The organism is Achromobacter sp. MFA1 R4 (assembly GCF_900156745.1).
Classification (GTDB): domain Bacteria; phylum Pseudomonadota; class Gammaproteobacteria; order Burkholderiales; family Burkholderiaceae_B; genus Achromobacter.
Genome location: NZ_LT707065.1, coordinates 53561 through 111231, shown reverse-complemented (window position 1 = coordinate 111231; position 57671 = coordinate 53561). Strand labels below are relative to the sequence as shown.

Annotated in this window: 44 protein-coding genes and 1 pseudogene (2 of these 45 running past the window's edge); 17 read left to right on the top strand and 28 right to left on the bottom strand. The window is 66.1% G+C overall.

The window, feature by feature from the left end; translation table 11 throughout:
- Positions 1–11534, top strand: partial view of a non-ribosomal peptide synthetase gene (locus BXA00_RS00540; protein ID WP_076515301.1) — the 3' portion only. Its footprint begins 3562 nt before the window's first position; the window shows 11534 of its 15096 coding nt (coding positions 3563–15096); the start codon falls outside the window, past its left edge; the stop codon is at positions 11532–11534.
- A 78-nt stretch (positions 11535–11612) separates the two neighbouring features.
- On the opposite strand, the gene BXA00_RS00535 is transcribed toward BXA00_RS00540, so the two are convergent.
- The 6 genes from BXA00_RS00535 to fhuF form a co-directional block, all read right to left on the bottom strand.
- Positions 11613–12575: an alpha/beta hydrolase gene (locus BXA00_RS00535; protein WP_076515300.1), complete on the bottom strand. Its 963-nt coding sequence runs from the start codon at positions 12573–12575 to the stop codon at positions 11613–11615.
- Positions 12575–14722 (bottom strand): TonB-dependent siderophore receptor, encoded by a 2148-nt coding sequence (locus BXA00_RS00530; RefSeq protein ID WP_076515298.1) that lies wholly within the window; start codon positions 14720–14722, stop codon positions 12575–12577. The genes BXA00_RS00535 and BXA00_RS00530 overlap by 1 nt, the downstream gene beginning before the upstream one ends.
- Positions 14723–14764: 42 nt before the next feature.
- Positions 14765–16207, bottom strand: coding sequence for a diaminobutyrate--2-oxoglutarate transaminase (locus tag BXA00_RS00525; protein WP_076515297.1), 1443 nt, complete (start codon positions 16205–16207; stop codon positions 14765–14767).
- Positions 16208–16277: 70 nt separating this feature from the next.
- Positions 16278–17582 (bottom strand): lysine N(6)-hydroxylase/L-ornithine N(5)-oxygenase family protein, encoded by a 1305-nt coding sequence (locus BXA00_RS00520; RefSeq protein ID WP_076521717.1) that lies wholly within the window; start codon positions 17580–17582, stop codon positions 16278–16280.
- An 8-nt stretch (positions 17583–17590) separates the two neighbouring features.
- A complete protein-coding gene (locus BXA00_RS00515) occupies positions 17591–18721 on the bottom strand; it encodes a GNAT family N-acetyltransferase (RefSeq protein WP_083714120.1) in 1131 nt (376 codons plus the stop codon).
- 147 nt (positions 18722–18868) lie between these two features.
- Positions 18869–19627, bottom strand: coding sequence for a siderophore-iron reductase FhuF (gene fhuF, locus BXA00_RS00510; protein WP_076515294.1), 759 nt, complete (start codon positions 19625–19627; stop codon positions 18869–18871).
- Between the two features lie 220 nt (positions 19628–19847).
- Here fhuF and BXA00_RS00505 point away from each other — a divergent pair, with 220 nt between their 5' ends.
- Positions 19848–21521 (top strand): cyclic peptide export ABC transporter, encoded by a 1674-nt coding sequence (locus BXA00_RS00505; RefSeq protein ID WP_076515292.1) that lies wholly within the window; start codon positions 19848–19850, stop codon positions 21519–21521.
- A 174-nt stretch (positions 21522–21695) separates the two neighbouring features.
- Here the strand turns inward: BXA00_RS00505 and BXA00_RS00500 are convergent, their stop codons facing one another.
- On the bottom strand, positions 21696–23144 hold the full coding sequence (locus BXA00_RS00500; protein ID WP_076515290.1) for a DUF1254 domain-containing protein: 1449 nt from the start codon (positions 23142–23144) through the stop codon (positions 21696–21698).
- Positions 23145–23677: 533 nt separating this feature from the next.
- On the opposite strand from BXA00_RS00500, the gene BXA00_RS00495 reads away from it, so the two are divergent.
- Both BXA00_RS00495 and BXA00_RS00490 read left to right on the top strand, forming a co-directional pair.
- The gene (locus BXA00_RS00495) at positions 23678–24229 is read left to right on the top strand and encodes an OmpA family protein (RefSeq protein WP_076515288.1); all 552 of its coding nucleotides are present in this window, start codon (positions 23678–23680) and stop codon (positions 24227–24229) included.
- A 116-nt stretch (positions 24230–24345) separates the two neighbouring features.
- Positions 24346–24636 (top strand): hypothetical protein, encoded by a 291-nt coding sequence (locus BXA00_RS00490; protein ID WP_076515287.1) that lies wholly within the window; start codon positions 24346–24348, stop codon positions 24634–24636.
- Positions 24637–24661: 25 nt separating this feature from the next.
- Here BXA00_RS00490 and BXA00_RS00485 read toward each other — a convergent pair whose 3' ends face one another.
- Genes BXA00_RS00485 through BXA00_RS00455 form a run of 7 tightly spaced genes read right to left on the bottom strand, consistent with a single transcriptional unit; the run spans position 24662 to position 31934 of the window.
- Positions 24662–25609 (bottom strand): 2-hydroxyacid dehydrogenase, encoded by a 948-nt coding sequence (locus BXA00_RS00485; protein WP_076515285.1) that lies wholly within the window; start codon positions 25607–25609, stop codon positions 24662–24664.
- Positions 25610–25626: 17 nt separating this feature from the next.
- Positions 25627–26325 carry a GntR family transcriptional regulator gene (locus BXA00_RS00480; protein ID WP_231952175.1) on the bottom strand — a complete coding sequence of 233 codons (699 nt, stop codon included), beginning with the start codon at positions 26323–26325 and terminating at the stop codon, positions 25627–25629.
- Positions 26326–26330: 5 nt separating this feature from the next.
- A complete protein-coding gene (locus tag BXA00_RS00475) occupies positions 26331–27332 on the bottom strand; it encodes a biotin-dependent carboxyltransferase family protein (protein WP_076515282.1) in 1002 nt (333 codons plus the stop codon).
- Positions 27329–28096, bottom strand: a complete 768-nt coding sequence (gene pxpB, locus BXA00_RS00470; protein ID WP_076515281.1) for a 5-oxoprolinase subunit PxpB — start codon at positions 28094–28096, stop codon at positions 27329–27331. Before pxpB ends, BXA00_RS00475 begins: the two co-directional genes overlap by 4 nt.
- A complete protein-coding gene (locus BXA00_RS00465) occupies positions 28093–29124 on the bottom strand; it encodes an ABC transporter ATP-binding protein (RefSeq protein ID WP_076515279.1) in 1032 nt (343 codons plus the stop codon). Before BXA00_RS00465 ends, pxpB begins: the two co-directional genes overlap by 4 nt.
- A 1-nt stretch (position 29125) precedes the next feature.
- The gene (locus BXA00_RS00460) at positions 29126–30832 is read right to left on the bottom strand and encodes an ABC transporter permease subunit (RefSeq protein WP_083714118.1); all 1707 of its coding nucleotides are present in this window, start codon (positions 30830–30832) and stop codon (positions 29126–29128) included.
- A 52-nt stretch (positions 30833–30884) separates the two neighbouring features.
- Positions 30885–31934 (bottom strand): ABC transporter substrate-binding protein, encoded by a 1050-nt coding sequence (locus tag BXA00_RS00455; protein WP_076515278.1) that lies wholly within the window; start codon positions 31932–31934, stop codon positions 30885–30887.
- A 142-nt stretch (positions 31935–32076) separates the two neighbouring features.
- Here BXA00_RS00455 and BXA00_RS00450 point away from each other — a divergent pair, with 142 nt between their 5' ends.
- A complete protein-coding gene (locus BXA00_RS00450; protein WP_076515276.1) occupies positions 32077–32853 on the top strand; it encodes a LamB/YcsF family protein in 777 nt (258 codons plus the stop codon).
- Here BXA00_RS00450 and BXA00_RS00445 read toward each other — a convergent pair.
- Entirely contained in the window at positions 32847–33785 is a 939-nt protein-coding gene (locus BXA00_RS00445; RefSeq protein ID WP_076515275.1) for a LysR family transcriptional regulator, read from the bottom strand. The genes BXA00_RS00450 and BXA00_RS00445 overlap by 7 nt on opposite strands.
- A 299-nt stretch (positions 33786–34084) precedes the next feature.
- Here BXA00_RS00445 and BXA00_RS00440 point away from each other — a divergent pair, with 299 nt between their 5' ends.
- The 4 genes from BXA00_RS00440 to BXA00_RS00425 all read left to right on the top strand — a co-directional run bounded on the left by BXA00_RS00440 (position 34085) and on the right by BXA00_RS00425 (position 38794).
- A complete protein-coding gene (locus tag BXA00_RS00440) occupies positions 34085–35074 on the top strand; it encodes an N-carbamoyl-D-amino-acid hydrolase (RefSeq protein WP_076515273.1) in 990 nt (329 codons plus the stop codon).
- A 35-nt stretch (positions 35075–35109) separates the two neighbouring features.
- Complete coding sequence (locus BXA00_RS00435; protein WP_172805837.1) at positions 35110–36138, top strand: threonine/serine dehydratase; 1029 nt, start codon at positions 35110–35112, stop codon at positions 36136–36138.
- A 137-nt stretch (positions 36139–36275) separates the two neighbouring features.
- Positions 36276–37262 carry a tripartite tricarboxylate transporter substrate binding protein gene (locus tag BXA00_RS00430; RefSeq protein ID WP_076515272.1) on the top strand — a complete coding sequence of 329 codons (987 nt, stop codon included), beginning with the start codon at positions 36276–36278 and terminating at the stop codon, positions 37260–37262.
- A gap of 5 nt (positions 37263–37267) precedes the next feature.
- A complete protein-coding gene (locus BXA00_RS00425) occupies positions 37268–38794 on the top strand; it encodes an amidohydrolase family protein (protein ID WP_083714117.1) in 1527 nt (508 codons plus the stop codon).
- Between the two features lie 23 nt (positions 38795–38817).
- On the opposite strand, the pseudogene BXA00_RS00420 reads toward BXA00_RS00425, so the two are convergent.
- From BXA00_RS00420 to BXA00_RS00400, 5 genes and pseudogenes are all read right to left on the bottom strand, one after another.
- Positions 38818–39519: pseudogene (locus BXA00_RS00420) on the bottom strand (alpha/beta fold hydrolase); the annotation flags it as partial.
- A gap of 103 nt (positions 39520–39622) precedes the next feature.
- A complete protein-coding gene (locus BXA00_RS00415) occupies positions 39623–39928 on the bottom strand; it encodes a helix-turn-helix transcriptional regulator (protein WP_083714116.1) in 306 nt (101 codons plus the stop codon).
- Between the two features lie 454 nt (positions 39929–40382).
- Positions 40383–41042: a hypothetical protein gene (locus BXA00_RS00410; RefSeq protein ID WP_076515269.1), complete on the bottom strand. Its 660-nt coding sequence runs from the start codon at positions 41040–41042 to the stop codon at positions 40383–40385.
- Positions 41043–41085: 43 nt separating this feature from the next.
- Positions 41086–41586: a hypothetical protein gene (locus BXA00_RS00405; protein ID WP_076515267.1), complete on the bottom strand. Its 501-nt coding sequence runs from the start codon at positions 41584–41586 to the stop codon at positions 41086–41088.
- Positions 41587–41596: 10 nt separating this feature from the next.
- On the bottom strand, positions 41597–42487 hold the full coding sequence (locus BXA00_RS00400) for a hypothetical protein (protein WP_156902707.1): 891 nt from the start codon (positions 42485–42487) through the stop codon (positions 41597–41599).
- 64 nt (positions 42488–42551) lie between these two features.
- Here BXA00_RS00400 and BXA00_RS00395 point away from each other — a divergent pair, with 64 nt between their 5' ends.
- From BXA00_RS00395 to BXA00_RS00375, 5 genes are all read left to right on the top strand, one after another.
- A complete protein-coding gene (locus tag BXA00_RS00395) occupies positions 42552–43541 on the top strand; it encodes a hypothetical protein (protein WP_076515264.1) in 990 nt (329 codons plus the stop codon).
- 246 nt (positions 43542–43787) lie between these two features.
- Positions 43788–44237: a hypothetical protein gene (locus BXA00_RS28630; protein ID WP_156902706.1), complete on the top strand. Its 450-nt coding sequence runs from the start codon at positions 43788–43790 to the stop codon at positions 44235–44237.
- Positions 44238–44743: 506 nt separating this feature from the next.
- Entirely contained in the window at positions 44744–45706 is a 963-nt protein-coding gene (locus tag BXA00_RS00385) for a tripartite tricarboxylate transporter substrate binding protein (protein ID WP_076515263.1), read from the top strand.
- A gap of 28 nt (positions 45707–45734) precedes the next feature.
- Complete coding sequence (locus tag BXA00_RS00380) at positions 45735–46379, top strand: glutathione S-transferase family protein (protein WP_076515261.1); 645 nt, start codon at positions 45735–45737, stop codon at positions 46377–46379.
- Positions 46380–46389: 10 nt separating this feature from the next.
- Positions 46390–47172, top strand: coding sequence for an aldolase (locus tag BXA00_RS00375; RefSeq protein ID WP_076515260.1), 783 nt, complete (start codon positions 46390–46392; stop codon positions 47170–47172).
- A gap of 53 nt (positions 47173–47225) precedes the next feature.
- Here the strand turns inward: BXA00_RS00375 and BXA00_RS00370 are convergent, their stop codons facing one another.
- Positions 47226–48605, bottom strand: a complete 1380-nt coding sequence (locus BXA00_RS00370) for an amino acid permease (RefSeq protein ID WP_156902885.1) — start codon at positions 48603–48605, stop codon at positions 47226–47228.
- Between the two features lie 317 nt (positions 48606–48922).
- Between BXA00_RS00370 and BXA00_RS00365 the strand changes: the two genes are divergently transcribed.
- Positions 48923–49477 carry a helix-turn-helix domain-containing protein gene (locus BXA00_RS00365; RefSeq protein WP_076521712.1) on the top strand — a complete coding sequence of 185 codons (555 nt, stop codon included), beginning with the start codon at positions 48923–48925 and terminating at the stop codon, positions 49475–49477.
- A gap of 46 nt (positions 49478–49523) precedes the next feature.
- On the opposite strand, the gene BXA00_RS00360 is transcribed toward BXA00_RS00365, so the two are convergent.
- Entirely contained in the window at positions 49524–51101 is a 1578-nt protein-coding gene (locus BXA00_RS00360) for an ATP-dependent endonuclease (RefSeq protein ID WP_076515257.1), read from the bottom strand.
- Positions 51102–51305: 204 nt separating this feature from the next.
- Between BXA00_RS00360 and BXA00_RS00355 the strand changes: the two genes are divergently transcribed.
- Both BXA00_RS00355 and pdxK read left to right on the top strand, forming a co-directional pair.
- Positions 51306–51671 (top strand): cupin domain-containing protein, encoded by a 366-nt coding sequence (locus BXA00_RS00355; RefSeq protein WP_057286762.1) that lies wholly within the window; start codon positions 51306–51308, stop codon positions 51669–51671.
- 148 nt (positions 51672–51819) lie between these two features.
- Positions 51820–52683 carry a pyridoxine/pyridoxal/pyridoxamine kinase gene (pdxK, locus tag BXA00_RS00350; protein ID WP_076515255.1) on the top strand — a complete coding sequence of 288 codons (864 nt, stop codon included), beginning with the start codon at positions 51820–51822 and terminating at the stop codon, positions 52681–52683.
- Between the two features lie 33 nt (positions 52684–52716).
- On the opposite strand, the gene cynS is transcribed toward pdxK, so the two are convergent.
- The 6 genes from cynS to BXA00_RS00320 form a co-directional block, all read right to left on the bottom strand.
- Positions 52717–53160, bottom strand: coding sequence for a cyanase (gene cynS / locus BXA00_RS00345; RefSeq protein ID WP_076521711.1), 444 nt, complete (start codon positions 53158–53160; stop codon positions 52717–52719).
- A gap of 10 nt (positions 53161–53170) precedes the next feature.
- A complete protein-coding gene (locus BXA00_RS00340) occupies positions 53171–53965 on the bottom strand; it encodes an ABC transporter ATP-binding protein (protein ID WP_076515253.1) in 795 nt (264 codons plus the stop codon).
- Positions 53966–53969: 4 nt separating this feature from the next.
- Positions 53970–54812 (bottom strand): nitrate ABC transporter permease, encoded by an 843-nt coding sequence (gene ntrB / locus BXA00_RS00335; protein ID WP_076515252.1) that lies wholly within the window; start codon positions 54810–54812, stop codon positions 53970–53972.
- Positions 54812–56173, bottom strand: coding sequence for a CmpA/NrtA family ABC transporter substrate-binding protein (locus BXA00_RS00330; RefSeq protein WP_076515250.1), 1362 nt, complete (start codon positions 56171–56173; stop codon positions 54812–54814). Before BXA00_RS00330 ends, ntrB begins: the two co-directional genes overlap by 1 nt.
- A 132-nt stretch (positions 56174–56305) precedes the next feature.
- Complete coding sequence (locus BXA00_RS00325; protein WP_076515249.1) at positions 56306–56944, bottom strand: response regulator transcription factor; 639 nt, start codon at positions 56942–56944, stop codon at positions 56306–56308.
- 13 nt (positions 56945–56957) lie between these two features.
- Positions 56958–57671: the 3' portion of a PAS domain-containing sensor histidine kinase gene (locus BXA00_RS00320; RefSeq protein WP_076515247.1), read on the bottom strand. It continues 429 nt past the right edge of the window; the window shows 714 of its 1143 coding nt (coding positions 430–1143); its start codon lies beyond the right edge, outside the window; the stop codon is at positions 56958–56960.

Sequence of the window (57671 nt, the reverse complement as noted above, 5' to 3'; positions counted from 1 at the left end):
CGGGGCCGGTCACGTGGCTGACGCACGATGCGCGCACGCCGCTGGACGCGCTGGCGTGCGTACAGGCGTGGGTCGGCACGCCGTTCGACCTGGAAACCGGCCCCCTGCTGCGGCTGGGGCTGATCCGGCAGGCCGACGACGATCATGTGCTGGTGGTGGTAATGCACCACATCGTGTCGGACGGCTGGTCGATGCAGATCATCGTGGAGGAGTTCACCGAGCTCTACCGCGCGTATGTGGAAAGGCGGCCGGCGGCCTTGGCCGCCCTGTCCATTGCGTACACGGATTATGCGGCGTGGCAGCGGCGATGGCTGGCTGAGGGGGAAGGCGCGCGGCAGCGAGCGCACTGGGTGCAGCGCCTGGGCGGCGCGCAGCCGGTGCTTCAGCTGCCCGCCGATGGCGTGCGCCGACCGGGAGCGCAGTATCGGGCGGCGCGGCACACGTTCTATCTGACAGCGCAGGCGGCGCGCGAGTTGCGCGCCACCGCCCAGGCGCGGCAGGCCACCCTGTTTGCGGCGCTGCTGGCAGGGTTTCAGGCGGTATTGCACCGCTACAGCGGCGAGACGGACATCCGCGTCGGCACACCGATCGCGAACCGCCATCGCGGCAACACGGACCGGGTGGTGGGGTTCTTCGTCAACACGCAGGTGCTGCGCGCCGATTGCTCGCCAGGCGTCACGCTGGACGGCCTGCTGCTGCAGGCGCGGGATGCGGCGCGCGAGGCCCAGGCGCATCAGGATCTGCCATTCGAACAGTTGGTCGACGCCCTGCAGCCCGAGCGCGACGGCCATAGCCCGTTGTTCCAGGTGCTGTTCAACCACCAGCGCCCCGACTATCGCGGCTTGCAGGCGCTGCCCGGCTTGCGCGTCACGGATTACGCCTTCGGCGAACAGGCCGCGCAGTTCGAGCTCAGTTGCAACACGGCGGAGTTGGCTGACGGCCGAGTGCAGGTGACGCTGCTGTACGCGCAAGAACTGTTCGACGCGCGCACCATGTCGCAATTGGCCGGGCATTACGCCGCCGCGCTCCAGGCGCTGGTCAGCGACCCGTCGCTGCGCGTGGACCGCGTTGCCTTGTTGTCGCCCCGAGAGCGCGCCAGCCTGCGCGCCTGGAGCGGTGCGCCGCTCGCGCGGCCGGCGGCTGACGAGGCCTTTGGGGCGGCCACGATCCACGGATTGATCGAAGCGGCAGCGCGCGCCCGCCCGGACGCGCCGGCCCTGACGATAGACGGCCAAACGCTGACCTACGCGGAATTCAACGCGCGCGCCAACCGGCTGGCGCATCGGCTGATCGCCACGGGGGTGCGCCCGGAAGCCAAGGTGGGCATCGCACTGGCGCGATCCGCCGACATGGTGATCGCCATGGTCGCGGTGCTGAAGGCGGGCGGCGCGTATGTGCCGCTGGACCCGGACTATCCCGAAGACCGCTTGCGTTTCATGGCGCAGGACAGCGGCGTGTCGGTGGTGCTGACCGAATCCACGCAGCACGACCGCCTGCCCTGGCTGGCGTCCGCGCTGCCGGATGTCGCGGTGCTGAACCTGGACGCGCTGGCGCTGGAGGCCAGCCCGGCGCACGACCCTGCTGCGCGGACCCACCCCCAGCATCTGGCCTATGTGATCTATACGTCCGGCTCGACGGGCCGGCCCAAGGGCGCACAGCTGTGCCACCGCCAGGTGTGCCGGTTGCTGTCGCAGACGGCGGACTGGTTTGCCTTTGGCGCGGCCGACGTGTGGACGCTGTTCCATTCCTACGCCTTCGACTTCTCGGTGTGGGAGGTGTTTGGCGCGCTATGCACCGGTGGCCGGCTGGTGGTGGTGCCGCATGCCGTCAGCCGGGATCCCGAGGCGTTCCTGGCGCTGCTGCGGCGCGAGCAGGTGACCGTGCTGAACCAGACGCCTTCGGCGTTCCTGCAATTGATGCAGACGCCGGGGCTGTACGAGTCGGCCGCTGCCGCGTCGGGGCTCGCGTTGCGGCAGGTGATATTCGGCGGCGAGGCGTTGGAGCCGCGCAAGCTGCAACGTTGGTTCGACCACTTCGGCGACCAGTCGCCGGCACTGGTCAACATGTATGGCATTACCGAAACGACGGTGCATGTGACCTATCGCCGTCTGACCCTGGCCGACGTGGCGGCGGGCGGCAGCCCGATCGGCGCGCGCATCCCCGACCTGGGGCTGCATGTGCTGGATAGCGAACTGAACGTGGCGCCGATCGGCGTGCCCGGTGAACTCCATGTCAGCGGCGCCGGGTTGGCGCGCGGCTATCTGAACCGGGCGGGCTTGACGGCCGAGCGCTTCATTGCGGATCCCCAGGGGAGCGGCCAGCGCCTGTACCGCACGGGCGACCTGGTGCGGTGGACGCAGGACGGCCAGTTGGAGTACCTGGGCCGGATCGACCAGCAGGTGAAGATACGCGGATTCCGGATCGAACTGGGCGAGATCGAAGCCAGCCTGCTGGCCCACCCGGCCGTGGAGCAGGCGGCGGTGCTGGCGCAGGAAGGCCCGTCGGGCGCGCGGCTGGTGGCGTATGTCGCGCCCGCAGACGTGGACACCACCGCGCTGCGAACCGCGTTGTCGGCGGCGTTGCCCGACTACATGGTGCCCGCCGCCTTCGTCACGCTGGACGCGTTGCCCGTGAACGCCAACGGCAAGCTGGACCGCAAGGCCCTGCCCAAGGCGGAATTTGCGGCCAGCCAGGGCTACGCGGCGCCCGAAGGCGAGGTGGAAACTGCGCTTGCCGCCATCTGGTCGCAAGTGCTGGGCGCGGCGCAGGTGGGCCGTCACGACAACTTCTTTGAACTGGGCGGCGACTCGATCCTGAGCCTGCAGATCGTGGCGCGCTTGCGCCAGGCGGGCTGGCAGGTCACGCCGCGCCAGGTGTTCGAGCGGCAGACCGTGGCCGATCTAGCCAGCGTGGCGGTGGCCGCGCAGGCGCAGGACGCCACCGACGAGGCGGTCGGCGATCTGCCGCTGCTGCCGATCCAGGCGGCCTTCCTGGCATTGCCGCTGGCGTCCCACAACCACTGGAACCAGGCCGTGCTGCTGCATGGCGACGCGCCTGTCGATGCGCAAGCGCTGTCCGCCGCCTTGCAGGCCGTGGCTACGCAGCACGCCGCCCTGCGCCTGCGTTTCAAGCGCGAAGACGGCGCGTGGCGCCAGCGCTATGAGGCTGCCCCGGACAGGGCGGACATGCTGTGGCTACGCAGCGATGTGCCGGTGGCCGACATCGAGGCGCAGTGCGACGCCGCGCAGCGCAGCCTGGACATCGAGCACGGTCCGTTGCTGCGCGCCGTGCTGATGCAGGTTGCCGATGGCACGTCGCGCGTGCTGCTGGTCATCCATCACCTGGCCGTGGACGGCGTGTCATGGCGGGTGCTGCTGGCGGACCTGCAACTGGCCTACACCCAGGCGCTGGCGGGCGGGGCGATCACGCTGCCCGCGCGTTCGGCCAGCTTCGGCGCGTGGGCGCGGCGCTTGCTGGACTCGCGCGCGGCGTATGAACCGGAACGGGATTATTGGCGCGCGCTGCCGGCGGGCGATGCCTTGCCCTGCGACAACGCGCAGGGCGCGAACCGCGTCGGCGACCAGCAGCGCGTCGCGCTGGCGCTGGACCGCGCGACGACCCAGGCGTTGCTCAAGGACGCGCCGGGCGCGTACCGCACGCAGGTCAATGACCTGCTGCTGGCCGCGCTGGCGCAGGCGCTGGGCGAGTGGGGCGGGTTGAAGCAGGTGCGCATCGACCTGGAAGGCCACGGCCGGGAGGACGCGACGGGCGAACTGGACCTGTCGCGCACGGTGGGCTGGTTCACCAGCGTGTATCCCGTGGTGCTGGACACGCAAGGCGAGCCCGGGGAACGGCTGATGCGCGTGAAGGAAGCGCTGCGCGCCGTGCCCTCGCACGGATTGGGGTATGGCGTGCTGGCCGATGCGTTGCGCGACCTGCCGCAAGCCCCGGTCCTGTTCAACTACCTGGGCCAATTCGAGACGGTGACCGCAGGCGATGCCGGCTGGCGCATCGCCGCCGAAGCGCCCGGGGCGGGCCAGGACGAGGCCGCGCCGCTGGGCCACGATCTGACTTTTAACGGTCAGGTTCATGACGGGCAGCTGCGTATGTCGCTGGGCTATAGCGGCAAGCGTCACGAACCTGCCCGCATGCAGGCGCTTGCGCGGCACTTTGAAGCGGCCTTGCGCGCGCTGGTGGCGCATTGCGTGAGCGGCGCGCATGGGGTGACGCCATCGGACTTCCCGCTGGCGGGCCTGACCTGGGAAAGCCTGCGGACGCTGGACATACCCGCGCCGCCGACCCAATGGCAAGACATTTACCCGGTGACGCCGATGCAGGCGGGCATGCTGTTTCACAGCGTGTGGGACGCGGCGGCAGACGAAGGACAGCCGCCCGCCTATGTGAACCAGTTGCGCGTCGATATCGACGGGCTGGACGTGGAACGCTTCCGTGCGGCGTGGACGGCGGCGCTGGCGCGCCACGACGTACTGCGCACCGGCTTTGTGCAACGGGCGGGCGCACCGCTGCAGTGGGTGGCGCGCGAAGTGGCCTTGCCGTATGCGGTGATCGATGCGCGCGCGGTGCAGCCGGGGTCGGAACCGACATCGACCTTGCGCGCTCGGCTGGACGCCATCGCGCAGGGTGACCTGGCGCGGGGCTTCGACCTGAGCCGGCCCCCGCTGCTGCGCCTGACCTTGGCGCGTATATCGGAGACCGCCTATCACCTGGTGTGGACGCATCATCATCTGCTGCTTGACGGTTGGAGCGTGTCGCAATTGTTGGGCGAAGTGCTGAGCGCGTATGCGGCGCAACCCGTATCACGGGGCGGCGGCCGTTACCGCGACTTCCTGGCATGGTTGGGGACGCGAGACGCCGTGGCGATCGAGCGGTATTGGAAAGCGGCGCTACGCGAGCTGGACGCGCCCACGCTGCTGTCTCCCGCTTCAGGCGGAGCGGCCCGCGGCGCGGGCCACGAAGACGTGCTGGCCGGCTGGGATGCGGCGGCGAGCGAGGACTTGGCAGCCTATGCGCGGCGCGAGCGCGTCACGGTCAACACCGTGGTGCAGGCGGCATGGGCCCTGGTGTTGGCGCAAGCCACAGGGCAGGGCACGGTGGCGTTTGGCGCGACGACCTCGGGGCGTCCCGACAGCCTGCCGGGTGCGCAGCAAACGCTGGGCTTGTATATCAATACCCTGCCGGTCATCGTGCCGACGCGGGTTGACGCCACGGCGGGCGATTGGCTTCGGACGCTGCAGGCGCAGAATGTGGCGTCGCGCGAAGTGGAGCAAACGCCGCTTGCCGACGTGCAGCGTTGGGCCGGGGCCAACGGCCAGGCGCTGTTCGACACCTTGCTGGTGTTCGAGAACTATCCGGTCGATGCCGTCTTGCAGGCCGGCGCGCCTGCCGGCCTGCGATTCGAAGGCTTGACGCATCGGGACCAGGCCAGCTACGCGCTGTCGTTGGTGGTGGCCATGCGCGACAAGCTGGAACTGCGCTTTACCTACGACCGGGCGCAATTTGGCCGGTCCGCCATTGACCGCCTGGCGGCGCGCATGGACCTGGCCTTGCGCCAGCTGATGCATGCCCCGGCGGAGCCCATCGCGGGTGTGCGGATTCTGCCGGAAGCGGATCTGCGCTTGCAGAACCAATGGGAGCGCGGCCAGCCGCTGGCCGACGCCGTGGCGGCGGAATTTGGCGCCTTGCCGGTGCATCGCCAGTTCGAACGGCAGGCGCGTCAATGGCCCGACCGCGTCGCGGTGACGTGCTTTGATGCGTCCCTGACCTATGGCGAACTGGACCGCCGCGCGAATCAGCTGGCGCATCGCTTGCAGCGCCTGGGCGTGCGGTCCGAAGACCGCGTGGGAATAGCCGCCGAACGGTCGCTGGACCTGGTGGTGGCGCTGCTGGCGGTGCTGAAGGCGGGCGCGGCCTATGTGCCGCTGGACCCGGACTACCCGGATGATCGCCTGGCGTACATGCTGCAAGACAGCGGCGTGCCGCTGTTGCTGACACAGACGGCCCTGGCGCCGCGGATGGGCGCGCTGTCGCCGTCGACGACCCTGTTGGCGCTGGACCAGCTGGAGGTGTCCTCCGAACCGAAGACCGCGCCCGACACGCCGCATCACGCGGAGAATCTGGCCTACGTCATCTACACCTCGGGCTCCACCGGCAAGCCCAAGGGCGCGGCCAACCGGCACGTTGCGCTGACCAACCGCCTGGCGTGGATGCAGCAGGCGTACGGCCTGACGGCGGACGACGTGGTGCTGCAAAAGACCCCGTTCAGCTTCGACGTGTCGGTGTGGGAGTTCTTCTGGCCGCTGATGACCGGCGCGCGGCTGGCATTGGCCGCGCCGGGCGAGCACCGGGATCCGGCGCGCCTGTCGGCGTTGATCCAGGAACAGGGCGTCACCACGCTGCACTTCGTGCCGTCGATGCTGCACGCCTTCATCAGCCATGCCGAACAGGCGGGCGCGCAATCATGCGCCACGTTGCGCCGCATCGTCTGCAGCGGCGAAGCGCTGGGCGCGGACCTGCAAGCGCGCTGCCTGGCGCTGCTGCCCCAGGCCGGGATGTACAACCTGTACGGCCCGACGGAAGCGGCCATCGACGTGACGCACTGGACGTGCGTGGACGATGGCAGTGGCGTGGTGCCGATCGGCTATCCCATCGCCGGTATCCGCACGCGGGTGCTGGACTCCCAACTGAACCCCGTGCCCCTCGGCGTGCCGGGCGAGCTGTATCTGGGCGGGGTGGGCCTGGCGCGCGGGTATCTGAACCGCCCGGGCCTGACCGCCGACCGCTTTGTCGCGGATCCGGACGGGCAGGGCTACAGGCTGTATCGCACCGGCGACCTGGTGCGCTGGACGCAAGGCGGCCAGCTGGAATACCTGGGCCGCCTGGATCATCAGGTGAAGATCCGCGGCCTGCGGATTGAACTGGGCGAGATCGAAGCCAGCCTGCTGGCCCACCCAGCCGTGGAGCAGGCGGCGGTGCTGGCGCAGGAAGGCCCGTCGGGCGCGCGGCTGGTGGCGTATGTGGCGCCCGCGGCCGTGGACACCACCGCGCTGCGAACCGCGTTGTCGGCGGCGTTGCCCGACTACATGGTGCCGGCTGCCTTCGTCACGCTGGACGCCTTGCCGGTCAACGCCAACGGCAAGCTGGACCGCAAGGTCCTGCCCAAGGCCGAGTTCGCGGCCAGCCAGGGCTACGCGGCGCCCGAGGGCGAGGTGGAAACTGCGCTTGCCGTCATCTGGTCGCAAGTGCTGGGCGCGGCGCAGGTGGGCCGCCACGACAACTTCTTTGAACTGGGCGGCGACTCGATCCTGAGTCTGCAGATCGTGGCGCGCTTGCGCCAGGCGGGCTGGCAGGTCACGCCGCGTCAGGTGTTCGAGCGGCAGACCGTGGCCGATCTGGCCAGCGTGGCGGCGCCGTTGCAGGGCGTCTTGCCGCGTCAGGCCGCGGTCGGACGGGCGGCGCAGTCGCTGGCCGACTATCCGGACGCACCGCCGCTGGCCGAGCTGGGCTGGGAAGCCGACGACGTCCAGGACGTGTACCCGCTGTCGCCCACGCAGGAAGGCATGCTGTTCCATACCCTGGAGGCGCAGGGCACGGGGCTGTACGTAAACCAGTTGAGCGTGCGCCTCGACGGCGTGGATGGTGATCGGCTGGCCGATGCCTGGCGGGCCATGGTTGCGCGCCACCCCGTGCTGCGCACGGCATTCCTGTGGCGGGCGGGCATGAAGCGCCCGTTGCAGGCGGTGCTGACGGCGGCGCGCCCCGACATCGTTCGGGAAGACTGGCGCGACCCGGTCGTGGCCGGCGATGCTGCCGCCTATGCGGCCGCCGAGCTGGCGCGCCAGATGGACTTTGCGCAGGCGCGCCTGGCGCGGGTGGTGCTGATCCGGCTGGGTCCGGACAGCTATCAGCTGATATGGACCTATCACCACCTGCTGCTGGACGGCTGGAGCGCGTCGCGCCTGATCGGTGAATGGCTGAGGGCCTACGGCGGCGAGCCGCTGCCCGCGGCGGGTCCGGGCTATGGCGACTATGCGCGTTGGCTTGGCGCACAGGACCGTGCCGACAGCGAGCGCTTCTGGAAGGGAGCGTTGGCCGCGCTGGACGGCCCGACGCTGCTGGCGCAGGCGGCAGAGAGCATCGTGGCGAATCACCCTCACGCGCCAGCCGCCGACAGCGCGGCGCAAACCCCGTACGGAAAAATCTACACCCGCCTGGACGAGTCCGCCACGCAGGCGCTGCGCGCCCTGGCACAGGCGCAGCGCGTCACGCTGAACACCGTCATCCAGGCGGCATGGGCCATCGTGCTGCAGCGCTACACGCAGCAAGACACGGTGGTGTTCGGCGCAACCGTCGCCGGCCGTCCCGCCACGCTGGCGGGCGTCGAGGACATCCTGGGCCTGTTCATCAACACGCTGCCCGTGCCAGTCAGCCGGAATCCCGCGCAGTCGGTGTCCGCCTATCTGCAGGCCCTGCAGCAGACCAACGTGCGCTTGCGCGAGCAGGAGCATGCCGCGCTGTCGGACATTCAGCGCTGGGCGGGGTCGTCGGGCCGCCCCTTGTTCGACAGCATCCTGGTGTTCGAGAACTACCCGATCGACGAAACGCTCAAGCGCAATGAACGCTATGGCCTGCGCTTCGGCCCGGTGGCGGGCTCGGGCCTGACGGGCTATGTCATGGACCTGCAGGTCGTGGCCAATCAGGAGTTGGAGATCGAGTACTGCTACGCGCGCGCCACGCTAGGCGATGCGATGGCGGCGGGCCTGCGCGCGCAACTGGAGCACGTGCTGGCGCAGATGCAGGCCGCGCCATCGCGCCCGGTGGGCGAGCTGACCTGGCTGGACGGCGCACAGCAAGCCGCCTTGGCCAGGTGGTCCGTGGATCCGGATCAACCCGTCGTTGCGGCGGGTCGGCACGGCTACGTGCACGAGCAGATCCGCGCACATGCGCTGGCCCGTGGACAGGCATGCGCGCTGGCGCTGGGCGACACCCGCATGAGCTATGCGCAACTGGACCTGCACGCAAACCGCCTGGCCCAGCGCCTCGTCCGATTTGGCGTGCGGCCGGAATCGCGCGTGGGCGTGGCCATGCCGCGGTCGCTGGATACCGTGGTGGCCTTCCTGGCCGTGCTCAAGGCGGGCGGCGCGTACGTGCCGCTGGACCTGGAGCATCCGGCGGACCGGCTGGCCTATGTGATCGACGACAGCGGCATGTCGCTGGTGATCACGGGCGCCGAGCCCCCCGGCCACCTGCCGCGCCGCGAGGGCGTGCAGGTACTGGCCTACGACGCGGCCGCCGTGGCGGACGAACCGCCGCACGATCCCGCGGTGGCGCTGTCGCCCGACAACATGGCGTACGTCATCTACACATCGGGCTCGACCGGCAAGCCCAAGGGCGTGGCCGTCACGCACGGCCCGCTTGCCATGCATTGCCGTGCGACGGCGCGCATCTACGGCCTGACGCCCGATTCGCACGAGCTTCTGTTCATGTCGTTCTCGTTCGACGGCGCGCACGAGCGCTGGCTGACCGCGCTGACCACCGGTGCGGAGCTGGCCGTGCGCGGTCCGGACTTGTGGACGGCCGAGCAGGCGCTGGACGCGTTGCGACGGCACCAGACGAGTCACGTCGCGTTTCCGCCGGCGTATCTGAATCAGATGGCGGAATGGGCGGCGGCGCAAGGCGATGCGCCGCCGGTGGACCTGTACGTGTTCGGCGGCGAAGCCATGCCGCGCGCCGCCTACGAACGCGTGCGCCAGCATCTGCGGCCCAACTGGTTGATCAATGGCTACGGCCCGACGGAGACCGTGGTCACGCCCTTGATCTGGAAGACGCCGGCCGACGCAAGCTTCGACTGCGCCTATGCGCCGATCGGCAAGCCCGTGGGCGCGCGCGAAGTCTACGTGCTGGACGGCGACCTGCAACAAGTGCCGGTCGGCCATCTGGGCGAGCTCTATATCGGCGGCTATGGCGTGGCGCGGGGATATCTGGGCCGCCCGGATCTGACCGCGGACCGCTACGTAGCCAACCCGTTCGGCGAACCCGGTGCGCGCATGTACCGTAGCGGCGACATCGTGCGCTGGATGGGCGACGGCAACATCGAGTACGCGGGGCGCGGCGATCATCAGGTGAAGATCCGCGGTTTCCGTATTGAATTGGGAGAAATCGAAGCGCGCATCCTGGCGCTGGACAGCGTGGCGGAGGCGGCGGTCGTGGTGCATGAAGACGCGGGCGGCAAAAAGCTGGCGGCCTATGTCGTGCCGGCGGCGGGCGAGGGGGCCGGTCTGGCGGCCGAACTGCGTGGCCAGTTGGCCGCGCACCTGCCCGACTACATGGTGCCGGCGTCCTTCACCGTGCTGGCCGCGCTGCCCCGCCTGATCAGCGGCAAGCTGGACCGCGCCGCCTTGCCCGCCCCGCAGGCGGGCATGCAGCGCGATTTCGTGGCGCCCTCGACCGAACCGGCGCGCGTGCTGGCCGGGATCTGGCAGGACGTGCTGGGCGTGGACCGCGTGGGCCAGACCGACAACTTCTTCGAGTTGGGCGGCGATTCGCTGCTGAGCCTGAAGGTGCTGGCGCGGGTGCGGGCGTTGCGCAACCCGGAATTGAGTTTCACGCTGCGCGACCTGATGCAGCGGCCCACCATCGGCCAACTGCTGCGCTTGCAGACGGCCGGGCCGGCCACGGTGTCCCTGCCCACGCCGCTGAACGGCGGGCAGGGCGCGGGCGCGCCGTTGTTCTGCATCCATGCCGGCATGGGGACGCTGTTCGACTATCAGCCGCTGGCCCGGCGCCTGAACGGCGTGCGGCCGGTCTATGGGTTGCCGTGCCGCATGCTGGACGATCCGGCGCATCGCGACGTGTCGCTGGAACGCATGGCGGACGATTACTGCGCGCAGATCCAGGCATTGCAGGATCAGGGCCCTTATCACCTGGCCGGCTGGTCGCTGGGCGGCACGCTGGCCGCGCTGATCGCCGCGCGCCTGGAAGCGCAGGGGCAGCAGGTGGCGTATGTGGGGCTGATCGATCCGTATGTGCCGGGAATCGACACCGGCCCGCTGCGGGATTGGCGCGACGACCTGCGCCGCTTTGCGGCGGTGGTCGCACCCGGTGCGCGGGCTGTGCACGAAGGCGCGGCAACGCCCGCCGCCGGCCATGCCGACGAGCCCATCTCGTTGGCGGCCGCCCAGGCGCGTCTTGAACAATGGCTGTCCACGGCGGACACCACGCAAGGGTATGCGGGCATGGGCGCGGCCGAGCTGGCGCGTATTTTCCTGGTGGCGCGCGCCCTGCAGGCGTTGTCCTTGCAGACGGTGGCGGTGGACGCGGTGCGCGCGCCGGCGCGCTGCTGGTGGACACCTGCGCGCGAAGCCGTGCAGCGGCAGGCACTGGCCGCGCAGCTGCGCCAGGCGGCCCTGGATAGCCAGGATATCGACACCGATCATTACGGCATCGTCCGCGATGCCCGGATGCTGGACCAGATGTTGGCCCAGCTGTCGGCGCTGGACATGGAGGTCGCGGCATAAGAAAGGGGTCACGGCTGCCATCGCGGCCGTGACCCCTTCAGGAATGGCGCCGTCCGGTCGCCGGGATGTGTTGCGCGCTCAGGCGTCCACGGCGTTCCGCCTGAAGGCGGCGTCCAGCGCGCGCGCCAGGTCGGCGCGCAGGACGGCCGTCTGTTCGACGATGTTCCCCAGCCGCGCGAAGTCATGCACCATGCCCGGGTAGATATCCAGGCGCGTGGCGACACCGGCCTGTTCCAGCCGGCGCGCGTATGCCGTGCCTTCGTCGACCAGCAAGTCGCATTCGGCCAGCGCGATATGGGCGGGCGCCACGCCGCGCAGGTCCGGGTGCGCCAGCGGCGCGAAGCGCCAGTCCTCCGCGTCCTCGGGACGGCTCAGGGTGTTTGCATACATCCAGTCCAACGTCGCGGCCTCCAGCAGGTGGCCGGTGGCGTAGCGCTGTTTGGACGGAAAGTCGGGACTGGCGCTGGTGCACGGATACAGCAGCAGCTGCAGCACGGGCGCCACGCCGCCCGCGTCGCGCGCGTGCAGGCTCAACGCGGCGGCGAGCGTGCCGCCGACGCTGTCTCCGCCCACGGCAACGCGGCCGGGCTGCCACCCCAGCGGCGCGCCGGGCGCCAACAGCCACGTCCACGCATCCTGTGCGTCCAGGTAGGCAGTGGGAAAGCGGTGCTCGGGCGCCCGCCGGTAATCCAGCGCCAGCACCGCGCACGGCGTCAGCGCCGCCAGATCCCGGCACAGGGAATCATGGGACGCCAGGCCGCCCAGGCAATAGCCGCCGCCATGCAGGAACAACAGGAGCGGCAGGTCCGAGCGGTCCGCCGTGCCGGGCTGATACAGGCGCGCGGGGATGCTGGCGCCATCCCGCGCGGGCACCTTCAGGTCTTGCGTCAGGACGCGCGGGTCGCCCGGCGCATCCAGCATCGGCGTGGCCGCGTCATAGTCCGCGCGGGCCTGCGCGATGCCGGCCTCGTGCATGGGTGGATTGCCGGCCGCGGCAACCAGGTCCAGAAACGCGGCCAGCTCGGGATGCGGCGTGCCCATCACCAGCGGTACGCCACCGAGGCGAGCACCGTGCGTTCCAGGCCGTAGCGGCAGTTCACGGTGTTGTTGCGGCAGACAACGGTTTCCTTGTTGAACAGGTTCGTTGCGTCCACGGCGAAGCGCCAGTTGCGCAGCTGGTAGTGCAGGCCGACATCGACCATGAACGACGAGCCGTTCTCGATGGTGTTGGCGACATTGACGTAGGTCTTGCCCACATAGCGCACGCCAACGCCCATGCCCAATCCTTGCAGCACGGTGTCGGTCAGCGTGTAGTTGAGCCAGGCCGAGGCCATGTGGCGCGGCGTGACGATGGGCGTGTTGCCCACTTCGGCCGGGTTGTTGCTCTGGGTCACCTTCACGTCATTCAAGGTATAGGACGCCAGCACATCCAGCCCGCGCGTCAGGTTGGCCTTGCCTTCCAGTTCGATGCCGCGCGACTGGATCTCGCCCGTCTGCACGCTGAAGTTCGTGTTGCGCGGATCCGGCGTAAGCGCGTTGCGCTGGGTCAGGTCGAACACCGACAGCGCGATCAGGCTGTTCGAGCCCGGCGGCTGGTACTTCACGCCAAACTCGTACTGTTCGCCCTTGGTAGGCTTGAACGGGGTGCTGTCCATGCTGACGCCGCTCTGCGGCAGGAACGACGTGGAATAGCTCACGTAGGGCGTGATGCCCGAGTCGAACAGATAGGCCAGTCCCATGCGCCCGGTGAAGGCGGTGTCCTGCTGGCGCACGGTGTTCTCGGTCAGCCGGTTGTTGCTGGAGCTGCGCGCCCAATCCTGGCGCGCGCCCAACGTCACCACGACCTTGTCCGCCCGGATCTGGTCCTGCAGGTAGATGCCCAGCTGACGGTTCACATCCTTCTGGTCGATGATGGTGTTGGCGGCGGACGGATACGGGATGTCCTGGTCGTAGACCGGGTTGTTCAGGTCCAGATTCGGCGCCAGGCCTTGGCGATACCATTGCTGGCCGTCCTGGAACTTGTAGTCCAGGCCCGCCAGCAGGGTGTGCGAGACGCGGCCCAGGTTGAATTGGTACTCGGCCTGCGTATCGACGACCACGCCATCCATGCTTTCCTTGGACACCAGCGCATAGCGGCTGATGGTGTGGCCGTCGGCCAGCAGGCGCAGGTTGTAGAGGTCGCGCTGATCCAGCTTGCCGTGCTGGTAGCGGGCGTTCTGGCGCAGCGTCAGCGCGTCATTGACACGGTGTTCAAGGATGTAGCCGATGGCGTATTGCTTGCGGTCGTACTTGTTGAAGCCGTAGTCGCCCACCGGCACGTGCGTCGGGTAGACCGGGCGGGACTCTCCGTCGGTCTGGTCGTGCTGGTAGCTGGTCAGCAACGTGAAGCTGGTGTCCGAGTTCGGGCGCCACGTGAACGCCGGGGCGATGTACCCCAGTTCGTCGGGGTAGCGATGATCGCTGTCGTACTTGACCTGGGTTCCTCCGTTGCGAAGAATCCCGGTCAGGCGGTACAGGTACTTGCCCTCGTCATCGATGGGCCCGCCGAAGTCGACTGCGGCCTGGCGCCGGTCGAAGCTGCCGCCCTGCAGGACGATTTCGCCGAAGGACTCGGCAGTGGGCCGCTTGGTGACGCGATTAACCAGTCCGCCCGGGGCGACCTGGCCGTACAGCACCGACGACGGGCCGCGAAGGACCTCCACGCGTTCCAGCGCGTATGGATCGGTGCGCGCGCGGATCTGGTCGTAGGGAAGCTGGCTGAGACCGTCGCGAAAATCCCCCGTGATCTTGGCATCAAAGCCGCGCAGCACGATCCAGTCGTTGCGAACCTCGGCGCCGCCGAAGTTGCTGATCTGCACACCGGGCACATACTGGATTGCCTGCGACACGGTCTGCACGCCACGGTCCAGCATTTCCTGCGCGCCCACCACGGAAACGGATTGCGGAATCTCCCGCAGCGCGGTCGGCGTCTTGCTGCCCGTCAACGTTTCCTTCGCCACATACCCGTTCAAGGGCCCCGTGGCGGCGTCCATCGCATCTGCGCGCACGCGGATGGCGGGCAGCGTGGGCGTGGCGCTGTCGGTGGCCTGTTGCGCCTGGGTCGGCGTGCTGATGGCCAACCCGAGCAGCAGGGGATAGGGCAGTTGGCGAAGTGCGCGCGAACGCGCCGTGATGCGAGGTGTTTTCATGGTCTTCTGTGCAATGTCGGGTTCGACGAGGAGCCCGTTGTTTTAGGTTTGACTGCGGTTGGTGCGAAAGGCCGCTTCCCCTTGGGCATGCAGCGCGGCTCTCAGGGAAGCTTCAAAAATCTCGAATACACGGTCGATCTGGCGCGCGGTGATGATCAGCGGCGGCAGAAAGCGGATAACGCTGCCATGGCGGCCGCCCAGTTCGATAATCAGGCCGCGGCGCAGGCACTCGGCCTGCACGGCGCTGGCCAGTCGGGGCGCGGCGGGCTGGGGCATGCCGGCGGGAAGCGAGGGGTCGACCAGTTCCACGCCCAGCATCAGGCCGCGGCCGCGCACGTCCCCCACTTCGGGGTGGTCGCGCTGCAATTGCAGGAGCAAGCCGGTCAGCCGTTCGCCCATCGCCTGGGCATGCCCGGCCAGGCCTTCCGCGCGCAGCACGTTCATGGTGGCGGACCCCGCGGCCATGGCCAGCTGATTGCCGCGGAAGGTGCCGGCGTGCGTGCCGCTCTCCCACTGGTCCAGGCCGTCGCGGTAGACCACGACCGACATCGGCAGCCCGCCGCCGATCGCTTTGGACATCACCACCACGTCCGGTTCGATGTCGGCGTGTTCGAAGGCGAACATGCGGCCGGTGCGGCCGAAGCCGGACTGGACCTCGTCCAGGATCATGGGAACGCCGGCCGCGCGCGTCAGCGCGCGCAGGCCTTGCAGCCATTGCAGCGGCGCGGGGATGACGCCGCCCTCGCCTTGGACGGCCTCCAGGATCATGCCCGCGGCCTGAGGCACGCCGCCTTCGGGGTCGTTCAGGACCGTGCCGATGTACTGAAGCCCGGCCTGCACGCCGGCGCTGCCGGAAAGCCCGAACGGGCAGCGGTACTGGTACGCGTAGGGCAGGAATTGCACGCCGGCCAATGGGGAGCGCAGGGATTGCTTGGGCCGCACGTTGCCCATCAATTGCAATGCGCCTTGCGTCATGCCGTGATACGCGCCCTGGAACGCGAGGATGTCCGCGCGGCCGGTCGCGGTCTTGACCAGCTTGAGCGCCGCCTCGATCGCGTCGGCCCCCGTCGGGCCGCAGAACTGGATCTTGGCGTTGCGCGAGAAGCCCGCCGGCAGCAGGTCGAACACGTCCCGCATGAAGCGGTCCTTCACGGGCGTGGTCAGGTCCAGCGTCAGCAGCGGCAGGTCCGACGCCAGCGCCGCCTCGATGGCTTCGGTCACCGCCGGGTGGTTATGCCCCAGCGCCAACGAACCCGCGCCCGCCAGGCAGTCAATGAACACGCGGCCTTCAATGTCCTCGACGTAAATCCCCTTGGCGCGCTTGAGCGCCAGCGGGATGCGCCGGGGGTAGCTGCGCGCGTTCGACTCGCGCTGCTCCTGGTATTGCAGCAGCGTGTTGCCGCCCAGCGTGTAGGGGGCCGTCAGCGCATCATGCTGACGCGCCAGATCCTGATCCGCCTGCGCGGCGGTGGGGGAGTAAGCCATGGTGATACGCCTTCAAAAGGGTCCGCGCGCAAGGTGGCGCGGACCGGTGAATGGGCAGGGCGACGCGGGATCAGCTCGCCAGCGCGGCGGGCCAGTGCCGTTGCGGCCGCTCCCCCGCGTTGGCGGCGCTGCACGCGCGCAGGGAATTGCCGATTTCCTGCGAACGGATGGCCAGGATGGACAGCAGGCTGTCGCTGATGCCGTGCGTGGTTTCGCTGCCGCCTTGCACATAGATGGCGGGTTTCAGCCGGGTGTCGGCGCGCAGGCGGTAGTGGCGATCGATGGCGTGGTCCTCCAGGTAAGACGCCAGCGGCGCCAGCAGCTGCTTGTGGTGATCGCGGACGTAACCGGTCGCCAGGATCACGGCGTCATACCTGACGGTTTCGCTGCGATGCGAATCGCGGTCGGACAACGTCAGCGCAACGCCTTGCGCGTCGGCATCGACGGCGTCGACCTGGCAGCGGCGGCGCAGCAGGTGCCGCGCCTGGCGGGTCACCTGCTGTTGGTAGAACACGTTGTAGATGCGCTCGATCAGTTCGACGTCAGGCGCAGAATAGTTCGTATGCCAGGCCTCCGACAGCAGCCCCGCGCGTTCGGCGGGAGGCCGGTGGTAGATGTAGTCGGTATGCTCGGCGTTGAATATCTCGTTCATGTAAGGGCTGTCGTCGGACGGGCGCAGCGCCCGCCCGCGCATCAGCAGATCGACCTGGGGCCGGTCGGGATGCTCGTGCAGGTTCATGAAGATCTCGGCGGCGCTCTGGCCCGCGCCCAGCACTGCGATCCGGCGGGGACGCGCGATCTTGCCGATGGCTGACAGGTACGAACTGGTGTGGAAAATGCGCGGCTCGTCGCGCCAGGCCAGGAACGGTTCGGGAATGTTGGCCTTGCCGCCCACGCTCACGACCAGGTTGCGCGCCAGCCGCTCGCAAACCTTGCCTTGGGCATCGCGCGAGCGCACGCGCAGCAGCGGCACCGTGTCGCCGACGACCTCGGGCGCGACTTCGAATACGTCTTCGCCATAGGCGCAGCGGTCCGAGAAGTGACCGGCCGCCCAGGCCAGATAGTCGTTGAATTCGTGCCGGCTGGGAAAGAACGTCTTCAGGTTGATGAACTGCTGCAGGCGGCCCTGGCTGTGCAGGTAGTTCAGGAACGTGAATGGACTGGCCGGGTTGCGCAGGGTGACCAGATCCTTCAGAAACGAGATCTGCATGTGCGTGCCGTCCAGCATCATGTGTGGATGCCAGGCGAAGCACGACTGTTTCTCAAGGAACAGCGGCAGCAGGCCCGAGTCGCCGCCGCCGCGTTCTTCCAGGGCGATGGCCAGGGCGATGTTTGACGGGCCGAAGCCGATGCCGATCAGATCGTGTACTTGCATGGACACCTTCACTGCGTCAGGGAGTGGGCGGGGATGGGGCGCGCGTCACGCGTCTCGGGGCGCGCCAGCTTGCTGCCGTCCGGCGCGCGCGGCAGCCAGAACCGTTCGCCGAAGAAGCGTTCACGCGACAGGGTGCCGAGCATGGCGCGCTTGTGCGGAAAGTCGAACTCCTTTTCCAGCGCATAGCCGCTCCGGGCCAGGTTGCGGATCATCCTGGCGTTGTCGGCGCGCGGCTCGATCACCAGGCGTTGGGTGCGCGGGTCATCCAGCAGCAAGTAGTGCGAAATCGAAGGTAGCCACGCGGGCACGAAGGCGGGGCCGCGGAAGGCGGCTTCGCCGATCAGCACGTGCCAGCCACGGTCGAAGTCCGCCGCGTTGCAGAACGGGGCAATGCGGTCTTCGCGCGCCCAATAGGTTTCGAAATAGCCGAACGGCACGTTGTCCAGGCACGCGATGAGCGCAAGCGTATGCGGGTCGTCGGACTGCTTGCGTAGATAGGCGCGGTGCTTGTCCAGGTCGCCTTCCTCTTGCCAGAACTCGGCGACTACCGGGTCGTTCATCCAGCGGTTCAGCCGCACGGCGTCCAGTTCCTCGGTCGCTACCCGAAACGACAAGGTGGCCGACAGCCACGGGATGGTCCGCCGGTAAACCACGCCCGTCGGTTTGGGGGGACGGCGGGGGTGACGGCGTTCGCCCGTCATCACATAGTCCAGCGGATAGGGGGGCGGGGTGCCACGCGGCAGCCACGACTCGGCAAGCTGCCAGAACATGCTGGCCTGCACCGTCTGCGTGCCGCGCGCGTCGGGAGCCAGCAAGCCGGCCTCCTGCAGGACGCGGGCTTGCGGCAACGGCGCGCGCACGGCCAGGTGACTGGCCAGGGCCTGGTGGGAGAACGCCGCTTCAATGGCGGCCATCAGTTCGTTCGCGTCCGGATCGCCGGCGCAGGGACCCAGCCATTCGAGCAGCGGCGGCTGCGTGTCCGCGCTGAGGTTCCACCGGGCGATTGCGCCAGAAGGCGGCGATTGCAGGGACAAGGTCGACCCCGCCAGCGTCGCGTGCCGGATGGTGCCACCCTGGTGGCAAAGATACGCGCGGGCCGCATCGGCTGTCGCCGCGGCGCGTTCATGGTGTGGAGTCATCGGCACGGACCTTCGTCGGAATGAATGGCCGCAGGCGCTTGCCATGCGGACCTTGCTCCTATTTCTAGACGAATGAGAATCGGTGCTGTTTAGTCCGGGCGGCGAAAGTATTCGTTGACCGGGCCCGGCATTGCGGTCAAGGGCGTATCAGGCGCCGCGCGTTTCCCGCGCCGGCCGATTGGGCGCGGACAGGGGGCAGAGGTCGCAATAGCCGTGCCCGGGCAGCATGTAGTACAGGCAGCAGCGGCGCAGCAGTGCGTGCGCGCGTGGGCCTTGCGGCGTGTCGCGCAGCACTTCGCGCGGCGCGCGGTGCATCGGGTTTGGCTGGCCGCGCCAGAGCTGCGAGTCAAGCAGGAATGCACGGTCTTGCGCCAGCCGCGCGTTGCCCGGCATCGCCAGCGCCAACTGGGTCAACGTCAGGTCCAGATAGCGCGCCACGTTTCCCCAGGTGATTTTTGGGGCGAGGCGCGCGCATTGCGCCAGCCGCGTCGCCAGCGGCTCCAGGTGTTCATGCAGCAGCGGCGCATAGCGTGCGTGCGTGTCGGCGCCGGGCTGCGTCTGGCCGTCATGCGGAATGAGCAGGCGCAACACCGCGCCGTCGCCATCGAATTGCGGCGTGACCTCGCGCGCCGCCGTGGGCAGGACACGCTGCAGCACGGTGGCCGCCGCCGCAACCGGCGGCAGCAGGCGCCAGAAATAGGTCAGGGTCCACACCGAGGCGACCGGGGCCAGCGCCGCCGTACCGAAATGCCGCGCCTGGCGCGCCAGGATGCGCGGCAGCGCCTCGGCGTCGTCAAGCAACTGCGCCACCGTGGGCTGCCCGCAAGCGTTGTCGCCCGCCAGCGCCACGCCGTCGCCATGCGCCGCCCACTCGCCGGGAAACAGCGGCGCCAGCACCGGGATCATGGGCGTGTCCTCCGGGCGTGCGGCCGGGCATGGGCATTGCCGTCCGGGCGCGTGGGCGGTGATGCGGCGTGCAGGGCGTGGGCGCAGTCCATCCCATACAGACGAACCGGCGGGGGAAAAATTTAGCCCTGCGCTCGGCGGGGTATCGCGGCGCCTAAACATCGGCCCGGCTGCTTCGTCTTCAGTAGTTGAGCGCAGGCATATACGTCAAGGAATTCGGTTGATTACCCATCTGATCAGGCACTCCAGGAAACTCCTGGCGCTTGCTTCGTTTACCTGCGTGTGCGCGGGCCTCTTAAGTGTTCTGCTGGTCATGCAGATCAACATCGCCCTGACGGCCGATGCCGCCGAGCGTCCACGCCTGGCCTGGATCTTTGCGCTGACGGCCGTGCTGGCAATGCTGGCGCGGATGGGGTCCGCGCTGCTGTTCGAACGGCTCAGCCAGCAAACGCACGCGGACTTGCGGCGCTACATCACGGACCGCGCGATGCAGGCTGACTTCGCGCATCTGGAACGGGTGGGCGCCGACCGCATCCAGTCCGCGCTGACCGAGCACAGCGCCAACATCGCCCAGTATTTCGTCAGCCTGCCCGCCATCCTGAACAACGCCGTCGTCGTGACGGGCTGCCTGGTGTACATGGCGTTCCTGTCGTGGAAGGTGTTCCTGGTGGCGGTGCTGGTGGTCGGCCTGGGGTCGCTGGGCTATCACCTGGCGCATTTGCGCGCCATCAAGCACCTGGACGTCGCGGCGCGTGAACAGGACCGGCTGTTTGGCTACTTTCGGGCGGTCAGCGCAGGGGCCAAGGAACTGCGGCTGAACCGCGGCAAGCGTTCGGCCTTCCTGGCGGACATGCTGCATCGTTCGATCGAGGCGGTGCGGGGCGCCCGGACGCGCGGCATGTCCATCTTTGTCGTGTCCGCCAGCTGGAGCAATTTCCTGGTCTATGCGTTCATCGGACTGGTGCTGTTCGGACTGGCCGGCAACCAGCCTGGCCAGGAACGTGTGATGACGGGCTTTGCGCTGCTGTTTCTGTACATGGTGGCGCCGCTTGAGGCCCTGCTGCTGAACATTCCGCGCGCCAACCTGGCGAAGGTGTCCGCCCGCCGCATCCACGACATCGTGGGGGGCATGGTGGCGTCGGAGCCCGCCGCCGGCGAACTTCTGCCCGCCGTCGCCTCGCCCCGCATTTCGCTGCGCGACGTCACGCACAGCTACTACCACGAGCAAAGCGACTACATCTTCCAGTTGGGGCCGATCAATCTGTCGTTCGAACCGGGCGAGATCGTGTTTCTGGTGGGCGGCAACGGCAGCGGCAAGACCACGCTGGCCAAGCTGCTGGTCGGGCTGTACCGGCCGGAATCCGGCGAGGTGACGCTGGATGGCGAGCCGGTCGGAGACCACAACCGCGACCGGTACCGGCAGGTGTTCTCGGCGATCTTCGCGGACTTCCACCTTTTTGATCGGCTGCTGGAAAGCGGGCGTGACGACGTCGACGCGGTCGGCAACCGATGGCTTGAGCGGTTGCATCTGCAACACAAGGTGCAGGTGCGCGACGGCGCATTCAGCACCAGCGCATTGTCGCAAGGGCAGCGCAAGCGCCTGGCGCTGGTCGCGGCCTACCTGGAAGACCGGCCCTTTATGGTGTTCGACGAATGGGCGGCGGATCAGGATCCGCTGTTCAAGGACGTGTTCTACCGCGAGTTGCTGCCGGAGTTGCGCAACCGTGGCAAGACGGTGCTGGTGATCTCGCACGACGACCGCTATTTCCCCTTGGCCGATCGCGTCGTGTACATGGAAAGCGGCCGCCTGGTGTCGGGCGCGCCGCCGAACCCTCCCGTTACGCCGCAGCCTCCATCTCGCAGGCCGGCGAGCCAGCACGAGACGCTCGTCTGAAGGACGCCGGCGTCCGCGCTGCATTGGCCGCGTTCGAATCAAGGGGGCCGCGATCCCATCGCGTTGCAGGCCCGCGTGGGCCGATAACATCGAGGGGGGCTTGGATGACTGCTGCCATGATTCGAATCGACGCACGGCGATGGCTGCACCTGCAGCCCCTGCGCTGACGATGCCTCAGGTAGATGCAACCGCACGCTTTAGCCCAGGCGGCTGCCACGTGCCTTCTCCAGCTGGCAGGATCGAGGGCGGCGTCGTTTTCGGCCAATAGAGCCGCATCACCAGATAGGCGGGTCCGTTCGGCGCCGGCAGCCAATTGGCCTGGTTGTCGGCGGCAGGGCTCTTGTGCTGGATATAGAGGGTGAGCGACCCGTCCGCATTGGTCTTCATGGCGGGAACCATGGGTGAATTGATCAGGTAGCGATTGATTGGGTTCTGAATCAGCAGTTGAGACTTGCCGTCATACATCGTCAGGGACCAGAACGAATTGACCGGGGGCAGATCTCCAGCGGGAAATGTCAGCGTGTAATCGTGTTTGCTGCAGTCGATTTCCTGCCCGTCTATATCCACGCGCGTAAACGGATAAGTCGCCTCTTCCGGATCATTGCCATAAATGCCCGCTTGAGCCGCGACGGCGCGCTTCAGCCAATCGCCCGCGTAGTGGGCGCTATCGCCCGGCAGACCGCTTACCCGCCAGCCATTGATGGCCTTTCCTGTATGGGCAACGGCTTCGTCAACCTTGCGCTGGCCTTCTTTCATGCCAAGCGCGATCTCCAGCTTTATTTCCGGCGGCAAATCCCTGAAATGGAATGTCTTCCCGGGTCCGATGCCGATTCGCGCAAGTTGCGCGCGGATTTCCGTCTCGTTCGATTGAGGGGGCGCGAACTGCAGCGCAAAATCCAGAAATTCGAAGAACTCGGTCTTGGCAAGCGCCTTGTCGATCTTGGGGAAGTTGACCGGTGTGGCGCGGGGCGGCGGTTGGTTCAGGTAGGTCGATAGCATCTGCACCTTGTATCCAGCCTGCACCTTCCTGATGTTGTCCAGATCGGACGGCCCGAAAAGTTGGGTGCGGTAGCCCGCCAGAGAGAACTGGGTGCTGGAACGGAATACCTGCTTGATGCCTGCCGGCGTGCTGCCTGTCCACTCGGGACCGACGACGAGGTAGTCACCGGCCTCGTTCCCGGTAGCGCGGGTGCCAATATAGCCATAGTTGTAGGTGTTGCCGTCGCACAGCATGACCGAGTAGTAGCGGTTCGCGTCAACCGCCGGCACCGACAGCACCACCGGTTCCGCTCGCAGATCCATCCAGACAAAGGAATAGGGCGTGTCGCTGTTTGGCGTGACGATCGCCGTGTCTTTGTAGGTAAAGACGTTGGGCTCGTTCTTGATCTGATTGAATGGCGCCTTGAACTGCCCCGAATTGCGATCCACCGCGTATTCATACATGACCGCATAGTTCATCACGATAGGCAGGCCATAAATGAACCCCGCCTCGGCAATGTCCTTCGCTTCAAAGAAGCGCGGATCGTCCGCCCTGCTTTGCGCCTGACCAGAAGGGGAAAAAATCGTCGCACCAGTCAGCGCGGCAAGTGCGCTTGAGCCTAGAAAATCCCGCCTTGTGGTCATTGAACGCCTCATGAGATAGGGCGAGCTACCTGTGAGGCTCGCCATGGATTGAAGGTTGGACGATCATCACGTTGCGCAATTGAACGAGGGGCGACTGGGGTAGCCATCGCAACATGTGCCCGATGCCGGCTCGCCCAGATGCTTCGCCATTTGCCCGCGGCGTCTTCCCCGCGGTTTGCAACCGTGGCAACCAAGCTAAGGCCCAGATCCTGTGGGCTGCCATACTCAATTTGCAGTACGCCGAATTCCGCACGCCTTGTCCGGCATCGCTGGCCATCGTTCGCATACCTCGAATGACCGCACAGTGCAGAGGCTCCGGTCACGATGAACCAGTCGTTCGAAATGTCCTTTTGGCGTCGGAAATTTCCATTGACATGATCAGAGCGACGATGAACAGTACATCCGGGAAAGCCTGGCCAACGACGGCTTCAAGCTTTCATTGCCGACCGGCAACTGATGTCCGCAATCCTGGGAATAGCACCGGCAGAGGGGGCTGGCCCTTCTGCCGGATTTCAACCTGACGGAGAATCGACATGAAGCTACCCAATTTGGCTTTGATGCTGTGCGCGATGCTGGTGGTGTCCGGATGCGTAACAAAGAACACCTACGACAAAGAGGCGCAACTGGCGGCTGAGTACGAGGCCCTGAACCAGAAGCTCTCGACGGAGTTGAGTGCCGATCAGGTGCAGATTTCGCGAATGCAGAATGAGCTGAAAGTCACGATGGTGAACGAGATCCTGTTCCCGGAAGGCGGGTGGCGACTCAGTGCAAAGGGCGAGCAGACGCTCACCAAGATCGCGCCCACGCTGGCCAACCTGCCAGGTCAACAGGTGGTCGTCCAAGGGTTCACCGACAACGAACCCATCGGTCCGGAACTGCGGTCGCGGTTCCCCTCCAACCTGGAGCTGTCATCGGCGCGCGCCGACGAAGTGGCTCGCTATTTGATTTCCAAGGGAGTTCCGTCCAACTCGATCTCGGCACAGGGTTTTGGCGAAGCGCGGCCCGTGGCCAGCAATGCGTCACCCGAAGGACGCGCCAAGAATCGCCGCGTGGAAATCGTCATTGCCGCGGCTGGCCGGCCGTGATGCGGGGAGAAGCTACTTTGTAGTAGCCGGATCCCAACTGCGTTTCGGGGGGCATTGTGGCGGCCGATACTGACCAACGTAAAATGTCAGGCTTTCAGCCACCACATGCTTTCCTTATGAACCTTGACCGACTGCGTCGCGAATTTCCCGACTACGACGTTACAACCCTGCCTACCCTTCCCGAAGGGTACTTCGACTCGTCGAGTTACATCGATGCAGCGCCTTCGTTCGAGAACAAGGAACGCGGTTTGAAGGTGTATATCGACTACGCCAACTATGCCGACCGCGAATCCGGCAGAAGCCAGCGCTTCTGTGTTTCCCGCTATGACGAGGAAGAGGGCGACTATGAGGACGTCGCCCTGTCGACGAACGATTGGGACGAAGTCACGCGCTTCCTGACCGCTTGAAATTCCTCGCGCGCAAAATACGGCCTCACAGCGGCGTCATCAGCGGCTCGCCCGCATACAGGCGGCGCGTATTTTCCAGGAACTTATCCACCATCAGTTGCATGGCTTCGGGCGACCAGCCGGCAACGTGGGGGGTCAGCACCAGGTTGGTCAAGTCGGCCAGCGCTGCTGGCAACACGGGTTCGCCTTCATAAACGTCCAGCGCCGCGCCGGCGATGGACCCGTGGCGCAGGGCGCGTTCCAAGGCAACCGTGTCCACGACACTGCCGCGCGCGATGTTGATCAGGTAGCCGCTGGCGCCAAGCTGGTCCAGGACGGCCCCATCGATCAGATGGTGGGTTGAATCCCCGCCGGGGATCGCGACGAGCAGCACGTCGGACCACCCGGCCAGTTCGCTCACGGACGGAAAGTAGCGGTGCGGCGATCCCGGGCGCGGACGGCGGTTGTGGTAGCCGATCTGCATCTCGAAGGCCTGCGCGCGCAGCGCCACTTTTTCGCCGATGCCGCCCAGGCCGATGATGCCCAGCTTCTTTCCCGAGACGTTGGGCGGCAGGGGCAGCTGGGTGCGCCAGACGCCTTGCCGCGTGAGCTGGTCCAGGCGGGGAATGCCGCGGATGACGGCGATCATCAGGCCCATGGCGTGGTCGGCGACACAGCTGTCGTTGGTGCCCGCGCCGTTGGCGACCTTGACACCGCGCCGCCTGGCGTGGTCCAGGTCGATCTTTTCGTAGCCGGCACCCATCGAGTAAATCAGCTTCAGGTTGGGCAGCGCGTCGATCTGGCCTGCAGTCAGGCCGATGGCGCCGATGGTCATGACCACGTCGACGCGCGGTGCGTGCTCGGCGACGGCTTGCGCATACTGTTCCGGCGTCGGGGCGAAGATGACTTCGAAGTGGCGGGCGATCTGGTCCCGGTCGGCCTGCGTGACCGGGTTCATGATGATGAGCAGAGGCTTGGGGGTGGGGAATGACATGCGGATAAAGGAAGCGGTTAAATCTGGGTGTGCCGGGCGACCAGGCCAACGCGCACTTTGCTCAGGTGCGCCTGCATCGCCGCGCGCGCGGCCTCGGGGTTGCGGTCCAGGATCGCCTGCAGGACGGCCATGTGCTCGTCGCAGCCGGGAATCAGCCGTTCGGGCGCGCCGTTCTGGTCGAAGCAGCGGGCCTTGATGCGCAGGTCGTGGATGGTCTGCGCCATCAGCCGGTTGCCGCTGGCCTGGGCGATGCTGTCGTGCAGCAGGTTGTCGACCCGATGGTTCTCCTCGTGGGTGGCCTCATTGCGGCGCCGGATCTCGCTGACTTGCTCCAGGAGGGCCGCGGCCTGCTCCGGCGCCATGCGGGTGGCGGCGGCCGCGGCGGCGTCGCCTTCCAGCAGCACGCGCATCTGGAAGATCTCCAGGTACTGGCGCAGCGAGGGTTCAGGGACGATGAGCTGCCCCCGCGCGGTGCGCACGGCGAAGCCGGCGCCGATCAGCCGGCTCATCGCCTCGCGCAGCGGGGTGCGCGACACGCCTAGCGCGCTGGCCAGGTTGCGTTCCTGCAGCGGCTGGTTGATGGGCAATTGGCCCAGCTGGATCATGTCCAGCATGGTCGAGTAGGCCTCGTCGACCAGGTCGCGCGAGTCGTCGGCGGCGGGGGCGGCGGCCGTGGCGTTGAGCAGGGGGCTTTCCATGGCATGAATGATAGACATAGGAATCATGGAAACAATAGGGGGAAGATGGGAAAGTTCGGGTCGGCGCGCAGTTCGTCTTCGCGGGCGCGGACCCATTCCGTGTAGTCGCGCCAGCGCTGCACGGCCTGGGCCGGGTCCAGGGCTTCGAACCGCAGCGGCTGGCCCGGGCGCATCTGGGCAAGCCGAGGCAGGTCGGCCGAGATGACGGTGGCGATCTTGGGGTAGCCGCCGGTGGTCTGGCGGTCGTTCATGGCAATGAGGGGCTGTCCCGCGCCCGGGATTTGGATGCTGCCCGCGGCGATGGGGTCGGTGATGATGTCGGCGCCCCGGGCGTGCGCGATGGCCGGCCCGTCCAGGCGCAGGCCCATGCGGTCCGACTGCGGCGCCAGGCGATAGGTGGCGCCAAGAAAGCGGCCGATCTCGGCGGGCGCGAAGTGATCCTGCTGCGGACCGAGGATGACGCCGATGGGCGCGTCCCGATAGAACCAGCCGATGTCGCGGCTGGCCAGCCAGCGCCGCGGCGAACGGCGCCGGCCGTCGCCGGTCGCAAGCACGTCGCCGCGCGCCAGCGCACGGCCCTCCAGGCCGCCGAGCCGGGCACGCGTCAGGGTGGACGCGCTGCCCAGCACGGGCGCGACGGCGATGCCGCCGCCGACGGCCAGATACCCGCGTACACCGCGTTGCAGCGGTCCGATCGTCAAGGTGGCGCCCGCCGGTACGCGGTGGGATTGCCACGGACTCAGTGACCGGGCGGGCGAGGCGGCCGTGGCGCTGGCGTGCAGCAAGGCGCTGCCGGCGTAGGCGATGGTGCAGTCCGCCTCCAGCACCTGCAACGCGCCGCCCAGCAGGGTGAATTCCAGCGCGGCCAAGCCGGGCGCGTTGCCGACGAGTCCATTGGCCATGCGCAGCGCGCCGGGGTCCATGGCGCCCGACGGCGGCACGCCCATGTGTTCATAGCCCGGGCGGCCCAGGTCCTGCACCGTGGTCAGCATGCCGGCCTTCTCGACGCGCAGGCGCGCGCTCATGGGCCGGCTCCCGGTAGCGGTTGCGGTCGACGGGCGGGGTCGTCCTGCAAGGCGGCAAGGCGTTCGAACTCGTCTTCATCGATGGGGGTGAACACGATCTCGTCGCCGGCCTCGAACAGAAAGGGATCCGCGTGGCGCAGATCGAAGCTGCGCCACGGCGTGCGGCCGATGAGGTGCCAGCCGCTAGGTCCCGGCACCGAGGCGATGGCCGTCTGCTGGCCGCCGATGTTGATGCTGCCGGCGGGCGTGTGCGCGCGCGGCATGGCGCGGCGGGGCGTGTGCAGCGCAGGATCCAGGCCGCCCAGATACGCGAAGCCCGGCAGGAATCCCACCATGTAGACCCGGTAGACCGGCGCGGTGTGCCGGGCGATGACCCGCGCGGGATCCAGCCCATGCTGATCCGCCAGCGCCTGCAGGTCCATGCCGTGGGCGCCGCCGTAGCAGACCGGGACTTCCCAGCGGCGCGGCGCGGGAGCTGGCGCGCAGGCGCTGGCTTGCAGGCTGCGGCCGATCAGCTCGCCAACGGCGTCGTGCCCGATCAGCAATGGGTCGAAGCCCACCGCGAGCGAGCGGTACGCCGGCACCACGCTCTGGAGTCCGCGAACCTTGCGCAGGCTGCCTCGCAACGCTTGCGACAGCGCCAGCACGCGCGCGTTGGTCTCGGCGTCGATGCGGTCGGCGAATTCGACCAGCAGCGTGCGATCGCCCGCCGCCACGATGCGCGGCGCGGCATGGCCGCAAGAAATAGGCGCGTCGGTCGTCATGCTGCGTTGGCGAATTCCATGGCGTCGGCCGGATGAAAGCCCCATGTCACCGACTGTCCGGGCGTGCGCTGGGCCGAGTCCACATCCAGCGGCGCGTAGGCCAGGATCACCTTGTCGAAGGCTTCGATAAAGACTTTCCAGTGCACGCCGCAGAACGTCGACGCCACGACCTTGCCCGCGTGGCGCAGATCGGCGCCGGCCAGGCGGCTGCCCAGGCGCAGGTGTTCGGGGCGCACGCCCAGCACGCCGTCGTTGGCGGGCAGGAAATTGCATTCGCCCAGGAAGCCGGCGACGAAGGCGCTGGCCGGCTTGCGGTACAGGCTTTCCGGCGAGCCGGCCTCGACGATGCGGCCCTGTTCCAGGATGACGATGCGGTCCGACAGGTTCATGGCTTCTTCCTGGTCATGCGTGACGAAGACCACGGTCAGCCCCAGTTCCTGGTGCAGCCGGCGCAGCTGCAGCTGAATGGACTGCCGCAGGTTCTTGTCCAGCGCGCCCAGCGGCTCGTCCATCAGCAGGATGTCGGGCGTGAACACCAGGGCGCGCGCCAGCGCGACGCGCTGCTGCTGGCCGCCGGACAGCGCGCCGGGCTTGCGGTCCTGCAGCGGCGCCAGGCTCACCAGGTCCAGCGCATCCTGTACTCGGCGGCGGATGTCCTCTTCGTTCTGGCGCCGCATGCGCAGCGCGAACGCGACGTTCTCGAACACGCTCATGTGCGGGAACAGGGCGTAGTTCTGGAACACCATGCCGATATTGCGGTCCGCGATCGGGGTATGCGTGACGTCGCGCCCGCCGATCTTGACCACGCCGGCGTCCGGCGATTCGAAGCCGGCGATGATCTTGAGCAGCGTGGTCTTGCCGGAGCCGGACGCGCCCAGCAGCGTGCAGAACTCGCCGCGCGCCACGGTCAGGTCGACGTCGGGCAGCGCAATCGAATCGCCGTATCGCTTGTGGATGCCGGCAAGCGTCAGTTCCTTGCCCTGGCGTTCCGGCGGGCGTTGCGGGAGGATATCGTTGGCGATATGCATGTCAGTGTTCCTTCTTCCTGCTGATCAGCAGGTTGGCAAGCAGGATCAGCGCCGTCGCCCCGACCAGCAGGCAGGAGGCGGAGATCACGGTGGGATCGAAGTCGTTGGCCAGGCCCTCGAACATCAGCTTGGGCAGGGTGCGGTTGCGGATGGTGGTCAGGAACAGCGCCATGACCACGTCGTCGAACGAACTGACGAAGGCAAAGACGGCGCCGCCGATCAGGCTGGGGATCAGGGCCGGCAGCATGACCAGCCTGAACATCGTCGGCCAGGAAGCGCCCATGCTCAGCGCGGCCAGTTCCAGGCTGGGGTCCAGGCTGCGCAGCGCCGCCCGCATGGTGATGTAGACGTAGGGGGCGGCCAGCACCGTGTGGCCCAGGATGACCGCCATGGAATTGGCGACCCAGCCGATGGGCGCGAACAGGTAGTACAGCGCGACCGCCGTGACAATCGCCGGCACCGACATCGGGACGATGAAGAAGGCGTCCAGCCAGCCTTGGTGGCGCTTTGCCAGCCGGCTGACGCCCAGCGCGGCGGCGGTGCCCAAAACCGTGGCCAGCAGCGTCACCACGATGGCAATCCGCGTACTGGAGGCCAGCGCGGCCAGCCATTTGCCGTCGGTGAAGAAGTTCTCGTACCAGCGCAGCCCGTAGCTGGGCGGCGGGAAGATGGGAAACTCCGTGGTTCCGAAGCTCATCGGAATGACCACGACGATGGGCAGCAGCAGGAACAGCGCGCACGCCACGCCCAGCATGACCGACACCCGGCCGCCCGGCGTGCGGCGATACCCGCTGGTGTTGCTGCCTTTGCCGGAACTGGCGCTGATCAGGCTGTTCAGGCCGAACAGCCGGTTGAACAGCCACAGCGACAGCAGCACGGTGGCCAGCAGCACACCGGCCAGCGCCGAGGCCAATCCCCAGTTCAGCTCTTCGGTGATGTTGTGCGAAATGAGTTCGGCGGCCATGCGCTGGGCGGGACCGCCCATCAGCGACGGGGTGATGTAGTAGCCCACCGCGTTCATGAAGACAATGATGCCGCCGGCGACCGCGCCTGGACTGGTCAGCGGCAGGATGACCCTGCTGAAAATGCCCGCGGACCCCGCGCCCAGGCCCTGCGCGGCCTGCACCAGGCTGCCGTCCAGGGACCGGAACGACGCATACAGCGGCAGCACGACAAAGGGCATCAGCACGTGCGTCATGCCCACCATCACGCCGGTGAAGTTGTAGAGGAACGCCATGGGCTGGTCGAGGATGCCCACGGTCGTCAGCAGGGTGTTCAACGGCCCGTTCTTGCCCAGCAGCGCGATCCAGGCCGACGTGCGCACCAGCGCGCTGGACCAGAAGGGCAGCAGCACCGCGAAGAACACCACGCGCGCCACGGTCGGCGAGACGGTCGCCATCAGGTAGGCGAGCGGATAGCTCAACACCACGCAGGCCACCGTGACGGCGGCGGCAATGGTGAAGGTGTTGACCAGCACGATGCGGTAGATCGGCGTGTCCAGCAGGTGGCGGTAATGGTCCAGCGTCAGGCCGTCGTCCTCGCCCTTGAAGCCGTTGCCCAGCAGGCCAGCGATCGGGCCGGCGAAAAACAGCAGAAGAAACAGCAGCAGCGGCAATGCGGCAAGGGCCGCGACGCGGCCGCGCCGGGAAGCGGCGGCCGGGCGCGGTCTGGCGACGGGCAGGGGAAGGGCGTCGGTGCTCGTGGTCATGGCATTGGGGCGCCGGCGCGCTCGCCGGCGTCTGGGTAGGGAAGCAGGTGGATCAGCGGGCGCGGACCTGGTTGTAGCGCTCGGTGATGGCGGGGCCGTGAGTGTCCCAGAACTCCGAGTTCAGGAAGATGCTGTTCTTCAGGCGCTCGGTGGTCGAAGGCAGGCGCTCCAGCCGCTTGGCGTCGATCAGGGGCAGGGCCTGCTCGGTGGTCGGGCCGTAGGCGATGTACTTGCTGAATTCGGCCTGATGCTTGGGCTGGATCATGTAGTTCAGCAGCTTGATGGCCGCGTCGCGGTTGGGCGAGCCCTTCACGATGGCGAAGTACCCGACCTGGGCGATGCTGTCGCCCCAGCCCATGGCGATGGGCAGACCCGAGTCGATGCCGGCCTGGAAGCGGCCGTTCCAGCCCAGCGCCATCACGACTTCGCCGCTGCCCAGCGCGTTGACGGGCTCGGCGCCGCTCTTCCACCAGCGGGCGACGTGGGGCTTGATCTCTTCGATCTTCTTGAAGGCGCGGTCAAGCCCTTCGGGCGTGGCCAGCACCTTGTACACATCGGCGGGCGCGACGCCGTCGGCGATGAGCGCCGCTTCGATCACCGTGGCGGGATCGTCCTGGAGGGTCCGCTTGCCGGGGAATTTCTTCACGTCCCAGAAGTCGGCGAAGGTGCTGGGCTGCGGCTTGCCGGCGGGGAAGGCCTGGGTCGAGAAGCCGATGTTGGTCGAGAAGATCTCCGACGGCACGCCATAGTCATTGCGGGCATTGGGGATCACGTGGTCCTGGTTGACCATGTCCGGCGTGATCTTCTCGAAGACGCCCAGCTTGATGCCACGCGTCAGGCGGGCGCTGTTCTCGGTCACCACATCCCAGGTGACCGACTTGGTGTCGATCATGGCGCGGATCTTGGCCACCTGCGGATCGGTGTCTTCGTGGACGGTGATGCCGGCTTCCTTGGAGAAGGGTTTGAGCCAGGCGTCGCGGATCGCGCCCTGGTAGTTGCCGCCCCAGCTGGCGAAATTGAGTTCTGCCGCTTGCGCCACGCCAGTCGCCATCGCCAATGCTGCGGCGACGGCGCATGTGGCGTTCTTCCATTTGAAATTCATTGCTTGGACTCCGTTCGATAAAAAACGCGGTGGGCAGACCTGCCCCGATCCTGGGCATATCGCCTCAGCAAGTCCTTGGCATGCAAATTGCATGCCAACGGTATGCCAAACATTGAAATTCTTTTTTTTCGGAGTCCTTCAGATGCGCGACGTAGACCTCAATTCCGACCTGGGAGAGAGCTTCGGCCACTACAAGATCGGCGCGGACGAGGCCATGCTGGATCTCATCACGTCGGCGAACGTGGCTTGCGGTTTTCACGGTGGTGATGCATCGGTCATGCACCAAACTGCGGCATCCGCGCTAAAGCGGGGCATTGATGTGGGCGCCCATCCGGGGTTCAACGACCTGTGGGGATTCGGGCGGCGCAAGATCATCGGCGACAGCCCTCAGGCCATCGGCGACATGCTTGCGTACCAGATCGCCGCGATGCAGGGCATGGCCCGCGCCGCGGGCCATCGCGTGACGCACGTGAAGGTGCACGGCGCGCTGGCCACGCTGGCCTTCGAAGACCGGGCGCTGTCAGAGGCGCTGACCTGGGCCATGCGCGCGCTCGACCCGGACCTGGTGCTGGTCTGCACGCCGCATAACGAGACCGAGCGCGCCGCGCGCCGGGCCGGCATCCGCGTGGCCTGCGAGGTGTTTGCCGACAGGCTCTATGGCGACAACGGCCTGACGCTGCCGCGCAGCGAGCCGGGCGCGGTGATCCACGATCCGGCCGCGGCCGCCGCGCAGGCGTTGCGCATGGTGCGCGAACAGGCGATCCGCACGGTGGGCGGCAAGGTGGTCGCCATGCCGGTGCACACGATCTGCGTGCATGGGGACAATCCGCAGGGCGTCGACATCGCGCGGGCCGTGCGCCAGGCGCTGCTGGAAGAAGGTGTGCGCCTGCGGCCGATCTCGCAGATGGACTTTCAGTAGGGCGCGTCTTTTTGCGCCTGCCGGATCAGCGTCTTCAGCACGGTCGCAAAGCGCTTGGCCGTGCTGGACAGCGGGCTGCTGGCCGAATGCAGCAGATGGATGGCGTGGCTCATGGCGGGTTCGGTGGGCAGCAGCACGAAGTCCTTGCCGAAGCTGGGGTGATAGCCGAACGATTCGACCAGCGCCACGCCGACGCCTTGGCGCACGAGCGCCAGCGCCTCGGGCGTGGAGCGGATTTCGATCTGCGGCTGCACCGGCACGGGGCCGGCGTGCAGGAAGCGGCTGGCAAGGCGCCCGAAGGGAGTGTCGGCGCCATAGCCGATCAGCAGATGGCCTTGCAGGTCTTCGACGCGAATGCGCCTGCGCACCGCCAGCGGATGGCCGCGCGGCACCGCGCAGCCCAGCCAGCCCTGGCCGATCTCTTCGCTGACGATATTGGCGTTGACCGGCGGCGGCATCGACGCGATGCCGAAATCGGCCTGTCCCAGCAGCAGGTGCGGCAGCAGCGCGTCAAAAGCCAGCGGCCGGTAGCGGATAGGCGTGTCGGGATGCCGCTCGCGGAACTTCTGGATGGCGTGCGGAATGAGCCATTCGCTGAAGCTGGGGCTGGACACCAGGCTGACCGTCCCCGCCGAGCCCGCGCCCAACGCGCCCGCCAGGGCATTGAACCGATTGACGCGGCCGAAGATCTCTTCGGCCTCGGCAAACAGGCGCCGGGCCTCCGGCGTGGGGTGCAGCCGCCCCTTGACGCGTTCGAACAGCCGATAGCGCAGCCGGTTCTCGGCCGAGGCCAGCACGCGGCTCACGGCGGGCTGCGTCACGGACAGCATGCGGCCCGCTTCGCTGAGCGAGCCGGTCAGCATCACGGCGTGGAAAACCTCGATCTGGCGAAGCGTCAGCGCTCCGGGCGCCGAGGGAAGGGGGCCGGCCATAGGGAAGGGGGTGTAAGTGGAAGGGAAGTCAGCGCCCGCCATTTTATGTCCTGGACGCCAGTGCGGCGTGCGCGCCACGCGGCTGCCATGACGTTTTGCGCGCAGCCCATTACTAAATGCACAGTCCCACGGCCGGCGGAAGCATCTTACGGTGGCGATAAAACCCTTTGTTTTCAAGGGTTTTGCGCACGTTTTTCCGCGCGCCGGCGCCCGCTTCCCGCCTGGCGGACGGTCTTCACGCAGACGGGAGCGCGCGTCATGCTGACAGCGGATATCGCTCACACAACCAGGATTGCCACATGTCCCGCATCGTCACCGTCGCTGCCGCCCAATTGGGTCCGATTCAACGTTCCGAAGGGCGCGACGTGGCGATCGGCCGCATGGTCCGGCTGATGGAGCGCGCGCATCAGCGCGGCGCCCAGGTCGTGGTGTTTCCGGAACTGGCGCTGACGACCTTCTTTCCGCGCTGGTACTGCGAGGACCTGGACGAGGCGGATGCCTGGTTTGAGCCCAGCCTGCCGTCGCCCGCCACGCAGCCGCTGTTCGACGCCATCAAGCGCTACGGCCTGATGGTGTACCTGGGTTACGCGGAACTGGCCTGGGAACCGGACGAACAGGGCATCGTGCGCAAGCGCCGGTTCAACACGTCCGTCGTCATCGCGCCCAACGGCGAGATCGTGCTGAAGTACCGCAAGGTCCATCTGCCCGGGCATGCCGAGTTCGCCGAGCATCGCCAGGTCCAGCATCTGGAGAAGCGCTACTTCGAAGTGGGCAACCTGGGATTCCCGGTAGTGCGCGCGCCGGTTGCGCCCGGCGTGGACGCCAACCTGGGCATGCTGATCTGCAACGACCGGCGCTGGCCCGAAGCCTGGCGCGTGCTGGGCCTGCAGCAGGTCGAACTCGTCATGCTGGGCTACAACACGCCCAGCCGCAACCAGGACAACCGCGGCTTCGAGGCGCACCACCTGCGCGTGCTGCATTCGCACCTGTCCATCCAGGCGGGCTGCTACCAGAACGCCACCTTTGCCGCAGCCGTCGCCAAGGCCGGCACTGAAGACGGCCATGAACTGCTGGGCCACTCCATCATCGTCAACCCGCAGGGCGAAATCATCGCCATGGCCGCGACCTGGGACGATGAACTGATCGTCGCCGATTGCGACCTGGACCTGTGCGAACTGGGCCGCAGCACCGTGTTCAATTTCGCCAAGCATCGCCGTCCCGAAGCCTACGGTCGCCTGGTCGAGCAGACCGGCAGCGTCGCGCCCGCCGTCTGGACGCCGTCGGCCTGACCCGCCCGAATTTCCCTACCTTGCTGGATAGCCTCATGACCGCGATGCTTCTGCCGCCGACCATCGAACACGAAATGCTCGGCACCCTGCGCGTGCCGGAATACGCCGACGTGACCGCCGCCGCCGACCGCCTGGCGCCCTACGTGCGCCGCACCATGCTGCTGCGCTCGCCGGCGCTGGATGAACGGGCGCAGGCGCCCATCTGGCTGAAGCTGGAAAACCTGCAGGTGACGGGCTCCTTCAAGGCCCGCGGCGCGTTCAACGCCCTGCTGAACATGGACCCGGCGCAGCGCGAGCGCGGCGTGGTGGCCTATTCCACCGGCAATCATGGCCAGGCCGTCGCCTGGGCCAGCCGCTGCCTGCGTGTGCCGGCCACCATCGTGATGCCGGTGGATGCGCCGGAAAACAAGGTCGAGAAGGCGCTGCGCCACGGCGCCAAGGTCGTGCGCTACGACCGCACGCGCGAAAGCCGCGAAGCGATCGGGATGCGCCTGCTGGCCGAGACCGGCGCCACGCTGCTGCCGCCCGGCGACCATCCCGACGTGCTGGCTGCGCAGGGCACGCTGGCCCTGGAGGCGCTGCAGGATCTGCCGGCCGCCGCGCGCGCCAACCTGGGCCTCTTCGCCACGCCTTGCGGCGGGGGCGGCATGGCGGCGGGCTGCTCGCTGGTGCTGCGCGAACTGGCGCCGCAGGCCCGGATGGTGGCGGTGGAACCGCGTGAGTTCGACGACACGGTGCGGTCGCTGGCCTCGGGCAAGCGCGAGACCAATCCGGCGGGCGCCAAGACCTTGTGCGACGCGCTGCAGGCTGCGACGCCGGCGGAACTGCCTTATGCCATCAACAGCCGCTGCCTGAGCGCGGCCGTGTCGGTGAGCGATGACGACGTCGCCGCCGCCATCCGCTTTGCGCTGGACGAATTGCGCCTGGTGGTCGAGCCGGGCGGCGCGGTGGCGCTGGCTGCGCTGCTGGCGGGAAAGCTGTCTGCCGAAGGCCGCGACGCGGTCATCGTGCTGTCGGGCGGAAACATCGATCTGCCGCTGTTGCGTCAGATCGCACTGGGCTGAGCGTTCGCGCGACCGTCCGGGCCGGCGGGGCCGCAAGCCCCGCCGCGTAGTTCCGGCGTCCTTCGGGCGCCGTGCAAGACCCGCGGGGGACGCAGAGCCCGCGCGGATACACCTATAACAGTCCAAGGAAGAAAACCATGTCCACGTTCCAAAGCAGCGCCAAGCGCTGGCTCGCGGCCGCGAGCGCAGTGATGAGCCTGACCGCGGCGTCCGCCGCCCAGGCCGCCTATCCCGAGCACGCCGTCACGATCGTCGTGCCGTTCAATACCGGCACCACGCCCGATCTCGTATCGCGCCTGCTGGCCGCCGAAATGGCCAAGCAGACCGGCGGCAACTTCGTCGTGCAGAACCGCACCGGCGCGTCCGGCATCATCGGCACGCAGGCGGTGGCCAACGCCTCGCCCGACGGCTACACCATCGGCTTTGCCAATGTGGCCACGCTGGCGATCAACCAGAGCCTGTACGCCAAGCTGCAGTACGACGCCGACAAACAGCTGGCGCCGGTCGCGCTGACCGGTTCCGTGCAGAACCTGCTGGCCGTGCGCCCGGGCCTGAACGTCAAGAGCGTCGCCGAGCTGATCGCCTTGGCAAAGAAGGAACCGGGCAAGCTGGTCGTGTCGTCGGGCGGCAACGGCACCACCGGGCACCTGAGCGCGGCGATGTTCGGCGCGATGGCGGGCGTGGAGTTGATGCACGTGCCCTACAAGGGCGGGGTCGAGGCGGACCTGGCCGTGCTGCGCGGCGAAGCCGTCCTGGTGTTCGACAATATCTCGTCCATCGCCGCATTCGTGGACCAGGGCAAGGTCGTGCCGCTGGCCGTGACCGACCTGCAACGCGATCCGTCCATGCCCAACCTGGCCACGCTGGACGAGCAAGGCCTGAAGGGCTATCGCGCCGTGGCCTGGACGGGCTATGTCGCGCCGGCCGGCACCGATCCCAAGGTGCTGGACTACCTGAACGCCACGATCAACAACGCGCTGCAGTCGCCGGACGTCCAGGAAAAGCTCAAGGCCCTGTCCTACGTGCCCAACGTCGGTCCGCGCCAGCAGTTGTTTGACCGCGCACATGCCGAGCGTCCCGTCTGGGCGCAGGTGATCAAGCAGGCCAACGTCAAGATCGACTGAGCCTCATGAATCACGAACGCTACGATCTGCTGATCCGTGGAGGCACGGTAATCGACGGGACCGGCGCCGATCGCGTCCGGGCCGATATTGGCGTGCGCGCCGGCCGCATCGCGGCCGTCGGCGACCTGGGGGGCGCTGTGGCCGACCAGGTGCTGGCGGCGGACGGACGCATCGTGTCGCCCGGCTTTATCGATACGCACACCCACGACGACCGCTACCTGTCGATCGAACCCGGCATGCCTGCCAAGCTGAGCCAGGGCGTCACCACGGTGGTGACCGGCAACTGCGGCATCAGCCAGGCGCCGTGGCGTTCGGGCTGGCGCAGCGAGGTGCCTGCGCCCGTCAATCTGCTGGGCAACGATGCCGGCGATTTTCCGTACGAGACGTTCCGCGCCTACCTGGAAAACCTGGACCGCCACCCGCCCGCCGTGAACGCGGCCTGCCTGGTGGGGCACACCTCGCTACGCGCCGCCGCGATGGACGACCTGGACCGGCCGGCCACCGCCGCCGAGATCGAGCACATGCAGGCGCTGCTGCGCGAGGCCATGCAAAGCGGCGCCATCGGCCTGTCGACCGGCACCGCGTATCCGGCCGCCATGCCGGCGACGCTGGATGAACTGATGGCGGTGGCCAGCGTGCTGCGCGAGTATGGCGGGCTGTACGCCAGCCATATCCGCGATGAAGGCGACCGCATCTTCGCGGCGCTGGATGAAGCCTTTGCGGTGGGGGCGGCGGGCGGCGCGCCCGTGCTGATTTCGCACCACAAGCTGATCGGTCCGCGCAACCATGGGCGCTCGGTGCAGACGCTGGCGCACATCGGCCAGGCCAGCCAGCGTCAGGAGGTGGCGCTGGACTGCTATCCCTACGTGGCCGGATCCACGATCCTGCGCAAGGACCGCCTGGCGGCATCCAGCCGGGTCATCGTGACCAAGTCCGTGCCGTATCCGCAGTACGCGGGACGCGATCTGGACGATATCGCGCGCGACATGGGGCTAAGTCCCGAAGACGCGGTCGATGCGCTGCAACCGGCGGGCGCCATCTACTTCATCATGGACGAGGCCGATGTCGAGCGCATCCTTGCGTACCCGGGCACGATGATCGGTTCGGACGGCATGCCGCACGACCCCGCGCCCCATCCGCGCCTGTGGGGCACCTTTCCGCGGGTGCTGGGCCACTATTGCCGCGACGTCGGGCTGTTCACGCTGGAGCAGGCGGTGCACAAGATGACCGGCAAGCCGGCCGCGTATTTCCGGCTACCCGCGCGCGGGCGCATCGCCGAGGGTTATGCGGCCGACATTGTTGTCTTCGACGCTGACGCCATTGCGGACACCGCCACCTGGGCCGCGCCGACGAGCCAGGCGCAGGGTATCGATTATGTGTTGGTCAACGGGCACTTGGCGTGGAGATTCGGCGCCAGCACGGGAGCGCGTGCTGGCGGCGTCATACGGCCGAAGGCCGATATCTGCTCTTCGGTAAGGAAGGGGCGGAGCGCGGTCAAGGCTTCGTTGGGAGCCTCTTCCGGAATGAAGTGACCGCTTGGCATGGATGCAAAGCGGGCATCCTCGCACCACGCGTTCCAGATCGCTTCAAGGTCGAAGTGGCGCCCAGTCACGCCCGCGTCGCCCCAAAGGACAAGCGTGGGGCAGCCAATCTTGCGGCCCGCAGCCCGGTCCGCCTCGTCATGCTCTCGGTCGATGCCAATGCCTGCGCGGAAGCACTCGCACATCGCGAAGATAGAAGCGGGTTGCGTGGACCTTTCCAAATACACCGCTAGCGCGTCTTCGTCGTAGGGTACAGGCTTGTCACCGAGCCCAAAAAGGATTTGGCGCTGAAACGCCTCTGCATCGCCTTCGATCAGCCGGTCGGGTTGCGGGTAGGGCTGGGTCAGGAAGTAGAAATAAAAATAGTCCTGCGCGATCTCGGCCGTCGCGTTCTCATAGAAGTCCAGCGCAGGAACAATGTCCATGACGCAGAGGCGTTCGATGGCGTGAGGAAAATCCAGGGCCATGCGACGGGCAACCCGTGCACCTCGGTCGTGGCCGACCAGTGAAAACCGCTCGAAACCCAATTCGCGCATGACCGCGATCTGTTCGGCGGCCATGGTGCGCTTCGCGAATGGGTTGGGCGACTGTCCTGCCTTTGGCTTGTGGCTCTCGCCTCGGCCCCGAATGTCGGTCAGCACGACCGTGAAGCGGTCGGTCAGACTCGGTGCGATATCGTGCCAGCAGAGATGGGTCTGTGGATCGCCGTGCAACATCAGAAGGCCTGGGCCGGACCCGCCGACCAGTGCCAGGATTTTGTTGCCATCGATCTCGACGAAGTGTCGTTTGAATCCAGGCAGTAGCTTTGCATCGGCCGCCTCAGATATGTTCACGGAGCCACTCCTTGTAGGCGGCAATGGCCACCTCGTTGCGTTTGAAAAAGGACCACCGGCCGATGCGATGGACCGTCACGAACTCGGCCCGGCGGAGCAACTCCAGATGGCGGCTGACAGTGGGCTGGGCCATGCCCAGCTTCTCGGTCAGTAACGTGACGCAGACCCCGATCTCGCGCGGATCGCCCGTGACCTGATGGGAGAAGTGCTCGTTCGGCGTCCGCAACCAGTCGAGAATGGCTACGCGGGCCTCGTTGGCAAGTGCCTTGGACTGTTCTATGGGATCGATCATGCCCTACATTAAATAGCAATATAGCTATATGTCAATATGTGGCTGCAGATTTGATTCGCGATTCGCGATGCGGGATCAGGAAGTGTCGGGGGCATCATTGTTGCGACACGGGCGCCGTGACATCTGTTGATCAATAAGAGAAAGGCGAACGTTATTCCCGCCCCTCAAGGATTGAGTAGGTGGAATAAAGTTCGCCTTTTTGAAAAGCGGCATTCTTGGACTGCTGATTTTTATGTCAAAGTTCGCCTTTTTGGCGGCGCCGTCCGATCCATGCGGCATGGCGGCCGGCGGCGTGCTTAGCCTAGACTATGTCCGCACTCGGCCAGGAACCGTCGTTCGCGTCTGCGGAAAATTGGACATTTGGGCGACCGCTTCGCCTCGAACAACGGACTTTCGACGACGAGCCTTCTTCAGGAACAACCAACGCCGTTAGTACCCCTCAGGGCTTACGGATCTAGGCCTTTCCGTGGTTGAGAACCGCAAAGTTACCGTCGGCCTTCCCGACAATAATCTTGGGCTCGATAGAATCCTTAGGCACCTCGACAATCCAGACGCCGTTGAAATCCGCAGTTCGGATAAAGGCGGCGTGCAACTCTATCAAGGACCGTGCCTCATCGATCACGCTGGGAAGAAACTCGATCAATCCCTCCCATGGGACTGGCTGATCCCAAGGATTACGGGCATGAAGGTATTTAGCTAACCTGTCGTAGATTTTTCCAAACTTGTCCTGTGTCAGGTAGCCTTCGTCTTTTCGGTCAAAGTGCCAAGTCCGTCCGTTCTGAAGCTCCGGGGTGAGGTTGACCGCAGGGACCAGTGCAAGTGGGTAAAAGTCCTTCTGCACCCGCTGCAGATCGCGCAAGATCCGGTTCGCGTGATAATCCCGCGCGAAATCCTTGTTTTGTTCAGCCTTGGAGCGAATCCCTTCATAAGCAGCTTTATTCGTAGAAATTGCCGAAAATGCTATGGTTTCCAAGGCTTTGCGAACCTGAAGTGCCGCCGACTCCAGATAGGCGACCTCTTTATCACTACCGTGACGCGCGATAAAACGATCTGCTGCCATGAGGCGGCTTGCGGCCTCAGCCATCATTGCTATGTAAACGGATTCTGCATCCATTGTGACTGCCCCAAGGTGAGGAGCCTCACCGTATCGAGTCTATTCAAACCATGTCGGATCGGACTACGTGTGCCTCACCATTCCGCAGGTTCACGGCAAAACAGATAATCCGTTCCCGCCATTCGGCTGGTACGACATCTGCGTGTGTGACTTCGGACGCGATATTGACAAAGATCGCCAGCGGGTATTCAAGAACTTCCATCATTATCATCAAGCTCTCTATGTCGGCAGCAGCCTTTTCGGCCGTTGCTGCACGTTTAAGCTCCATGACGGCGACATTCCCGTCCCGGCGTGACCGGTGTCGGCTCGGGTCAAAGGGTTCATGAATGATGATATCTGGCCGGATGGTGAGCCCGTGCACACGGAGCCGCTTCTGATACTCCTGTTCAATTATGACCCGATCTGGCAGAAAGTCCTCCGGAATCACCCGCTGCAGCCCGACCAGAAGTTCGCCCTGAAATCCCCGTTCGGTTTCGTAGAAACGAGGCGCTGTTATGGCGCGGAGCGCGGTCGTCAGGTGCGCGATGAGTATGTCGCGGTCCATGGCATCGCCCCTACTGCGCTTTCCGCGCCCGCCATTTGCGTTCTTCCGCTTCGAGATCGATACCGTCGACGCTCATGAAAAATTCCTGCTGACTGAAGCGCTTGATGCGGACAAGTTCGGGGTCATGCCTGCACGGCATGCTGAGGTCGAGTTTTTCCCCGCCGAAGGCCTCAACGGCGCCGGATAGGAGTTCGCCGAGCAACGTCCATGCTTCGAACGCGACATCGAGCAAATCCCTATCGTGAAACTGCGGGATTATCCACGTTCGCCAGAGAGCAGGCGCGGAATCACAATCCGGTCCAAGACCGCGCAGGACCTTGTTCGCCCGGCACATTTCCTTGTACCGCTCATAGGCCTCGATCGACGTCTCCCACGGATGAACGGCAAAAGGGAAACTTAGTTTGATTTTGCTCCCCTCGGTCGTTCCGATCTGGCCGCGGCTTTTCAGATTCAGCGCGCCATGGTGGACAATGAAATCGCGCTGTTTCCCGAGCATGTTGAATAAGTCGTTTGCAAAAACGGTATCTTGCAGCGTTTTAATCCTGGCCCTGGCCTCCGGATGTCTCTGCAGATCGTTTTGCAGCTTTAGCGGCACTTCTTTGACGGCACGAATGAAGGAGTTCAGCGAGTAGCGGAACGGCTCGGGCTCGTGATAATTGGCCTCCATCTGGTGTAGGTGCCAGTGGCATTCCTGCCACCGGTCGAGAGAAAGCTCCAGTTTGCTGTGCGCACAAGGCTCCATCAAATCTCCATTCGATTGGATCTTCACCGCGCACCATTGACCGGCTTCTCCCGGCAATATAAGGTCCATCGGCCGGACAACGCGATATTGTCGTGTCTGACACATACAGGTCTGGCCGCAGGCTGGTAGATACGGCCTTGTGCTGGAAGCCATTTGCATGATAATCCCTGTCATCCCGGACGAAAGTTAATAGCTGCGCAGCCAGTCAGAAAAGGACAATAAGATGCAGTTCAAGCAGCGCACCCTCATGCAGGTCGCCGATATGATCTGCGGCAACTTCGTCTCGGACGAATCGTTGTTCGTGTATCGCAGCAGCAGTCGCCTCACCGAATTCTTCATGGACTGCGACACCGACTATGTTCACGACGGCTCGACGCGTCAAGCGTGGGTTGCGGAGACGCTGCGTTCGATCCTGGCTGAACCTCAGCCGGGCCCGAACACGCCCCCAGATACATTCGCACGCGTCATTGAACGGCTCATGGACCAATCGGACGCCCAGAATGAGGGGTACGACCGTTCGCGCGCCATGGCCATGTTGGCCGCGGCGTTGGCCAGAGAGGGTTTCGAGCCGTTTTACGCTGATGATAAGAAATGCTATGTCCGCCATGTTGCGACCAATACGATCGCGACGCCACGGGCCAATCCCCACAGGCCGTTCTCGGCCGCCGAACTGGCACGGCGCGAGCAATTGGTCACGTATCTGGACAAGGCCTCAGAGGATGAGCTGATCGAGGAAGTTCTGCTGCCTCTGTTTCGCCAGCTCGGCTTCCATCGCATCACCGCTGCGGGTCACAAGGACAAAGCGCTTGAGTACGGCAAGGACGTCTGGATGAAATACATCCTGCCCACGCATCACGTGCTGTATTTCGGGATTCAAGCGAAGAAGGGCAAGCTCGACGCTTCGGGCGTGTCCAAAGGCGAGAACGCCAATATTGCCGAGATTTACAACCAAGTCGTGATGATGCTCGGACACGAAGTATTCGACCCGGAGATCGGCAAACGCGTGCTCGTCGACCATGCCTTCATTGTCGCTGGCGGTGAGATCACCAAGCAAGCTAGGAACTGGCTCGGCAATAAGCTGGACGCGACTAAACGCAGTCAGGTGATGTTTATGGACCGTGAAGACATCCTGAACCTATTCGTGGTGACGAACCTTCCGTTGCCCCCCGGAGCTTTGCCGAAAGCCAGCGTCGATGACGATTTGCCGTTCTGAACGGGTTCTGGACTTACCGGGCGACCGCTCGGCACTAATACCGGCCCTTTCAAATCTAGCGCCTTGACCGGCAGTAACGGGTCGCGTGCAGCCGGCGGCGAAAGCAGACTCCCTGCGGTGCGCCTGGTGATCACCCTAGCAGTATTACCATCAAGTGGGGGTACGATTCCGACCATACCAAAGCGGCTGTAGTGACTGTATCTTCAGCTCGTCAAAGGCCACCCATCACTCAAGATTAGGTTTCACATGCCAGAAGTCGCGCTCGTTCCAAAGTTCTTGAAATCATTCGCCGCAGAGCACGGACTCAAAGTTCACGACTGCCTGTACGGCGCTATTGAAATTGGGGGCGAGTTCCCGATTCAGCAATCCGCTGCCGCCGTGTACGGGATCTGGACTCACATGCCCGCAGCCCCCAAGACCGGGCTAGCCCAAGTGCCGGGCTTTCCTGACTGGTACCCTGTTTACTGGGGCAAAGACATCTCACCAGTTAGCCGAATCAAGGCCCACGTTCAAGGGCACAAGAACGGTAATATCGGCCTGCCGAACATCGCTGAACTGAGGGGCGCACGCCTAGTGTTCGGCGCCGTTTTAGTTTCGGAGTACCAACGCTTTGAGGCCCTCCTGCACCAGCATTGCCCTCCCTTCAAGGGAACGCCATTACTCGGACGTCAGAGCACGGTGGTGAGAATACGGTGAGAGCTAACACCACAGTCGACACCGACGTCCCATTGGGGGACTATCGCCCGCTCACTGTCTGTTGGTCATTTCTAGGGTGGTCCGCTCGTGGCCGGAAGCAGCCACTGACCACAGGGTCCCCGGGCCTTCCATACAAAGAACGGCTTTCTTCTCTTACAACTCCCAACTTATAGGCGAGTGCTCGAGACGCCCGCGCCTCTTCCCAAATGCCCATACGGGCATATCCCAAATCTGCCGGCTTGAACTGTCGCGCTAATTTAATCGCGTCTATTGCAAAGTTCGCCTTTCTTCAGCCTGCAGGCCGTCCATCCGCACAGAATGAGAGAAGATACCTGCGCAATAGCAGGTGTTGCCGGCCAAAGCCAAAACGCGAACTTCAACAGAAAAGGCGAACTTTATTCCGGCCCCTCAAGGATTTCCCTAATCAACTTTCCCTTGCGGAAAATCAATGCTCTATAGGACACTTTGTGTCATAGCGCCGCGACGGCGCATACAAGGGGAATGGCATGAAGGTTTTGAACATGGTGGCCGCACTGGCGATGGCGGCGGGAATGGCGGGCGGCGCGCAGGCCGCGTTTCCGGAGCGGCCGATCCGGTTGGTGGTGCCGTTTGGCGCCGGGGGCATCACGGATATCGTGGCGCGCCAGGTCGGCAAGGGAATGGGGGACGTGTTGGGGCAGGGGATCGTGATCGAGAACCGGCCCGGCGCGGGCGGGGTGATTGCGGCGCAGGTGGCGGCCACCGCGCCGGCCGATGGCTACACGCTGTTCATGGGGACTGTCGGCACGCAGGTGGTGAACCCGCTGATCTACGCCAAGCTCAGTTATGACGCGGACAAGTTCGCGCCGGTGGGCATGGTGTCCGGTTCGCCTTATCTGTTGGCCGTGCGCGCCGGCGTGCCTGCCGCGTCGTTCGCGGAGTTCGTCAAGTACGCCAAGGCCAATCCGGCCAAGCTGAACTTCGGCTCGGCGGGCAACGCCAGCTCTCCGCATCTGGGGCTGGAGCTGCTGAAGCTGACCGCGGGCGTGGATATCGTGCACGTCCCGTTCAAGAGCGGCAGCGAGGCCGTGAATGCCGCCATCGGCGAGCAGGTGGACGTGGTGATGGACGCCAGCCCGGTGATCATGCCGCATGTGGCCTCGGGCAAGCTGCGCGCGTTGGCGGTGGCGTCGGACAAGCCGTTGCCGTCCGCGCCGGGCGTGCCTCCCAGCCCGGAGGCGGGCGACGCCGGCCTGCAGATCAGTTCCTGGAACGCCTTCTTCGCCCCGGCGGGCACGCCGCCGGACGTGTTGGCGGCGCTGAACGCGGCGCTGCAGAAGACGTTGGCCTCGCCCGACCTGAAGGCGCAGCTTGCGGCGCAGGGCACGCAGCTCTATACAGGCACGCCCGACGAATACCAGCGCTTCATCGGCGGTGAGAAGGCCAAGTGGGCCGACATCGTCAAGCGCGCCAACATCAGGATGGACTAGGCATCGTACTCATGAAAAGGAGCATGGCATGACGACTCAGGCGTCCCACCCCTTGGCGGGCAAGCCGCTGGAACTGGCCGACACGCTGCGATCGGGCAATGCGTGGAAGATCCGGTTGGCCTGCGGGCTGATGGGCCTGCGGCTCACGCGGCGCACGTTCGATATCGTCCGGGGCGATCTGGAATCCGACGCGTTCGCCCGCATCAACCCGTGGCGTCAGGTGCCCGCGTTGCTGACGCCGGAGGGGCATTGGCTGGCGGAGTCGCAGGCCATCCTCTGGTATCTGGGCATGGGCACCCCTTGGGTGCCGGCCGACCGGCTGGCGCAGGCGCAGGTATCAAGCTGGCTGAGCTTCGAGCAGACGCAGCACATGCATGCGTTTGCGCAGCCGCGGCTCTTGATCCACCTGCGCCAGACGGCAAAGCGGGATGATCCGGAGATGGTGGCGTGGCGCGCAGCCGGGATGAAGGCCGCTGCGCTGATGGACGCCCACCTTGCGGGCCGGAATTACCTGGTGGGCACGGCGCCGACCATCGCGGATATCGCGTTGTACCCTTACACGAGCATGGCGGACGAGGGCGGCTATGACCTGTCCGCGTTTGCCCACATCACTGCCTGGCTGGCGCGCATGCGCGCCTTGCCGGGATTTACGCCGCTGATGGAAGCGGCATGACGGAGACATGATGGCCGATACGATGCACCTGGGAAAAGATGAACTGATCGCGCGCGCGCAGGCCGAGATGCAGCGCCAGTTCGACACCCCGCAATGGACCTTGCGCGAGCGCCTGGCGCTGACCTGCCGCATCCTGTTCGACGGCGGGCATGATTCGGGCCTGGCCGGCCAGATCACGGCGCGCGCGCCCGAGCCGGACCGGTATTTCACGCAGCGCCTGGGCCTGGGCTTCGATGAGATCACCGCGAGCAATCTGCTGCTGGTGGACGAGGACCTGCGGGTCCAGGAAGGCGGCGGGATGCCCAACCCGGCGAACCGGTTCCATTCGTGGATCTACCGCGCGCGTCCGGACGTCAATTGCATCATCCACACGCACCCGCTGCACGTCGCGTCCCTGTCGATGCTGGAGGTGCCGCTGGAGGTGTCCCACATGGACAACTGCCCGCTGTATGATGACGTGGCCTTTCTGAAGGACTGGCCCGGCGTGCCGGTGGGCAACGAGGAAGGCGAGCTTATCTCGGCGGCGCTGGGCGACAAGCGCGCCATTCTGCTGTCGCATCACGGCATGCTGATCGCGGCGGGGTCGGTGGAAGAAGCCTGCGTGCTGGCCCTGCAGTTCGAACGCGCGGCGCGGATGCAGTTGCTGGCGATGGCGGCGGGCAAGATCCAGCCGATTCCGCCGGCCCTGGGCCGCGAGGCGCATGACTGGATCCTGACGCCCAAGCGCTCGCAGGTGGGCTTCTCGTATTACGCGCGCCGCGCGCTGCGTGCGCACCCCGACGTTCTCGGCTAAGGCGGGGCGGCCAGCCGCGCCGCCGCCCGGACGTTCATGCCGCGCCCTGGCGCTCAGACCTGCGATTCCCGCAGGTTGGCGCCCGCCGGCGGCTTGTCTTTGCTTTCGCCTGGGACGACGCGCTGACCGATGCCCAGGCGCTGCGCGGAGATTCCCATGACGACGATCACACCCGCCAGGGCCGACGTGTAGGCCACTTCGGTGCGGTACGTGCCTTCCACGATCATGGTGGCCAAGGCCGCGATGATGCAGACGATCACCGCATAGGTCAGCCACGGAAAGAGCCACATCTTGAACTTCAGCTCCACGCCCTCGGCCTGCAGGCGGTAGCGCATGCGCAATTGTGAACAGGCGATGACCAGATAGACCAGCAGGGCGATCGTGCCGGTGGCCTGCATCAGTACGTCGTAAAGATCCATGGTGGCGGTCGCCATCATCCAGACGGCCGCGAACGCGAACACGCTGGAGACCAGCACGCCCACGTAGGGCGCGCCGGTGCGGCGGCCGGTGGTCTGCATGATGCGATGGGCATCGCCGCGACGCGACAGCGAATACAACATTCTTGACGCGGTATAGAGCGCGGAGTTGAAGCAGCTGCAGACCGACGTCAGCACCACGAAATTGACGATGACCTGGGCATACGGGATGCCAAGCAGGCTCAAGGTGGCGTTGTAGCTTCCGTGGGTGGGCTGGGTCAGCATGGGGTCGTCATAGGGAACCAGGCAGACCACGATGAAGATCGAGCCGACATAGAAAAGGCAGATGCGCCCCACCACCGACCTGATCGTCCGGATGATTTCCTTTGCGGGATTGGCGGATTCAGCCGCCGCGACCGTCACGATTTCCGCGCCGATGAAGGCGAACATGACGCCCAGCAGCGCGACGACCACGGACTTTACGCCATTGGGCATGAATCCCTGGGCAGTTAATTGCGACAAGCCGCGGGCCTGGCCCCATGGCCAGAGATGCAGGATCGCCAGGCTGCCGATGACCAGGAAGATGACGATGGCGCAGACCTTGACCAGGGCGAACCAGAACTCGAATTCGCCGTAGCTGCGCACGTTCATGAGGTTGACGGCGATCAATGACAGCGTGACGATCAGGGCATAGCCCCAGTCAGGCACGAAAGGGAACCAGTTGTGCAGGATCTGGCCGGCCACGTAGGCCTCCCAGCCCATAAGCAGCGCCCAGAAGTACCAGTACAGCCAGCCGATGGTAAAGCCGGCCCAGCGGCCGATGGCGCGGTCGGCGTAGGTGGAGAACGAGCCCGTGTCCGGGTGGGCGACGGCCATTTCGCCCAGCATGCGCATCACCAGGATGACCAGCAGTCCGCCGCCGATGTAGGCCAGGATCACGGCTGGCCCGGCCAGCGCGATCTGTTTTCCCGAGCCCACGAAAAGCGCGGCGCCGATGACCCCGGCGATGGACATCATGGTCAGGTGGCGGGATTTCAAGCCGCCTTTCAGGGTGGTGTGCGGTGTGTTCGCCAACTGTTTTCTCCGTTGTGCCGGGTGGTGCGGCCGTGGAACTGCATCGTGATTGCGCTTCGATTTCCAACGCGCCTATGGTCGGACAAAATCGTCCTGCCATGCCCGTGAATCGGTCTGATTGAAGTGCGGCGGATCGGGTTGGCCGTGCGACGACGACGATGTCGGGAAAGCGCGCGCCGACGCTGCGCGCCAGCGGTCCGCTCGACGGCGGCGCGGGTTTCGGGCATTCTTGCCGGTTGTTATTTGCGCCTTTCCCGCCCATGATCGACCTGCCGCACCGCCTACGCACCCTGCGCCGCCAGCAAACGCTGTCTTTGGAACAGCTTGCCCAGCGCACGGGATTGACCAAGAGCTACCTCTCCAAACTGGAGCGGGGCCTGAGCGAGCCGTCGATCTCCACGGTGCTGCGCCTGGCCGAGGCCTATGGCGTGGGCGTCTCGCAACTGGTCGGCGGCGACGACGCCGCGCAGGACGAAGTGGTCAGCGTGGTCCGCGTGGCCGACCGCGAAGCCTTGCAACGGCGCGGGCTGGGCAGCGAATACCACTACGAATCCCTGGCCGGGCGGCGCAAGGTCAAGGCCATGGAGCCTTTCGTTGTGCACCCGCCCCGCGAGTTCCCCGATGCCGCCGCGGTCTTTCCGCACCCGGGCGAGGAATTCCTGCTGGTCCTCAAGGGCGCCATCGAGGTGCACGTGGGCGAGCGCCAGTTCCGCCTTGAGACCGGGGATTCCGTTTATTTCGATTCAGAGCTGCCGCACCGCATGCGCACGGTCAGCCGTGCGATGGCCGAGGTGCTGGTGGTGGCGGCGCACTGACGGCCCGCGGGGGCCGAGGGTCTGCCGCGGTGCTGGACATGCGTTTTCAGGCGTCGTGTTGCCAGGTCCTTATCGTCGCATGGAGCTTTGCGATGAACTCGGGCAGCCTGTCCGATGCGTACGAGTCAGCGAAACGCGTGTGGCTGTCGGAAAACAGATGGGCGATTTCCACTTTGCTTTTGCTTAACGCATGCAGTCTGCCTTCCTGCATGCCGAAGTGCTTTTCGCGGAATTCATCCGGCAGGTAGGACTCGATGGTATAGCCGTCGGTCACCCACGATACCCGGGAGTCACTTTCCTGGTCTCGGATTTCCTTGAGGATCCGGGCCTTTGTGCTGGCCGGATCCTTGGCCTTTGCCTGGAGGTAAGGGCCGGGAAGAAAATCCAGGTCGCGGTCCATCAACAGGAATGCGTGCGGGTTGATATCGAAGACCCGGATAAGCGTGTCGTCCGTGCCCGCGGAATAGTGGCGCAGCAACGCGCCGCCATACATGGAGAACGCGAAGGCGATGTTCTCGGCGGGCATGGGCTGGCCAGTGTGCTCACACCACAATTTCAACCAATGCAGCAGATAGAGCCTGTCGGAAGGGCCCTCTATCCACACCAATCCGTTGGCCAGGCAAAGATCGCTGGGCCGTCCTCCCAATCGCTGCACGGCGGCGGCAGGTTCCGAAAGCGGCCGCAACCGCCAGCCGTCGGCTTCGAAAAGTCCCACCGGCGCGGGACTGTGGGCGAAGTCGATCAGGGCGGCCGAATGGGTGGTAATGAAGATCTGCAAGCCACGTTCGGCCGCTATGCGCGTGATCGCCTGCATCAATACGCGCTGCAGCGTTGGGTGTAGATGGATTTCAGGCTCTTCGACCACGCAGATGCCGTTTTCGGGCCGCGTGGACAGCCAGGCCAGCAGGCCCGCGAAGGCGCGCCAACCGGAAGGAAGGGCGCTGATCCTGACGTGGTTCTGCTGTAGCTGATCGTCATTGAAGCGGATGGACAGGCTTTCTTCGTCTCGTAGCTGAACGGGCGGGATACTTGTCGCCTCCCAGTCTGACGGCCCCAGATAGGCATGCTGGCCAGGCGCCAAGGGATAGGCGCCGACGCCGATCAGATGCGAGGCATGGAGATTGAGCTGCGCGATCCAGGCATCGTTGGGAACACCGGTTTCGTCATGCCAGTTCCGGTAGTGCACGCAGGCGCCCAGCATCTGGAAGGCGACTTCAAGATCGCTCGGAACAGCCGCCTGGGCGCGTAAATCGAGGGTGCCGCGATACAGCGCATAGGTCGGTTCGGCCGAGGATAGCCTGACCGCGACCGCGACCCCCGCCTCATCCATGCCGGTCTTGTTGAGCGCGACCTTGATCATGCGGTCGTTGTCGAGGGCCAGCTCAAAGCCCGATCTGGTAGTGGCTCTAAGGTTCTCCCGCACCAAGGTTTTGAGGACATCCACGTCGCCCAGGCTGCGAATGATGTCCACTGCGGTGGATTTGCCGCCGCCGTTTGGCCCGATCAACAAATTCACCGGCCCCAGCAGCGGCTGCCCCTGCATGGTATTGGCATGAGACGAGATTTCGCCATTGTTCAGGCCCAGTTTTCTCAGGCCATAGAAAGTCATCGAGCAGATGTGCATGGAGGTAGGGTCGCCGTGGACATAGGCGACTTGCTGGTATAAGTGCGGAAATGATCCATCGATGCGTCCGCACTGTACTCTTGATCCGCGCGCGCCGCACGATGGGACCCTCGCTCGCGCGCGTTCGCTGGCGGGGCTTTGGTACTAGACACGGCGGGCATTGCCAGCGCATGTCGTCTCGCCGATATCGACATAGGAACAACAATGAAACACGATCAATCGCGGCTGGTCCGCATCGACGCCGGCCCCATGAAGAACCCGGTGCCCGGCAAGCCCCGCCGTCCCATTTCCGGCGACGCGGCCTTTCGCACGGTGACGGCGTTTGAGGGCAACGCGGGCAAGGCCGAGGCCGGCGTGTGGGAAAGCACGGCGGGGTCGTTCCAGTCCAACACCACTGGCTACATCGAGTTCGGCTACATCGTCGAAGGCGCGGCCCGCCTGGTGGATCCGGACGGCACGGTGCATGAACTGACCGTGGGCGAGGCGTTCGTCATGCCGGAAGGCTATACGGGCCGCTGGGAGGTGGACCAGTTCGTCAAGAAGATCTATTTCATTACCCGGATGGCCTGAGCGTCCGGGCGACGGCGCGGGAACGCAAGCCCCAGGCGTCTGCCGAGGACTAGAATGTTGCGCATCCGGCGCCAACCCGGCGCCACCCCGCGCCAGGCTACGCAGCAATCCGCGTCCGTGCCACGAGCAACCCCCAGGAGCCACCCGTATGACCGCCATTCCCGCTGCCCCCGCCCCGGGCGCAGCGCTGCCCGCCCGCACCGCGCAGGTGGACATCGTCTCCATCCAATCCCAGGTCGTCTACGGCTATGTCGGCAACAACGCCGCGATGCCGGTGTTCCGCAAGGCGGGCCTGCGCGCGATCGCGCTTCCCACCGTGTTGCTGAGCAATACGCCGCACTACCCCACGCTGCACGGCGGCGCGGTGCCGCTGGACTGGTTCGAAGGCTTGTTGCAGGGATTGGACGACCGGCGCGTGACCCAGGTGGCGCGCGCCGTGGTCTGCGGGTATCTCGGCCAGCCGGGGCAGGCGGGCCTGTTGGCCCGATGGCTTTCCGCCGTGCGGGCCGCGCGTCCCGAGCTGCGCGTGTTCATCGATCCGGTCATGGGCGACCGCAACGACGGCCTTTACGTGAACGAAGGCCTGGTGGCGCAGTACCGAGATCTGCTGGTGCCGCTGGCCGAGGGCATGACGCCCAACCATTTCGAGCTGGAATTGCTGGTCGGCCGGCAATTGTCGTCCGTCGACGAGGTGGTGGCGGCGGCGCGCGAGCTGATGGCGCGGGGGCCGCGTTGGATCGTGGCGACCAGTGCCGCCCCGATGGCGGCCACGCCGGGCACGTTGCAGCTGGTGGTCGTGACGCGCGACGATGCCACCGTGGTGACCCATCCCGAGATCGCGATTCCGCCCTCGGTGCACGGGACGGGCGACGTGTTCATGGCGGGCGTCGCTTCGCGGCTGCTGAAAGGCCAGGACCTCATCGAGGCGGTGCGCGAGGCGGCGGCGCAAGTCACGGCGTCGCTGGAGCGCACGCGCGAACTGGGCTGGGAAGAACTGGCCGCCGAAGGCTAGGGGCCGGCGGGGCCACGCCCCGCCATCCGTGCATCAATAGGTCTTGTACGGCAGGAACTTGCCGCTCATCACGATCTGCACGCGGTCGCCCTTGGGGTCGGGCTCGCGCGACAGGTCCATCTTGAAATCAATGGCGCTCATGATGCCGTCGCCGAACTCTTCGTTGATCAGCGCCTTGAAGGTGGTGCCGTAGACGTTGATCAGCTCGTAGAAGCGGTAGATGAGCGGGTCGGTGGGAACGGTGGTCGGCAGCGAGCCCTTGTACGGGACGACCTGCAGTTGCACCACCGCGTCGGCGGGCAGGTCCAGCACGCGGGCGGCGGCCTGCGCCTGTTCTTCGGTCATGGTCATTTGACCCAGCAACGCGGCGGCGGTCCATTCCTTGCTCTGCCCAACGGCCTCGGCGATGGCGCTCCAGGTGAGCTTTTTTTCCAGTTTTCGGGTGACGACGAGTTCGGTGACTTCTGCGCGGGACATCATGGTGGGTTCACTCCTTTTGGGCTGCCTTGTCGACCAGGAAGTCGACGAGATGGTTGCGGATTTCGTAATAGCGGGGTTCGTGATGCAGGCTGGCGCGGGTGCGGTCGCGCGGCAGGTCCACGTTGACGGACTCCGCGATGCGGGCGTAGGGGCCCGCGCTCATGAGCAGGATGCGGTCCGACAGCAGGATGGCCTCGTCCACGTCATGGGTGATCATGAAGACGGTCTGGTGCGTTTCCTGGACGATGGCGCGCAGTTCGTCCTGGATGGCGCCGCGGGTCAGCGCGTCGAGCGCGCCGAAGGGTTCGTCCAGCAACAGCATCTTGGGCTGGATCGCAAAGGCGCGGGCGATGCCGACGCGCTGCTTCATGCCGCCCGACAGCTCGCAGGGTTTCTTGCCCGCGGCCTTGGTCAGCCCCACCATGTCCAGGTAGCGCAGGCTGTGCCCGCGCACCTGATCGCGGCTGTAGGTCGGCCAGCGCGAGCGCACGCCGAACTCCACGTTCTGCAGCGCGGTCAGCCAGGGCAGCAGCGCGTGCGCCTGGAACACCACGCCGCGTTCGAGCGACGGGCCGGCGATCTGGCGGCCGTCCATGATGACGACGCCTTCGTTGCTTTCATCGATGCCGGCCAGCACGTTCAGGATGGTGGTCTTGCCGCAGCCGGAGTGGCCGATGACGCAGACGAACTGGCCCTTGTCGATCTGGAAGTCGATGTTTTCGAAGACCGGCGGCTGGGGCTTGCCGTCGCGTCCGGGGTAGCGCTTGCCCAGCCCTTGCACTTGCAGGAAAGATTGGCTCATGGCGTTACTCCCGATAGCTGACCAGGCGGGCGGCGCGCGCCAGCAGGTTGTCCAGCAGCATGCCGATCAGGCCGATGAAGAAAATGGCGCAGATGATGTTGGAGATGGACAGGTTGTTCCATTCGTTCCAGAGGAAGTAGCCGATGCCGGTGCCGCCGATCAGCATCTCGGCCGCCACGATCACCAGCCAGGCGATGCCGACCGAAATGCGCATCCCGGTCATGATGGTGGGCGCCGCGGCCGGCAGGATCACCTGCAGGGCGGTGCGCAGGCGCGGCACCTCCAGCGTGCGGGCGACGTTCAGCCAGTCCTGCCGCACGCCGCCCACGCCGAAGGCGGTGTTCACCAGCATGGGCCACAGCGAGCAGATGAAGATCACGAAGATCGCCGACGTGTCGGCGTCCTGGATCGTGTACAGCGCAAGCGGCATCCAGGCCAGCGGCGAGATCGGTTTGAGAATCTGGATGAAGGGATCGAACGCGCGGTACACCGTCTTGGACATGCCGATCAGAAAGCCCAGCGGAATCGCCACCAGCGCGGCCAGGCCGAAGCCGGTGAGTACGCGGGCGACCGAATAGCCCAACTGGATGCCGATGCCCTTGTCGTTCGGGCCGCGGTCATAGAAGGGGTCCTTGATGTGCTGCCACAACTGCGCGCCCACCTCGGCGGGGCCGGGGAAGGGCGTCTTGGACCCGCTGGCCGCGGCGTTGCCGACCAGCGCGGCATAGGCCGGGTCCACCGTTGCCTCGCCCGCATCGGGGCGCGTGGCGGCGTGCCACAGCAGCAGGAATACCAGGAACAGGGCCACCGACAGAAAGGTTGCCCGCCAGTGTTGCATGGACCGCATCAGGTCCTCCGGATCTTGAAGCTGGCGAGGTAGGCCTCGGGCTGGCTGGGATCGAAGGGCTTGCCCATCACGCTGAAGGTCTTGCCGGTTTCCGCCGGCGGGGTCAGGCCGGCCTCGCGCATCAGGCGCACGGCGTCGGTCGCAAGGAAGACCTCGCTTGCCACCTTCTGGTAGTCGACGTCGCCCTTGACCTGCCCCCAGCGCTTCATCTGCGTCAGGATCCACACCGCGAACGACTGCCAGGGCATGGGATCGAAGTCGATGCGGTTGGGATCGGTCAGCACCTTGCCCAGGCCGTCAGCGTAGGTGCCGGTCAGGACCTGCTCGACGACCGTGACGGGCTGGTTCAGGTAGTTGGGCGCGGCGATGGCGGTGGCGATCTCCTTGCGGTTCGCGGGGTTGCGGGCATAGGCGGTGGCTTCGATGATGGCCTTGAGCAGCGCCTGGTAGGTGTTGGGCATGCTGGTGACGAATTCCTTGCTGGCCGAGAACGCGCAGCAGGGGTGGCCGTCCCAGATGGTCTTGGAGAGCGTGTGGATGAAGCCCACGCCGTCGTAGACCGCACGCTGGTTCACGGGGTCCGGGGCGAGGAAGCCGTCGATGTTGTCGGCGCGCAGGTTGGCGACCATTTCGGGCGGCGGGACGGAGCGGATCTGCACGTCGGTGTCGGGATCCAGGCCGTGCTCGGCCAGGTAGTAGCGCAACAGGTAGTTGTGCATGGAGTAGTCGAAGGGGACGGCGAACTTGAAGCCTTTCCAGTCCTTCGGGTCGCGCCGGTCTTTGTGCTTCATGGACAGGGTGATGGCCTGGCCGTTGATGTTTTCGACGGCGGGCATGGTCCATGGCACGGCGCGGCTGGCGCCCACGCCCATGGAGATGGCCAGCGGCATGGGCGACAGCATGTGCGCGGCGTCGTATTCGCCGGACATGGCCTTGTCGCGGATGAGCGCCCAGCCGGCGGTCTTGACGACTTCGACGTCCAGGCCCTGCTTGCCGTAGAAGCCCATGGGGTGCGCCATGATGATGGGGGTGGCGCAGGTGATGGGAATGAAGCCGACCTTGAGCTTCTGTTTTTCCAGCGGTCCGGTGGTCTGCGCGAAGGCTTCGCGGGCGGCGGCCAGCGGGAAGATCGACGCGATGGCGGCCATGGCGGTGCTGCTGCCGACCGCACGCAGGAAGCGCCGGCGCAGGGCGTCCTGCGGGAACAGGGCGCGCATGACCGCCTGTTCGACGGCGTTGTCGGTGGCGCTGGCCTGTGACTGGGCCTGCGCGGCGCGCTCGTGTTCGGCCTGCGAGGCGTGGCGGCCGCAGCCGCACGCGAGGCGGCTGTTGGCGTCGAACGGGTTGCTGAAAAGGGACATGGTCGCTCCTTCGGTCGGGAATGGAGCCATCATGGGGCCGGCCGCCGGTGGCCGGTATCGCCGGTTCAACGATACGCGTGTAGGGGACCTACTACGTGGTGCGCGTCTTGCGCCGCGATAGTGCGCGGCGGTTCAGATGGCACCCAACTGGTGCGTGTTGGCGTAGGCGACCAGTTCGACGAGCGTGCGGACGTTGAGTTTTTCGAAGATGCGGCTGCGGTAGGTGGAAATGGTGTTGACGGACAGGGCGAGCTGTTCGCCGATGGCCGAGACCGATCGCCCGGCGACCAGCAGTTGCAGGACCTGGAATTCACGGTTGGACAGCAGCTCATGGGGCGGGCGCGAGCTGTCCTGCCGGACGGTGTGGGCGAGCAGTTCGGCGACCGTGGGCGTGACGTACATTTTTCCGGCGGCGGCGTTGTTGAGGGCGGCCAGCAGTTCTTCGGGTTCGCAGCCTTTGTTGAGGTAGGCGTGGGCGCCGGCGCGCAGGGCGCGCACGGCGAACTGGGATTCGGGGTAGACGGACAGCATGACGACGCCCAATGCGGGGTAGTCGGCGCGCACGCTCTTCAAGACGTCCAGGCCGTCGCGTTCGCCCAGGGCGACGTCCAGGACGATGGCGTCGTAGTGGGCCTGGCGCAGGGCGCGCAAGGCGGCGGGGCCATCGGCGGCTTCGTGCACGAGGGCGACGCGCGGGTCTTCTTCGAGGATGCGGGCCAGGCCGCGGCGGATGATGAGGTGGTCGTCGACGATGAGCAGGTTCAAGGCCATGGCGGCGGTTCCTTTATGCGGCCAGCGGGTTCAGGCGCAGCCGGGCGCGCATGCCGGCGCCGGGGGCGCTGTCCAGGGCAAGGTCGCCGCCGATGGCGCGGGCGCGTTCGCGCATGCCGAGGATGCCGAAGGTGTGGCGATCTTCGGGCAGCTGCATGCCGACGCCGTCGTCTTCGACGGTGAGCACCAGGCCGTCGGCGCCGAAGACGGCGCTGACGCTGACGCTGCGGGCGCGGGCATGACGCTGCACGTTGGTGAGCAGTTCCTGGACGATGCGGTAGATGGCGATTTCGGCGTTGCGGTCCAGGCGCAGGCTTTCGGTGTCGGGCGGACAGAGGTAGCGGCATTGCAGGCCGCTGCGGGTCTGCAGGTCTTGCAGCAGGGCTTCGAGGGCGGCCCAGAGGCCCAGGTGGTCCAGGACGACGGGCCGCAGGTCGTTGAGGATGCGGCGGGTGGCGCCCATGGCGGTCTGGGTGACGTCCAGCATCCGGTCCAGATGGGCCTGGAGTTCTGGCGCGGCGCCGAGCTGGCGGCGCAGCCAGTTCAGGTCGAGCTGCAGGGCGGTGAAGGAGGCGCCGAGGTCGTCGTGGATGTTGCGGGCGATGTGGGCGCGCTCTTCTTCGCGCAGGGTGCTCAGGTGCGAGGACAGGCGGCGCAGGGATTCGTGGGCGGCGCTGAGTTCGGCGGTGCGCTCGCCGACGCGGCGTTCGAGCAGGGCCTGGGTGCT

Bases quoted from the DNA above. Each gene is read 5' to 3' on its own strand.
- BXA00_RS00535 (WP_076515300.1), bottom strand. From the start codon at position 12,575: ATGGGCACGCCGCATCCCGAGCTGGCCGCGTTTCTGGACCTGGTTGCC.
- BXA00_RS00530 (WP_076515298.1), bottom strand. From the start codon at position 14,722: ATGAAAACACCTCGCATCACGGCGCGTTCGCGCGCACTTCGCCAACTG.
- BXA00_RS00525 (WP_076515297.1), bottom strand. From the start codon at position 16,207: ATGGCTTACTCCCCCACCGCCGCGCAGGCGGATCAGGATCTGGCGCGT.
- BXA00_RS00520 (WP_076521717.1), bottom strand. From the start codon at position 17,582: ATGCAAGTACACGATCTGATCGGCATCGGCTTCGGCCCGTCAAACATC.
- BXA00_RS00515 (WP_083714120.1), bottom strand. From the start codon at position 18,721: ATGACTCCACACCATGAACGCGCCGCGGCGACAGCCGATGCGGCCCGC.
- fhuF (WP_076515294.1), bottom strand. From the start codon at position 19,627: ATGATCCCGGTGCTGGCGCCGCTGTTTCCCGGCGAGTGGGCGGCGCAT.
- BXA00_RS00500 (WP_076515290.1), bottom strand. From the start codon at position 23,144: ATGACCACAAGGCGGGATTTTCTAGGCTCAAGCGCACTTGCCGCGCTG.
- BXA00_RS00495 (WP_076515288.1), top strand. From the start codon at position 23,678: ATGAAGCTACCCAATTTGGCTTTGATGCTGTGCGCGATGCTGGTGGTG.
- BXA00_RS00490 (WP_076515287.1), top strand. From the start codon at position 24,346: ATGAACCTTGACCGACTGCGTCGCGAATTTCCCGACTACGACGTTACA.
- BXA00_RS00485 (WP_076515285.1), bottom strand. From the start codon at position 25,609: ATGTCATTCCCCACCCCCAAGCCTCTGCTCATCATCATGAACCCGGTC.
- BXA00_RS00480 (WP_231952175.1), bottom strand. From the start codon at position 26,325: ATGTCTATCATTCATGCCATGGAAAGCCCCCTGCTCAACGCCACGGCC.
- BXA00_RS00475 (WP_076515282.1), bottom strand. From the start codon at position 27,332: ATGAGCGCGCGCCTGCGCGTCGAGAAGGCCGGCATGCTGACCACGGTG.
- pxpB (WP_076515281.1), bottom strand. From the start codon at position 28,096: ATGACGACCGACGCGCCTATTTCTTGCGGCCATGCCGCGCCGCGCATC.
- BXA00_RS00465 (WP_076515279.1), bottom strand. From the start codon at position 29,124: ATGCATATCGCCAACGATATCCTCCCGCAACGCCCGCCGGAACGCCAG.
- BXA00_RS00460 (WP_083714118.1), bottom strand. From the start codon at position 30,832: ATGACCACGAGCACCGACGCCCTTCCCCTGCCCGTCGCCAGACCGCGC.
- BXA00_RS00455 (WP_076515278.1), bottom strand. From the start codon at position 31,934: ATGAATTTCAAATGGAAGAACGCCACATGCGCCGTCGCCGCAGCATTG.
- BXA00_RS00450 (WP_076515276.1), top strand. From the start codon at position 32,077: ATGCGCGACGTAGACCTCAATTCCGACCTGGGAGAGAGCTTCGGCCAC.
- BXA00_RS00445 (WP_076515275.1), bottom strand. From the start codon at position 33,785: ATGGCCGGCCCCCTTCCCTCGGCGCCCGGAGCGCTGACGCTTCGCCAG.
- BXA00_RS00440 (WP_076515273.1), top strand. From the start codon at position 34,085: ATGTCCCGCATCGTCACCGTCGCTGCCGCCCAATTGGGTCCGATTCAA.
- BXA00_RS00435 (WP_172805837.1), top strand. From the start codon at position 35,110: ATGACCGCGATGCTTCTGCCGCCGACCATCGAACACGAAATGCTCGGC.
- BXA00_RS00430 (WP_076515272.1), top strand. From the start codon at position 36,276: ATGTCCACGTTCCAAAGCAGCGCCAAGCGCTGGCTCGCGGCCGCGAGC.
- BXA00_RS00425 (WP_083714117.1), top strand. From the start codon at position 37,268: ATGAATCACGAACGCTACGATCTGCTGATCCGTGGAGGCACGGTAATC.
- BXA00_RS00415 (WP_083714116.1), bottom strand. From the start codon at position 39,928: ATGATCGATCCCATAGAACAGTCCAAGGCACTTGCCAACGAGGCCCGC.
- BXA00_RS00410 (WP_076515269.1), bottom strand. From the start codon at position 41,042: ATGGATGCAGAATCCGTTTACATAGCAATGATGGCTGAGGCCGCAAGC.
- BXA00_RS00405 (WP_076515267.1), bottom strand. From the start codon at position 41,586: ATGGACCGCGACATACTCATCGCGCACCTGACGACCGCGCTCCGCGCC.
- BXA00_RS00400 (WP_156902707.1), bottom strand. From the start codon at position 42,487: ATGCAAATGGCTTCCAGCACAAGGCCGTATCTACCAGCCTGCGGCCAG.
- BXA00_RS00395 (WP_076515264.1), top strand. From the start codon at position 42,552: ATGCAGTTCAAGCAGCGCACCCTCATGCAGGTCGCCGATATGATCTGC.
- BXA00_RS28630 (WP_156902706.1), top strand. From the start codon at position 43,788: ATGCCAGAAGTCGCGCTCGTTCCAAAGTTCTTGAAATCATTCGCCGCA.
- BXA00_RS00385 (WP_076515263.1), top strand. From the start codon at position 44,744: ATGAAGGTTTTGAACATGGTGGCCGCACTGGCGATGGCGGCGGGAATG.
- BXA00_RS00380 (WP_076515261.1), top strand. From the start codon at position 45,735: ATGACGACTCAGGCGTCCCACCCCTTGGCGGGCAAGCCGCTGGAACTG.
- BXA00_RS00375 (WP_076515260.1), top strand. From the start codon at position 46,390: ATGGCCGATACGATGCACCTGGGAAAAGATGAACTGATCGCGCGCGCG.
- BXA00_RS00370 (WP_156902885.1), bottom strand. From the start codon at position 48,605: ATGATGTCCATCGCCGGGGTCATCGGCGCCGCGCTTTTCGTGGGCTCG.
- BXA00_RS00365 (WP_076521712.1), top strand. From the start codon at position 48,923: ATGATCGACCTGCCGCACCGCCTACGCACCCTGCGCCGCCAGCAAACG.
- BXA00_RS00360 (WP_076515257.1), bottom strand. From the start codon at position 51,101: ATGCACATCTGCTCGATGACTTTCTATGGCCTGAGAAAACTGGGCCTG.
- BXA00_RS00355 (WP_057286762.1), top strand. From the start codon at position 51,306: ATGAAACACGATCAATCGCGGCTGGTCCGCATCGACGCCGGCCCCATG.
- pdxK (WP_076515255.1), top strand. From the start codon at position 51,820: ATGACCGCCATTCCCGCTGCCCCCGCCCCGGGCGCAGCGCTGCCCGCC.
- cynS (WP_076521711.1), bottom strand. From the start codon at position 53,160: ATGTCCCGCGCAGAAGTCACCGAACTCGTCGTCACCCGAAAACTGGAA.
- BXA00_RS00340 (WP_076515253.1), bottom strand. From the start codon at position 53,965: ATGAGCCAATCTTTCCTGCAAGTGCAAGGGCTGGGCAAGCGCTACCCC.
- ntrB (WP_076515252.1), bottom strand. From the start codon at position 54,812: ATGCGGTCCATGCAACACTGGCGGGCAACCTTTCTGTCGGTGGCCCTG.
- BXA00_RS00330 (WP_076515250.1), bottom strand. From the start codon at position 56,173: ATGTCCCTTTTCAGCAACCCGTTCGACGCCAACAGCCGCCTCGCGTGC.
- BXA00_RS00325 (WP_076515249.1), bottom strand. From the start codon at position 56,944: ATGGCCTTGAACCTGCTCATCGTCGACGACCACCTCATCATCCGCCGC.